The sequence below is a fragment of the Caballeronia sp. GAFFF1 genome (assembly GCF_023630705.1).
Lineage (GTDB): Bacteria > Pseudomonadota > Gammaproteobacteria > Burkholderiales > Burkholderiaceae > Caballeronia.
Genome location: NZ_JALQEM010000018.1, coordinates 1 through 57395, shown reverse-complemented (window position 1 = coordinate 57395; position 57395 = coordinate 1). Strand labels below are relative to the sequence as shown.

At 63.9% G+C, this 57395-nt stretch carries 53 protein-coding genes and 1 tRNA gene (1 of these 54 running past the window's edge); 36 read left to right on the top strand and 18 right to left on the bottom strand.

The annotated features are described in order from the left end of the window. From prfB to NCR37_RS08580, 4 genes are all read right to left on the bottom strand, one after another. A protein-coding gene (gene prfB, locus NCR37_RS08595) for a peptide chain release factor 2 (protein ID WP_250472627.1) occupies positions 1-569 on the bottom strand; the annotation gives its coding sequence in 2 pieces (ribosomal slippage) (positions 1-487 and positions 489-569; 1104 coding nt in all); it reaches 536 nt to the left of the window's first position. Beyond that, positions 486-752: a hypothetical protein gene (locus NCR37_RS08590; protein WP_250472844.1), complete on the bottom strand. Its 267-nt coding sequence runs from the start codon at positions 750-752 to the stop codon at positions 486-488. Before NCR37_RS08590 ends, prfB begins: the two co-directional genes overlap by 84 nt. Before the next feature lie 108 nt (positions 753-860). Then, positions 861-2561, bottom strand: a complete 1701-nt coding sequence (gene recJ / locus NCR37_RS08585; protein ID WP_250472626.1) for a single-stranded-DNA-specific exonuclease RecJ — start codon at positions 2559-2561, stop codon at positions 861-863. A gap of 13 nt (positions 2562-2574) precedes the next feature. Continuing rightward, positions 2575-3690 carry a regulator gene (locus NCR37_RS08580; RefSeq protein ID WP_250472625.1) on the bottom strand — a complete coding sequence of 372 codons (1116 nt, stop codon included), beginning with the start codon at positions 3688-3690 and terminating at the stop codon, positions 2575-2577. Between the two features lie 222 nt (positions 3691-3912). Here NCR37_RS08580 and NCR37_RS08575 point away from each other — a divergent pair, with 222 nt between their 5' ends. The 9 genes from NCR37_RS08575 (at position 3913) to ftsB (ending at position 15086) form a co-directional block, all read left to right on the top strand. Continuing rightward, on the top strand, positions 3913-5166 hold the full coding sequence (locus tag NCR37_RS08575) for a lipoprotein-releasing ABC transporter permease subunit (protein WP_250472624.1): 1254 nt from the start codon (positions 3913-3915) through the stop codon (positions 5164-5166). Continuing rightward, the gene (gene lolD, locus NCR37_RS08570; RefSeq protein WP_175944221.1) at positions 5159-5872 is read left to right on the top strand and encodes a lipoprotein-releasing ABC transporter ATP-binding protein LolD; all 714 of its coding nucleotides are present in this window, start codon (positions 5159-5161) and stop codon (positions 5870-5872) included. Before NCR37_RS08575 ends, lolD begins: the two co-directional genes overlap by 8 nt. Positions 5873-5894: 22 nt before the next feature. Further along, entirely contained in the window at positions 5895-6683 is a 789-nt protein-coding gene (locus NCR37_RS08565) for a TatD family hydrolase (RefSeq protein WP_250472623.1), read from the top strand. Between the two features lie 60 nt (positions 6684-6743). After that, positions 6744-9515, top strand: coding sequence for a ComEC/Rec2 family competence protein (locus NCR37_RS08560; RefSeq protein ID WP_250472622.1), 2772 nt, complete (start codon positions 6744-6746; stop codon positions 9513-9515). 28 nt (positions 9516-9543) lie between these two features. Beyond that, positions 9544-10347 carry an alpha/beta fold hydrolase gene (locus tag NCR37_RS08555; protein WP_250472621.1) on the top strand — a complete coding sequence of 268 codons (804 nt, stop codon included), beginning with the start codon at positions 9544-9546 and terminating at the stop codon, positions 10345-10347. Between the two features lie 159 nt (positions 10348-10506). After that, on the top strand, positions 10507-12201 hold the full coding sequence (gene pyrG, locus NCR37_RS08550) for a CTP synthase (protein WP_250472620.1): 1695 nt from the start codon (positions 10507-10509) through the stop codon (positions 12199-12201). Next, a complete protein-coding gene (gene kdsA, locus NCR37_RS08545) occupies positions 12198-13052 on the top strand; it encodes a 3-deoxy-8-phosphooctulonate synthase (protein WP_250472619.1) in 855 nt (284 codons plus the stop codon). The genes pyrG and kdsA overlap by 4 nt, the downstream gene beginning before the upstream one ends. Before the next feature lie 166 nt (positions 13053-13218). Beyond that, entirely contained in the window at positions 13219-14502 is a 1284-nt protein-coding gene (eno, locus tag NCR37_RS08540) for a phosphopyruvate hydratase (RefSeq protein WP_250472618.1), read from the top strand. Between the two features lie 119 nt (positions 14503-14621). Next, entirely contained in the window at positions 14622-15086 is a 465-nt protein-coding gene (ftsB, locus tag NCR37_RS08535) for a cell division protein FtsB (protein WP_250472617.1), read from the top strand. Between the two features lie 78 nt (positions 15087-15164). Here the strand turns inward: ftsB and NCR37_RS08530 are convergent, their stop codons facing one another. The 3 genes from NCR37_RS08530 to NCR37_RS08520 form a co-directional block, all read right to left on the bottom strand. Then, positions 15165-15512: a hypothetical protein gene (locus NCR37_RS08530; RefSeq protein ID WP_250472616.1), complete on the bottom strand. Its 348-nt coding sequence runs from the start codon at positions 15510-15512 to the stop codon at positions 15165-15167. A gap of 148 nt (positions 15513-15660) precedes the next feature. Next, the gene (hslO, locus tag NCR37_RS08525) at positions 15661-16611 is read right to left on the bottom strand and encodes an Hsp33 family molecular chaperone HslO (protein WP_250472615.1); all 951 of its coding nucleotides are present in this window, start codon (positions 16609-16611) and stop codon (positions 15661-15663) included. A gap of 60 nt (positions 16612-16671) precedes the next feature. Beyond that, positions 16672-17196 (bottom strand): gamma carbonic anhydrase family protein, encoded by a 525-nt coding sequence (locus NCR37_RS08520; RefSeq protein ID WP_248320096.1) that lies wholly within the window; start codon positions 17194-17196, stop codon positions 16672-16674. 184 nt (positions 17197-17380) lie between these two features. Between NCR37_RS08520 and NCR37_RS08515 the strand changes: the two genes are divergently transcribed. The 10 genes from NCR37_RS08515 to NCR37_RS08470 all read left to right on the top strand — a co-directional run bounded on the left by NCR37_RS08515 (position 17381) and on the right by NCR37_RS08470 (position 26577). Beyond that, on the top strand, positions 17381-18229 hold the full coding sequence (locus tag NCR37_RS08515) for a ferritin-like domain-containing protein (RefSeq protein WP_250472614.1): 849 nt from the start codon (positions 17381-17383) through the stop codon (positions 18227-18229). Positions 18230-18278: 49 nt separating this feature from the next. Further along, the gene (locus NCR37_RS08510; RefSeq protein WP_250472613.1) at positions 18279-19163 is read left to right on the top strand and encodes an alpha/beta fold hydrolase; all 885 of its coding nucleotides are present in this window, start codon (positions 18279-18281) and stop codon (positions 19161-19163) included. Positions 19164-19252: 89 nt separating this feature from the next. Beyond that, positions 19253-20083 carry a 3',5'-nucleoside bisphosphate phosphatase gene (locus tag NCR37_RS08505; protein WP_206468250.1) on the top strand — a complete coding sequence of 277 codons (831 nt, stop codon included), beginning with the start codon at positions 19253-19255 and terminating at the stop codon, positions 20081-20083. 147 nt (positions 20084-20230) lie between these two features. Beyond that, on the top strand, positions 20231-20860 hold the full coding sequence (locus NCR37_RS08500) for an L-threonylcarbamoyladenylate synthase (RefSeq protein ID WP_250472612.1): 630 nt from the start codon (positions 20231-20233) through the stop codon (positions 20858-20860). Between the two features lie 97 nt (positions 20861-20957). Then, a complete protein-coding gene (locus NCR37_RS08495; RefSeq protein WP_159836517.1) occupies positions 20958-21623 on the top strand; it encodes a site-2 protease family protein in 666 nt (221 codons plus the stop codon). 4 nt (positions 21624-21627) lie between these two features. Then, positions 21628-22830, top strand: coding sequence for a tryptophan--tRNA ligase (locus NCR37_RS08490; RefSeq protein WP_175944195.1), 1203 nt, complete (start codon positions 21628-21630; stop codon positions 22828-22830). Beyond that, positions 22830-23438 (top strand): class I SAM-dependent methyltransferase, encoded by a 609-nt coding sequence (locus tag NCR37_RS08485; protein WP_250472611.1) that lies wholly within the window; start codon positions 22830-22832, stop codon positions 23436-23438. Before NCR37_RS08490 ends, NCR37_RS08485 begins: the two co-directional genes overlap by 1 nt. Before the next feature lie 87 nt (positions 23439-23525). Next, on the top strand, positions 23526-24455 hold the full coding sequence (gene dapA, locus NCR37_RS08480) for a 4-hydroxy-tetrahydrodipicolinate synthase (RefSeq protein ID WP_502800504.1): 930 nt from the start codon (positions 23526-23528) through the stop codon (positions 24453-24455). A gap of 186 nt (positions 24456-24641) precedes the next feature. Further along, on the top strand, positions 24642-25784 hold the full coding sequence (gene bamC / locus NCR37_RS08475; RefSeq protein ID WP_250472609.1) for an NlpB/DapX family lipoprotein: 1143 nt from the start codon (positions 24642-24644) through the stop codon (positions 25782-25784). Between the two features lie 19 nt (positions 25785-25803). Further along, complete coding sequence (locus NCR37_RS08470; RefSeq protein WP_250472608.1) at positions 25804-26577, top strand: MBL fold metallo-hydrolase; 774 nt, start codon at positions 25804-25806, stop codon at positions 26575-26577. A gap of 111 nt (positions 26578-26688) precedes the next feature. Here the strand turns inward: NCR37_RS08470 and NCR37_RS08465 are convergent, their stop codons facing one another. Continuing rightward, entirely contained in the window at positions 26689-26943 is a 255-nt protein-coding gene (locus tag NCR37_RS08465; RefSeq protein ID WP_236572749.1) for a hypothetical protein, read from the bottom strand. 264 nt (positions 26944-27207) lie between these two features. Further along, complete coding sequence (locus NCR37_RS08460) at positions 27208-28446, bottom strand: cupin domain-containing protein (RefSeq protein ID WP_250472607.1); 1239 nt, start codon at positions 28444-28446, stop codon at positions 27208-27210. Between the two features lie 33 nt (positions 28447-28479). Between NCR37_RS08460 and NCR37_RS08455 the strand changes: the two genes are divergently transcribed. Next, positions 28480-29025 carry an FKBP-type peptidyl-prolyl cis-trans isomerase gene (locus NCR37_RS08455; RefSeq protein WP_244846782.1) on the top strand — a complete coding sequence of 182 codons (546 nt, stop codon included), beginning with the start codon at positions 28480-28482 and terminating at the stop codon, positions 29023-29025. A 52-nt stretch (positions 29026-29077) separates the two neighbouring features. Here the strand turns inward: NCR37_RS08455 and NCR37_RS08450 are convergent, their stop codons facing one another. The 5 genes from NCR37_RS08450 to NCR37_RS08430 form a co-directional block, all read right to left on the bottom strand. Then, complete coding sequence (locus tag NCR37_RS08450; RefSeq protein ID WP_250472606.1) at positions 29078-30463, bottom strand: hypothetical protein; 1386 nt, start codon at positions 30461-30463, stop codon at positions 29078-29080. Then, positions 30426-33050, bottom strand: coding sequence for a DNA mismatch repair protein MutS (gene mutS, locus NCR37_RS08445; protein ID WP_250472827.1), 2625 nt, complete (start codon positions 33048-33050; stop codon positions 30426-30428). Before mutS ends, NCR37_RS08450 begins: the two co-directional genes overlap by 38 nt. Before the next feature lie 293 nt (positions 33051-33343). Beyond that, positions 33344-33712, bottom strand: coding sequence for an ElaB/YgaM/YqjD family protein (locus NCR37_RS08440; protein ID WP_250472605.1), 369 nt, complete (start codon positions 33710-33712; stop codon positions 33344-33346). Positions 33713-33894: 182 nt separating this feature from the next. After that, positions 33895-35193 carry a lysophospholipid transporter LplT gene (lplT, locus tag NCR37_RS08435; protein WP_250472604.1) on the bottom strand — a complete coding sequence of 433 codons (1299 nt, stop codon included), beginning with the start codon at positions 35191-35193 and terminating at the stop codon, positions 33895-33897. Positions 35194-35401: 208 nt separating this feature from the next. Further along, the gene (locus tag NCR37_RS08430) at positions 35402-36205 is read right to left on the bottom strand and encodes an inositol monophosphatase family protein (RefSeq protein WP_250472603.1); all 804 of its coding nucleotides are present in this window, start codon (positions 36203-36205) and stop codon (positions 35402-35404) included. A gap of 269 nt (positions 36206-36474) precedes the next feature. On the opposite strand from NCR37_RS08430, the gene NCR37_RS08425 reads away from it, so the two are divergent. Further along, entirely contained in the window at positions 36475-37242 is a 768-nt protein-coding gene (locus NCR37_RS08425; RefSeq protein ID WP_250472602.1) for an RNA methyltransferase, read from the top strand. Between the two features lie 170 nt (positions 37243-37412). Further along, positions 37413-38207 (top strand): serine O-acetyltransferase, encoded by a 795-nt coding sequence (gene cysE, locus NCR37_RS08420; RefSeq protein WP_250472601.1) that lies wholly within the window; start codon positions 37413-37415, stop codon positions 38205-38207. Here the strand turns inward: cysE and NCR37_RS08415 are convergent. From NCR37_RS08415 to NCR37_RS08400, 4 genes are all read right to left on the bottom strand, one after another. Further along, positions 38202-39011 carry a UDP-2,3-diacylglucosamine diphosphatase gene (locus tag NCR37_RS08415; RefSeq protein ID WP_250472600.1) on the bottom strand — a complete coding sequence of 270 codons (810 nt, stop codon included), beginning with the start codon at positions 39009-39011 and terminating at the stop codon, positions 38202-38204. The genes cysE and NCR37_RS08415 overlap by 6 nt on opposite strands. Before the next feature lie 11 nt (positions 39012-39022). After that, a complete protein-coding gene (locus tag NCR37_RS08410; RefSeq protein ID WP_175944174.1) occupies positions 39023-39514 on the bottom strand; it encodes a peptidylprolyl isomerase in 492 nt (163 codons plus the stop codon). A 73-nt stretch (positions 39515-39587) separates the two neighbouring features. Beyond that, positions 39588-40166 (bottom strand): peptidylprolyl isomerase, encoded by a 579-nt coding sequence (locus NCR37_RS08405; RefSeq protein ID WP_250472599.1) that lies wholly within the window; start codon positions 40164-40166, stop codon positions 39588-39590. 93 nt (positions 40167-40259) lie between these two features. Then, complete coding sequence (locus tag NCR37_RS08400; protein WP_250472598.1) at positions 40260-41048, bottom strand: tetratricopeptide repeat protein; 789 nt, start codon at positions 41046-41048, stop codon at positions 40260-40262. A 462-nt stretch (positions 41049-41510) separates the two neighbouring features. Between NCR37_RS08400 and cysS the strand changes: the two genes are divergently transcribed. From cysS to NCR37_RS08330, 14 genes are all read left to right on the top strand, one after another. Continuing rightward, positions 41511-42908 (top strand): cysteine--tRNA ligase, encoded by a 1398-nt coding sequence (gene cysS / locus NCR37_RS08395; protein ID WP_250472597.1) that lies wholly within the window; start codon positions 41511-41513, stop codon positions 42906-42908. A gap of 47 nt (positions 42909-42955) precedes the next feature. Continuing rightward, positions 42956-43990: a DNA-3-methyladenine glycosylase family protein gene (locus tag NCR37_RS08390; RefSeq protein ID WP_250472596.1), complete on the top strand. Its 1035-nt coding sequence runs from the start codon at positions 42956-42958 to the stop codon at positions 43988-43990. A 127-nt stretch (positions 43991-44117) separates the two neighbouring features. Beyond that, on the top strand, positions 44118-45089 hold the full coding sequence (locus NCR37_RS08385) for an acetyl-CoA carboxylase carboxyltransferase subunit alpha (protein ID WP_175944164.1): 972 nt from the start codon (positions 44118-44120) through the stop codon (positions 45087-45089). A gap of 45 nt (positions 45090-45134) precedes the next feature. After that, on the top strand, positions 45135-46562 hold the full coding sequence (tilS, locus tag NCR37_RS08380; protein WP_250472595.1) for a tRNA lysidine(34) synthetase TilS: 1428 nt from the start codon (positions 45135-45137) through the stop codon (positions 46560-46562). 346 nt (positions 46563-46908) lie between these two features. Further along, positions 46909-48159: an aspartate kinase gene (locus NCR37_RS08375; RefSeq protein ID WP_250472594.1), complete on the top strand. Its 1251-nt coding sequence runs from the start codon at positions 46909-46911 to the stop codon at positions 48157-48159. A 168-nt stretch (positions 48160-48327) separates the two neighbouring features. Beyond that, positions 48328-48420 (top strand) — tRNA-Ser (locus NCR37_RS08370). Positions 48421-48723: 303 nt separating this feature from the next. Further along, positions 48724-48975: a PAAR domain-containing protein gene (locus NCR37_RS08365; RefSeq protein WP_250472593.1), complete on the top strand. Its 252-nt coding sequence runs from the start codon at positions 48724-48726 to the stop codon at positions 48973-48975. 10 nt (positions 48976-48985) lie between these two features. Next, positions 48986-51748 (top strand): type VI secretion system Vgr family protein, encoded by a 2763-nt coding sequence (locus NCR37_RS08360; RefSeq protein WP_250472592.1) that lies wholly within the window; start codon positions 48986-48988, stop codon positions 51746-51748. 4 nt (positions 51749-51752) lie between these two features. Next, the gene (locus tag NCR37_RS08355) at positions 51753-53225 is read left to right on the top strand and encodes a hypothetical protein (RefSeq protein WP_250472591.1); all 1473 of its coding nucleotides are present in this window, start codon (positions 51753-51755) and stop codon (positions 53223-53225) included. A gap of 37 nt (positions 53226-53262) precedes the next feature. Further along, entirely contained in the window at positions 53263-54324 is a 1062-nt protein-coding gene (locus NCR37_RS08350) for an Imm71 family immunity protein (RefSeq protein WP_250472590.1), read from the top strand. A gap of 101 nt (positions 54325-54425) precedes the next feature. After that, entirely contained in the window at positions 54426-54809 is a 384-nt protein-coding gene (locus NCR37_RS08345) for a hypothetical protein (RefSeq protein ID WP_250472589.1), read from the top strand. Beyond that, the gene (locus NCR37_RS08340; RefSeq protein WP_250472588.1) at positions 54806-55081 is read left to right on the top strand and encodes a hypothetical protein; all 276 of its coding nucleotides are present in this window, start codon (positions 54806-54808) and stop codon (positions 55079-55081) included. Before NCR37_RS08345 ends, NCR37_RS08340 begins: the two co-directional genes overlap by 4 nt. 72 nt (positions 55082-55153) lie before the next feature. Continuing rightward, positions 55154-56353 (top strand): hypothetical protein, encoded by a 1200-nt coding sequence (locus NCR37_RS08335; protein ID WP_250472587.1) that lies wholly within the window; start codon positions 55154-55156, stop codon positions 56351-56353. An 11-nt stretch (positions 56354-56364) separates the two neighbouring features. Next, positions 56365-57395, top strand: a 1031-nt coding sequence (locus NCR37_RS08330; RefSeq protein ID WP_250472586.1) for an Imm71 family immunity protein, incomplete at its 3' end; no start/stop codon positions are given.

The following is a 57395-nucleotide window of genomic DNA, read 5'->3' as shown; positions in this document are numbered from 1 at the left end:
CGTATTCGCCTTCGACCTTGATCGTCGCGCTCTTGATGCCGGCGACGTCGCCTTCGGATTCTTCGAGCACTTCGGTCTTGAAGCCCTTGCGCTCGCAGTAGCGCAGATACTGGCGCAGCAGCATGGACGCCCAGTCGCACGCCTCGGTGCCGCCCGCGCCCGCCTGAATGTCGATGAAGCAGTTGTTCGGATCGGCCGGATTCGAGAACATCCGGCGGAACTCCATGTCTTCGACGCGCGCTTTCAGTGCGTCGGCGTCGGATTCGCAGGCGACGAGCGTGTCTTCGTCGCCTTCTTCGCGCGCCATCTCGAAGAGTTCTTCGGCGTCGCGCAGATCGTTGTCGAGGGCGGAGAGCGTCGAAACCACGCCGTCGAGCAGCTTCTTTTCACGACCGAGCGCCTGCGCGTTCTTCGAGTCGTTCCAGACGTTCGGGTCTTCGAGTTCCTTGTTGACTTCGGCTAGACGCGCGGACTTGGCGTCGTAGTCAAAGATACCCCCGTAGCTCGCCCGCGCGGCGGCGCAGGTCGGCCAGAAGGCTTTCGATCGCGTTGAGACGTTCTGCTTCCATTGTCGATCTTCGGCTTCGTAAAAAGGTCAAATTATAGCCGATCGACACGCTTTTCCCGCGCTGGCGCACGCCGTGGCACGGGACGCTGCGCGCTTCAAAGTCCGTGCGCAGGCGCTTCGAGCGCCGCGATGTACTTCTCAGCATCGGCCGGCGTAGCGCCGATTTTCGGGTTGACGAACGCATCTTCGATTTTCTGCGCGCTGACGAACTCTCAAAGCGCGCAGTTGATGTGGCGCGGTCGGCTGATTAACAAAGACGCGCGCCGAAAACGACAATGCGGCGAATGCTGCCTCAAGCCGCGTGCTCGACGATCAGCTGCACGCGCGCCACGCCGTTCCACGAATCGCTGACGAGCCGATATGCGACGGTCGCGCGGGGCGGCAGCGGATCGGCGTGATTGAACCAGATCGCGTTGAAACGCTGACGGCCGCGCATCAATTGCAGCTTCAGGTGTTTGTCTTTCACGAGCGATTGCGACGCGACGTCGAATTCGCCCGAAAACGTCGGCGCGGGAAAGCCCTGTCCCCAAACCGCCGCGTCGAGCAGTTCGATGAATTGCGGCGTGAAATACGCGTCCTCCAGCTCGCCGTCCGTCTCGATGGTGCGCGAGAGCGCGTCGGCGGTCAGCCACTCGCGGCCGACCGCTTCGAACGCGTCGGTGAAGCGCGGAATGTCGGCGGTGGCGAGCGTGAGACCCGCCGCCATCGCGTGGCCGCCGAACTTGTGGATCAGACCGGGCTCGCGCTTGCTGATGAGATCGACGGCATCGCGCAGATGGAAGCCGGGAATGGAGCGGCCGGAGCCTTTCGAGAGCGTGCCGGCGTCGTCGGCGTGCGCGAAGGTGAACGACGGCCGATGAAAGCGCTCCTTCAGCCGCCCCGCGACGATGCCGATCACGCCCTGATGCCAGCTCGCGTCATAGAGCGTGAGGGTGGCGCGCTCGCCGGCATCGAACGATTGCAGTTCGGCGAGCGCCTGCTGCTGCATGCCAGCTTCGATTTCGCGCCGCTCGCGGTTCATCGCGTCGAGCTGCTGCGCGAGTTCCCATGCGCGGCCGATGTCGTCGGTCGTCAAGCATTCGATGCCGAGCGACATGTCCGAGAGCCGTCCCGCCGCGTTCAGGCGCGGCCCGAGCGCGAAGCCGAGATCGAAGCCCGACGCGGCGCGCGCGTCGCGGCCCGCCGCGCGGAACAACGCGGCGATGCCCGGCTGCATACGGCCCGCGCGGATGCGCTTCAGACCCTGCGCGACGAGAATCCGGTTGTTGCAGTCGAGCTTCACGACATCGGCCACGGTGCCGAGCGCGACGAGATCGAGCAAGCCGTCCAGACGCGGCTCCGGCGTGCTTTCGTACGCGCCGCGCCGGCGCAGTTCGGCACGCAGCGCGAGCAGCACGTAGAACATCACGCCGACGCCCGCGATGCATTTGCTCGGAAAGCCGCAACCCGGCTGATTCGGATTGACGATCGCGCGGGCGGCCGGCAGTTCGTCGCCGGGCAGGTGATGGTCGGTCACGACGACGTCGATGCCGAGCGCGTTGGCCGCCGCGACGCCCTCGACGCTCGCGATGCCGTTATCGACGGTAATCAGCAAGTCAGGCGCGCCGAGCGGCGAGCGCGCGGCCAGTTCGACGATCTCCGGCGTCAGCCCGTAGCCGTATTCGAAGCGGTTCGGCACGAGATAGTCGATGGTCGCGCCGAACATGCGCAGGCCGCGCACGGCAACCGCGCAGGCCGTCGCGCCGTCGCAGTCGTAGTCCGCGACGACGAGCATGCGCTTGCCGGCCGCGAGCGCATCGGCAAGCACGGCGGCGGCGGCGTCGCAACCCTTCAGGCCGACCGGCGCGTGCAGGCGCTTCAACTCGGTTTCGATTTCGTCCGGCGAGGTGACGCCGCGCGCCGCGTAGAGCCGCGCGATCACGGGATGCAGGCCGTGGCGCATCAGGGCTTCGGCGTCGGCGGGGGACGAGGCGCGGGTAACGATTCGCGTCATGCGGGAAGAGCCTTTATTCGATGAGAAGCGCCGCGATCGGCCGGCGGCGCCAGAACTTGCGCAAGTCGCCGCGCGTGACCGACAGCGTGACCGAGCCGGTATCGCCGCATAGCGTGAGACGCAGGCGCTTGAGCGAACCGCTCGATAGCGCATCGAGCGCCGGCGCGAACCACGCGTCTTCGAGCGTCTTCAGCGCGGCGTTCCAGCGCGCCCAGTCCTGCTCGATGAACGGCGCGGAGAAGGGGTCCAGTTCGACGAGGGTCGCGCCTTCGCCGCCGTCTTTCGGGAGCGCTGCAAACGACTCCGGCGGCGTCCACGGCTTCACGCCCGAAGCGAGCGCGAGGCCGCGCGTGGCGGCGGCATCGGACATCACGGCGGCGAACGGGCGCGTGACCGGGCGCAGCGCGCCTTGCCCATGCAGCCAAATCGAATTGATGGGCGGCAGGCCGCGCGATTCGCGCTCGACGTTCAACGGATGTTCGAACCATGCCATCTGCACTTCGTTCTGCAGCTTCATCCACGGGCGTGAGCGTTCGCCGGTGCGGGCTTCGTGCGGCAGCCAGATTTCGATGTTGCGTCCCGCCGCGCGCAACGGCGACGCGCCCGCGAGCGCGCCGAGCGCATCGCCCGATACGTACCAGCGCAGCGGCGTGGGCGCCTGCAACGCTAGCCCCAGGTCTTCGATAACCGGCCGCGCGGTGTGCAGCAGCGCGCGCGCTTCTTCGGTGCGCACGCCGAGCGTGGCAGGATCGATCAACACGAGATGATCGTGCGCGATGCGCACATGAACCGGCTCGATGCACGCCCAAAGCGCCGCGTTGGCACCGTCCGCCGCGCCCGGATCGCCGCCATCGGCTAAAAGCATGAAGGGCGCGAGCGGCGCGTCGTCGGCATAACGTTGGCCCGCGTTCGGCGACACGATGCCGAAGCGTTGCGCGATCCAGCGCTCGTGCGGCAGCGTGCGCTGAAAGTCTTCGCCGATGACGCGTTCTTCCAGCGTCGCGCGGGCGAGCAGCCTGTCGAGCGCCGCGCTTTCCAGTCCGTGCAGCGCGGTTGCGGCGTCCGCCGCCGAGGGCAGGGCGAACGGCAGCAGAAGGTGAAGGTCGGGAACGGGCATGATGGTCGGCATTGTAGGCCAAAGCGGCAGGCGTCATCGGCGCGGGCGCGATGCGCAAAGCGCTGCACGAACCACGCTTGTTACGGCGCCGACCTGAGGTGTGGCAAACTTTCGCAAATTTCGCGGCGCGCGGCGAATGGACGTGTCATGCGCCGCGTTTACGGGGCGATTTACCGCGGCATCCGTCACGCGCCGTCGTACAGCAACGCAGCAACACCAGACACAAGGATTCGCTTGAAACTTCCGTACGAATGGCAGATCGGCTGGCGCTACACGCGCGCCAGCAAACGCACTACAGGCAACGGCTTCATCTCATTCATCGCGCTCGTGTCGATGGCGGGCATCGCGCTCGGCGTCGCCGCGCTGATCGTCGTGCTCTCGGTCATGAACGGCTTTCAGAAGGAAGTGCGCGACCGCATGCTCTCGGTGCTCGCGCACGTCGAGATATTCTCGCCGACCGGCTCCATGCCCAACTGGCAACTGACCGCGCAGGAAGCCAGGCGCAATCCCGAAGTGGTGGGCGCGGCGCCCTATGTCGAAGCGCAAGCGCTGCTCACGCGGCAAGGCGCGGTGAGCGGCGTCGCGTTGCGCGGCGTCGAGCCCACGCTGGAGCCGGAAGTGTCGGATATCGGCAAGGAGATGCGCGCGGGCAAGCTCGCGGACCTCGTGCCCGGCGAATTCGGCATCGTGCTCGGCGCCGATCTCGCGACCAACCTCGGCGTCATGACCGGCGACAAGATCACGCTCGTCGCGCCCGAAGGCACCATCACGCCCGCGGGCATGATGCCGCGCCTGAAGCAGTTCACGGTGGTCGGCATCTTCGAATCCGGCCACTACGAATACGATTCGACGCTCGCGCTCATTTCTATCCGCGACGCGCAGGCGCTCTTTCGCCTGCCCGCGCCGACCGGCGTGCGCCTGCGCCTGAAAGACATGCAACGCGCGCCCGAAGTCGCGCGGCAACTGTCGCACACGCTTTCTGGCGAACTCTATATCCGCGACTGGACGCAGCAGAACAAGACCTGGTTCTCCGCCGTGCAGATCGAAAAGCGCATGATGTTCATCATTCTCACGCTGATCATCGCGGTGGCGGCGTTCAATCTGGTGTCGTCGCTCGTCATGACCGTCACCGACAAGCAGGCCGATATCGCCATTTTGCGCACGCTCGGCGCGCAGCCCGGCTCGATCATGAAGATATTCGTGGTGCAGGGCGTGACCATCGGCTTTATCGGCACGGCGCTCGGCGTGTCGCTCGGCTGCCTGATCGCGTGGAGCATTCCGTGGCTCGTGCCGATGATCGAGCATCTGCTCGGCGTGCAGTTCCTGCCGCCGTCGGTGTACTTCATCAGCGAGTTGCCGTCCGAGCTCGTGCCGGGCGATGTCATGAAGATCGGCGTCATCGCATTTTTGTTGTCGTCGCTCGCGACGCTCTATCCGAGCTGGCGCGGCGCGAAGGTTCGTCCGGCGGAGGCGCTGCGCTATGAGTGACCTGATTCCGGCAAACAACCTCGTGCTGCAGGCGTCGGCGATTTCGAAGACCTTCGTGCAGGGCGGCTCGAACGTGCAGGTGCTCGACAACGCGCAACTCGACGTCTATCGCGGCGAGAAGCTCGCGATCGTCGGCGCGTCGGGTTCCGGCAAGAGCACGCTCTTGCATGTGCTCGGAGGCCTCGACGAGCCGAGCGCGGGCAAGGTGTCGCTGCTCGGCAAGCCGTTCACCGAACTGAAGGAAAAAGAGCGCAACGAACTGCGCAACCGCGCGCTCGGCTTCGTGTACCAGTTTCATCATCTGCTGCCCGAGTTCACCGCGCTCGATAACGTCGCGATGCCGCTGCGCATTCGCCGCATGAGCGAGGACGCCGCGCGCAAGGAAGCGATGGGCATGCTGGAGCGCGTCGGCATCGGGCATCGCGCGAAGCATCGGCCGGGCGCATTGTCGGGCGGCGAGCGGCAACGCGTCGCGATCGCGCGGGCGCTCGTCACGCGTCCGGCGTGCGTGCTCGCCGACGAGCCGACCGGCAATCTCGACGGCGGCACTGCCGACACGGTCTTCAATTTGATGCTGGAGCTTTCACAGACGCTGGAGACGAGCTTCGTGATCGTCACGCACGATCCCGATCTTGCCGCGCGCTGCGACCGCATCATGCGTCTGCGCGACGGCGTGCTGCACGAAGAGCCGCCGGTGCCGGTTTAAGCGCCGCGTTTCGGAGGACGCCATGTGGATCGACACGCACTGTCACCTCGATGCCTCCGAGTTCGACGCGGACCGCGACGCCGTGGCGCGTGCGGCCCTCGATGCGGCGGTGACGCGCATCGTGATTCCGGGCGTCGAGCGGTCGAACTTCGATACGGTGCGCGCGTTGGCGCATCGCATCGAAGGCGGCGCGTATGCGCTCGGCATCCATCCGCTTTTCACGCCACGCGCCACCGAGGACGACCTGCGCGTGCTGCGCGAGCAGATCGCAGCGAGCATGGACGATCCGCGCTTCGTCGGCATCGGCGAGATCGGGCTCGATTATTTCGTGCCGATGCTCGACGATGCCCGCCAGCAGTTCTTCTACTACGAGCAACTGAAGCTCGCCCGCGAGTTTCAACTGCCGGTGATTTGCCACGTGCGCAAGTCGCAGGACAAGGTGCTGAAAGGCCTGCGCGTGCACGACATTCATTGCGGCATCGCCCATGCGTTCAACGGCAGCTTCCAGCAGGCCGAGGCATTCATCGCCCAGGGCATGCGGCTCGGTTTCGGCGGCAATCTGACGTTCGAGCGGGCACGGCAGATCAGACGGCTTGCGGCGGACCTTCCGCTCGATGCCATCGTGCTCGAAACCGACGCGCCCGACATTGCGCCCGCCTGGCGCTACAAGGGCCGCAACACGCCGGATCAGGTCGCGGGCATTGCGAAGGTGCTGGCGCAACTGCGAGGCATCGGCGAAGACGCGCTTTCACTAGGCACAACGGCTAACGCGCACGCCGCGCTGCCCCGGCTGGCACTCGCGGCTTCATAATCGTTCACGGTTGCATTCGCTTCGGATCACTGATTTTTGATCCGGGCGGATGTGTTTTGCGTGACGAAAGAAGAGAGCATAGGCGTGCGGGCGGTGTTGCTGTGTTTTGCATTGGGCGTCGCGTGGTTGCAGCAACAGGCCGCGTTGCCGGGTGTCGGCGGGTGGGCGGCATGTATCGCGATTCTTTGCGTGGCAGCGGGCGTCGGCTTGATCCGGCGCGGGCGAGGGCGCATTGTGGCTTTCGCGATTGCAGCCGCTGCAATCGGCTTCGCCTATGCCGCCCTGCGCGCCGAAGTGCGATTGCAGCAGCGCTTGCCGGTCGAGTTCGAGCAGCGCGATATCGAACTGACCGGCTTCGTGCGCGGTCTGCCTGAGCCGCAAGCGGAAGGCACGCGCTTTCTCTTCGAAGTCGAGTCGAACGGCGCGGGCTTGCGCGATTTTCCGCGCATCGTGAGGCTGCTTTCGGTGCCCGCAGCGCTGCCTGCGGTCGTGGCGGGTCAACGCTGGACGCTTACGGCGCGGCTCAAGCGCGCGCATGCCAACGCAAACTTCTCGTTGCGCGATGGCGAAGTGAGTTTGCTCGAACGCGGCATTCGCGCGACCGGCTCGGTGTCCGCCAGCCGGCCTGCGCGACGCGTTCGCGGCGATGCGATCGGACCGTGGCTCACTATCGACCGTTGGCGCGCGCGCATCCGGCAGCGCATCGAGTCCGTGCTCGCGAATGCGCCGCATCACGGGATCGTCGTCGCGCTGGCCGTGGGCGCGCAGGATTCCGTGAGCGATGCCGACTGGGCGATTCTGCGGGCGACTGGCACGAGCCATCTCGTTGCAATCTCGGGCCTGCATATCGGCTTCGTCGCGGGGCTTGCGGCGTTCATCTGTGGCTTTATCTGGAAGCGCATCCGCTTGCGTGGCGTGCCTGCGCCGCTCGTCGTCGCGGCGCCGAAAGTGGCGGCGCTCGGCGCGGCGTCGTTCGCGGCGTTCTATGCCGCGCTCGCGGGCTTCAACGTGCCCGCGCAGCGCACCTTGTGGACGCTCGCCGTCTTCGCCGTCGCGTTCGTCGGCGGGCGGCGGCCGGCGGCGTCGCTCGTGCTCGCGTGGGCGCTCGCGTTCGTGTTGATCGCGGACCCGTGGGCGGTGACATCGCCTGGATTCTGGCTCTCGTTCGTCGCGGTGGCGGCGATTCTGCATGCCATCGCGGCGTATGGCAGGCAAGCCGAGAAAGCGCCGCCCGATGACACCGACGACTGGCTCGCGGGCATGGAGGCGCGTGATCCGCCGCTTCCGGATGAAGTCGCGTCGGGCCAGGCCGTCGCCGATGCGCCGTCGCGCAGGCCCTCGTGGTTGCTCGCACTCGCGTACTGTCGCGCCGCTGTGAGGGTGCGTGATCCGGTGACTCCCCACAAAGGCGCATCGAGCCAAGCGGTCGCCGATGCGCGGCCGCGCAGGCGCTCGTGGTCGCTGGCGCTCGCGTACTGCCGCGCCTCCGTGAAGGTGCGTGATCCGGTGACTCCCGACAAAGGCGCATTGAGCCAAGCCGTCGCTGATGCGCTGCCGCGCAACCGCTCGTGGTCGCTGACAAGCGCGTGCCGCCGCGCCGCCATTAAGCTGCGGCAGCACATGGCATCGAGCGCACGCGTCCAATACGCGGTCACGCTGTCACTCGCGCCGTTGACCGCCTACTGGTTCTCGCAGATACCGCTCGTCGGCCCGCTCTCCAACGCGTTCGCGATTCCGTGGATCAGCTTCGTCGTGACGCCCGCGACGCTTGCCGCGCTGATCCTTCCCGCACCGCTCGACGTACCGATGCTTCATCTGGCGCACGGCGCACTATGCATCCTCTTCGACGCGCTCGAACGTTTAGCCGACGCAGGCCCCGCATGGTCGCTGTGGCGCTTGCCGCAGCCCGGCATGTTCGCGCTGGCCGCGTCGCTCGCGGGCGCGGCGTGGGCGCTTGCGCCGCGCGGCTGGCCGCTGCGCTTCGCCGTGCCGCTCACGTGGCTGCCGCTTGTCGTTCCAGCGACGAACGGCGTAGCAGACGGCGCGTTTCGCGTGACCGCGCTCGACATCGGACAAGGCTCGGCGCTCGTCGTCGAGACAGCGCGACACACGCTGCTCTTCGACGCCGGCCCCGGCCCCGAGTCGACGCACGCGGGCGAGCGCATCGTCGCGCCGTATCTGCTTGCAACGGGCGTGCGTTCGCTGGATGCGCTCGTCGTCAGCCATTCCGATTCGGACCACGCCGGCGGCGCGCCCGCGGTGCTGCAAGCCGTCGCGGTGCGGCAACTGCTCGCGTCGCTGCCTGCGAGCCATCCGCTGTGGTCCGATGCCGGCAAGCGCGGCGGCGATACGCTGCGTTGCGTCGCCGGCCAGCACTGGATATGGGACCGCGTGGACTTCCGCGTGCTGTGGCCCGACCCCGGGCCGCTCACCGGCACGCCAAATCACCAGGCTTGCGTGCTCAAGGTGACGAACGCGGCGGGGCGGGCCGCGCTTTTCACCGCCGATATCGAAGCGGACGTCGAGCGCACGCTGCTCGCGCGCGATCCTGCCGCGCTGCGCGCCGACGTGCTGATTGTGCCGCATCACGGCAGCCGCACCTCGTCGACCGAGCCTTTCCTCGATTCGGTCGGGCCGCTCGCCGCGGTATTTCAGGTAGGCTATCGCAACCGCTTTCACCATCCGAATCCCACGGTGTACGCGCGCTACCGGCTGCGCGACATCGCGCTCACGCGCAGCGACGAGGACGGCGCGGCGCGCATCGACATGGGTGAGGAGATCGTGCTCGATCGCTACCGGGAAACGCACGCGCGTTACTGGATCGGGCGCTGAAAACAATACGACAAGAACGAGGAGCCGCTTGAAGGACATCATCCATTTCTCGCACGCGAACGGCTTTCCGGCGTCCACTTACCGCACCGTGTTCGCCGAACTCGCGGACGACTATGAGATCCGCAGCATCGAACGATACGGCCACGACCCGCGCTTTCCGGTCACGCAGGACTGGCCGCATCTCGTCGATCAACTGATCGACGACATGAGCCGCTACCGGCAGGACAAGCATCCGAAGGTGTGGCTTGTCGGGCATTCGCTCGGCGGCTATCTTTCGCTGATGGCGGCGCAGAAGCGCCCGCAGTGGGTGAAGGGCGTGGTGATGCTGGATTCGCCGATCATCGCGGGATGGCGCAGCGGCCTGCTGCGCGCGACGCAATGGACCGGACTCGACGAACGCCTCTCGCCCGCGGCCGCGACGAAAAAGCGCCGCACGCACTGGGCGAGCCGCGACGAAGCGTGGCGGCATTTCCGCGCGAAGCCGGCGTTCGCGCGCTGGGACGAGCGCATGCTGGCCGATTACATCGACTTCGGCATTCCGCAGACGCAGGCCGACGGCACGCGCGCGCTCGCCTTCGACCGGCAGGTCGAATACCTGATCTATCGCACGCTGCCGCACACGCTCGGCGCGCGCTTCGCGCACGGCGCGCCGGTGCCGGTCGGCTTCGTCGCGGGCACGCATTCCACCGAAGTGCGGCACGTCGGACTGTGCATGACGCGGCGCGTCGCGGGCGGGCACTTCGAATGGATCGAAGGCAGCCATCTCTTCCCAATGGAGCGGCCCATCGAGACGGCGCGCGCCATTAGGCGACTGCTTCACGCCATGAGTTGATCGCCTTCAAAAGGGCGCGGTCGCGCGTCGAACGCGGATGGAAATGGTGCGGGTAAATAGCGCCGAAAAACGGATCGACTCGAGGCGTTCGGGCGCGCCGGCCGCTGGGTCGCGGACGGCCTTTACGGTATAATCCGTTTTTCCCGCGAGCATCTAGCGATGACCAAATATGTATTCGTCACCGGCGGCGTAGTTTCTTCCCTCGGCAAGGGTATTGCCGCCGCCTCCCTCGCCGCGATCCTCGAATCGCGCGGTCTGAAAGTCACCCTCCTCAAGCTCGATCCCTACATCAACGTCGACCCCGGCACGATGTCCCCGTTTCAGCACGGCGAAGTGTTCGTGACGGAAGACGGCGCGGAGACGGACCTCGACCTCGGCCACTACGAGCGCTTCATCAGCACGAAGATGCGCAAGGCCAACAACTTCACCACGGGCCAGATTTACGAATCGGTGATCCGCAAGGAACGCCGCGGCGAGTATCTCGGCAAGACGGTGCAGGTCATTCCGCACATCACCAACGAAATCCAGGCGTTCGTCGAGCGCGGCGCGGCCGCGGCCACGTGCGGCCAGCCGGATGTCGCGATCGTCGAGATCGGCGGCACGGTGGGCGACATCGAATCGCTGCCGTTCCTCGAAGCCGCGCGTCAGATGAGCCTGCGCATGGGCCGCCACAGCGCCTGCTTCGTGCATCTGACGCTCGTGCCGTTCATCGCCACCGCGGGCGAGCTCAAGACGAAGCCCACGCAGCACAGCGTGCAGAAGCTGCGCGAAATCGGTATCTATCCGAACGTGCTGCTGTGCCGCGCGGACCGCCCGATTCCGGACGACGAGCGTCAGAAGATTTCGCTTTTCTCGAACGTGCATGAGGAAGCGGTGATTTCGGTGTGGGACGTGGACAGCATCTACAAGATTCCGCAGATGCTCAACGATCAGGGCCTCGACGAAATCGTCTGCAACGAACTGAAGCTCTCGCCGAAGCCCGCCGACCTGAAGATGTGGTCGGACCTCGTCGAGAAGCTCGAAAATCCGAAGCACGAAGTGACCATCGGCATGGTCGGCAAGTACGTCGAGCTCACCGAGTCGTACAAGTCGCTGATCGAGGCGCTGCGTCACGCCGCCATTCATACGTCGACCAAGGTCAACATCGAATATATCGATTCCGAGCAGATCGAAGCGGAAGGCGCCGATGGCCTGAAGCACCTCGACGCCGTGCTCGTGCCGGGCGGTTTCGGCCGTCGCGGCACCGAAGGCAAGATCAAGGCGATCCGCTATGCGCGTGAATCAAAGACGCCATATCTCGGCATCTGCCTCGGCATGCAGCTCGCGGTCATCGAGTTCGCGCGCGATGTCGCCGGCCTCGCGGACGCGAACAGCACCGAGTTCGATTCCAGCACCACGAACCCGGTCGTCGCGCTCATCACCGAGTGGTACGACCGCGCGGGACGCATCGAAAAGCGCAGCGAAGAGTCGGATCTGGGCGGCACCATGCGCCTCGGCTCGCAGAAGTGCCCGATCAAGCCCGGCACGATGGCCGAGCGCATCTACGGCACGGATGTGAACGAGCGTCATCGTCACCGTTATGAAGTCAATAACCGTTTCGTGCCCCAGCTCGAAGCGGGCGGTCTTATCATCAGCGCCCGTACGCCGAGCGAGGACCTGCCCGAGATGATGGAGTTGCCGCAGTCGCTGCATCCGTGGTTCGTCGGCGTGCAGTTCCACCCCGAGTTCACCTCGACGCCGCGCGACGGGCATCCGCTCTTCAAGGCGTTCGTCGAAGCGGCGCGCGCGCACAGCATCGCGGCGGGCGGCGAGAAGGTTGCGCCGGTCGCGGCAACCGCGGGAGCACAGGCATGAAGCTCTGTCACTTCGAAGCGGGACTCGACCAGCCGTTCTTCCTGATCGCGGGCACGTGCGTCGTCGAATCCGAGCGTATGACGATCGACGTCGCAGGCCGGCTGAAGGAAATCTGCGCGAAGCTCGGCGTGCCGTTCATCTACAAGTCGTCTTACGACAAGGCGAACCGCAGTTCGGGCAAGTCGTTTCGCGGCCTCGGCATGGACGAAGGCTTGCGCATTCTCGGCGAAGTGAAGAAGCAGCTCGGCGTGCCCGTTCTCACGGACGTGCACGCCGAACATGAGATCGAAGCGGTCGCGTCGGTCGTGGACGTGTTGCAGACGCCCGCGTTCCTGTGCCGTCAGACCGACTTCATCCACGCGTGCGCGCGCTCCGGCAAGCCCGTGAACATCAAGAAGGGCCAGTTCCTCGCGCCGCACGACATGAAGAACGTGATCGACAAGGCGCGCGACGCCGCGCGCGAGGCGGGGCTCTCGGAAGACCGCTTCATGGCCTGCGAGCGCGGCGTGTCGTTCGGCTATAACAATCTGGTGTCGGACATGCGGTCGCTCGCAATCATGCGCGAGACCAACGCGCCGGTCGTGTTCGACGCCACGCACTCGGTGCAGTTGCCGGGCGGGCAGGGCACGAGCTCGGGCGGCCAGCGCGAGTTCGTGCCGGTGCTGGCGCGCGCGGCCGTCGCCACGGGCGTCGCCGGGCTGTTCATGGAGACGCATCCTGATCCGGCGTGCGCGAAGTCGGACGGTCCGAACGCGGTGCCGCTCGCGCGCATGGAATCGCTGCTGACCACGCTGATCGCGCTCGATCGTGCGGTGAAGAGCGGACCGTTTCTCGAAAACGACTTCAACTAAGGCCCGCGCGCAGGCTTGTCGGGCTGCGTCACAGGGCGAACGAGCGCCGCAGTGAACCGGCCGCGCGCCGGAAGGTCTGAGCCAGGCCAACGAAGCGAGGCCAGCGCAGCGAAGGCTGGCCGCTTCGATCGTGACTGACAGAATTCATCGTCAATTTGAGGAAACCATGAGTGCTATCGTAGATATCATCGGCCGCGAGATTCTCGATTCGCGAGGCAATCCGACCGTCGAATGCGACGTGTTGCTCGAATCGGGCACGATGGGCCGGGCCGCAGTGCCGTCGGGCGCATCCACGGGTTCGCGCGAGGCCATCGAACTTCGCGACGGCGAAGCCGGCCGCTACGGCGGAAAGGGCGTGCTGAAGGCAGTCGAACACATCAACACCGAGATCTCCGAAGCCATCATGGGCCTCGACGCCTCGGAACAGGCTTTCCTCGACAAGACGCTGCTTGAACTCGACGGCACCGAGAACAAGTCGCGCCTCGGCGCCAACGCGCTGCTCGCCGTGTCGATGGCCGTGGCCAAGGCTGCCGCCGAAGAAGCCGGCTTGCCGCTGTACCGCTACTTCGGCGGCTCGGGCGCCATGCAGCTGCCCGTGCCGATGATGAACATCGTCAACGGCGGCGCGCACGCGAACAATAGCCTGGACATTCAGGAATTCATGATCGTCCCGGTCAGCCAGCCGACGTTCCGCGAAGCGTTGCGTTGCGGCGCGGAAGTGTTCCATGCGCTGAAGAAAATTTTGTCGGATCGCGGCATGAGCACGGCAGTGGGCGACGAAGGCGGCTTCGCGCCGAACTTCGGCAGCAACGACGAGTGCCTGTCGACCATTCTGCAAGCCATCGAGAAAGCCGGCTACCGCGCGGGCGAAGACGTGCTGCTCGCGCTTGACTGCGCGGCGAGCGAGTTCTACCACGACGGCAAGTACCAGCTCGCGGGCGAAGGCCTGCAACTGTCGTCGGGCGAATTCACCGACTATCTGGCAACGCTCGCGGACAAGTTCCCGATCGTCTCCATCGAAGACGGCATGCACGAAAGCGACTGGGACGGCTGGAAGACGCTGACCGATCGCCTCGGCAAGAAGGTGCAGCTCGTCGGCGACGATCTTTTCGTCACCAACACGCGCATCCTGAAGGATGGCATCGAGCGGGGCATCGGGAACTCGATTCTCATCAAGATCAACCAGATCGGCACGCTGACGGAAACCTTCGCGGCTATCGAAATGGCCAAGCGCGCGGGTTACACGGCGGTCATCTCGCACCGCTCGGGCGAGACGGAAGATTCGACCATCGCGGATATCGCGGTCGGTCTGAACGCCGGCCAGATCAAGACCGGTTCGCTGTCGCGCAGCGACCGCATCTCGAAGTACAACCAGCTGCTGCGTATCGAAGAAGACCTCGGCGATATCGCAAGCTATCCCGGCAAGTCGGCGTTTTATAACTTGCGCTAAAAGTCCTCGCTAAAGCTTTTGCCGCTTTAGTCGATAAGGACGTTGATCTTATCTTCTGCCCGCCGCCCCGGCCTCGTGTCGAACGAGACCGAAGGGCGGCGCTTATTTCGGCTACGTGAATGCGGCTTGTAACTGTCGTTCTGGTCTTGTTGCTGGCGGTGATCCAGTACCCGCTCTGGTGGGGGCACGGCGGCTGGCTGCGCGTGCATGAATTGCAGCAGCAACTTGCGCAGCAGACGGACAAGAACACGAACCTGAAGCTGCGCAACGAACGTGTGCAAGGCGAAGTGCAGGACCTGCAAAGCGGCACCGCCGCCGTGGAAGAGCGGGCGCGCTACGAAATGGGCATGGTGAAGGACAGCGAGGTGTTCGTGCAGTTCGTCGCGCCCAATTCGACTGCGCCTGTGAATTCGGCGAACGTGCCGGGCATGAACGGCTCGACGCGCGGGCAGGTATCCGCCGCGCCGTTGCGCGTGGTGCCGAATCCGGTGTCGCGTTCGAAGCAGGAGTTGCGCGATCTGGACCGCAAGGCGCGCAAGGACAAGGCCGCCGAAACGAAGAAAAAACAGGGCGCGGGCGGGTGACCTAAGGCACTCAGCGGGCAAATAAAAATGGCGCAGTCTTGATCGACTGCGCCATTTTTTTCGGCTCGCGCGAGCGGCTTACCACCACGTCCCGATGCCGACGCCCGTGCCCCAGTAAGGACCGCCCCAGCCGCCGCTCGAATACCCGCCGTACACGCTGATGGGCGGCGTGTAGTAGCCGGACATCATCTTCGCGTTGTTGCCGGCAGTCGCGGCTTGCTGCGATTCGTTCAGCGCCTGCCGGTCGATCTCGTTGTAACGCTGCATGTGCTCTTCGGGCGTGAGCGTCTGCTGCGCCGTCGTCGGCGTGCTCGGCAGACGGCTGTAGATGGGCGACGGGCCCGGCGGGTCCATCATGCAGCCGGTAACGAGCAGCGCGGCGGCCACGCACGACGAGAGTCTCAACAATTGCGATGCGGTTCTCATTTGCGACCTCCAGCCGGTCGGACAACTAATCAAGCGTCAATCATAGCGCGCGGTGCGTGCTCCGAAACCCGCTCGCCGCGCGTTTCCTCCGGCCGGCCGGCGTGCGTCCGGCGCGCGCAGAAGCCCGCCGGACAAGGCATCGAAGCGATCAGTGCCGCTGACCCGATGCCGGACTCACGCCCTGCGACAGCTCTTTTGCGACAAAAAGTTGCGCAACGTCCACCGGATCGAACTCATAGCGTTGATTGCAGAACTCGCAGTGCACCTCGATGCTGCCGCGTTCCTCGATCACGCTGTCCACCTCTTCGCGGCCGAGCATCTTCAGCATGCCGCCGACCTTCTCCCGCGAACACGTGCATTGGAAGCGCGCCGGCGCGGGCTCGAAGTGCTGCACGTTTTCCTGCCAGAAAAGCCGCCGGAACACCGTTTCCGGGTCTTCCTTCAACAATTCCTCGTTCGACAGCGTGCTGCCGAGATGACAGACGCGCTGCCACGTGTCGGCGTCGTGCTCGCCCGGATGCGGGACGATGCCGCCATCGCCGGGCAGCTTCTGCAGCAGCATGCCGACGGCGCGGTCCGTATTCGCGGCGAGCCACAGGCGCGTGTCGAGCTGCTCGGAATGATGCATGTACTGTTCCAGCACCTCGGCCATCGACGCGAGCGGTCCGTGCTCGCCGGACAACGGCACGATGCCCTGGTACGGCTGCTGGCCGGGCTTCTTGTCGGACGGATCGAGCGTGATGACGCAGCGGCCGTGACCGTTGCGGTTGAGCAGTTCAGCGAGCGGCATGTCGTCGCGAAGCGTGCTTTCCGCGCCTTCCGCGAGCTTGGCCGTCGCGCGCAGCGTCAGGCTCGAACTGCACTGCACGACCAGCATCTTCACCGGACCGTCGCCGTAGATCTGCATGATGAGCGTGCCGTCGAACTTGAGGTTCGCGGAGAGCAGGGCGCACGCGGCCATCATCTCGCCGAGCACGTTGCGCACGGCCGTCGGGTACGCGCGGCGCGCGAGCACTTCCTGCCACGTATTGCGCAGGGAAACGATCTCGCCGCGCACGGGCGCCGCGTTGAACATGAATTTCTGCAACTGGTCGTTCACAACTCTTCCTTGGGTGTTGAGGCGGAACGTGCCGCTCTGCGTCTCGCGCAGTGCCGCCGTTCAGCCGATGCGCACGAGCTGCGCCTTATAGTATTCGCGCCGGTCGGCGTAACTCGCCGTGGCCGCGCGCATGCGGGCGATATCCGCCTCGCCGATTTCGCGCACCGCCTTCGCGGGCGCGCCGAGAATCAGCGTGTTGTCGGGAAAAACCTTGCCTTCGGTGACGATCGCGCCCGCGCCAACCAGACAGTTGCGGCCGATCACCGCGCCATTCAAGACCACGGCCTGAATCCCGATCAGCGAGCCTTCGCCGATGGTGCAGCCGTGCAGCATCGCCTGATGGCCGACCGTGACGTTCGCCGCAATCGTCAGCGGAAAGCCGGGGTCGGCGTGCAGCACCGCGCCTTCCTGCACGTTGCTGCCGCGCCCGACGACGATCGGCTCGTTATCGCCGCGCAGCGCCGCGCCGAACCACACGCTCGCGTTTTCTTCGAGCGTGACGCGGCCGATGATGGTCGCGGTATCCGCGAGAAACACGCTTTCGTGAATGGTGGGGGCGTCGTCGCCGAGTTTGTAGATCGCCACGGTGTCTCCTCTGGCTTGCGTCTTCGATGATGGATGCCGGCCGCGCGGCGCTAGAATGCGCGTTTTTGCGCGTCTCTGCGCGTACGGGCGCTATAGTTGCGCGGTGTTTTGCCCTGCCGCATCATCATTTTAGCCGGTTGCGGCATTTCGCCTCCGGGCCTTTCTCTTCCTGTTAGCCGCTGTCATGCCGAATTTCCCCCCGCCCGCCGATTTTCCGTGCGACACCTTCTGCGCGCGTCGCGCGGCGCTCGCGATCCTGCGCGAACGCGAGCCGGTCGCGAAGGCGGAACGGGCTCGTTCTCTTTACGAGAGCGTGCGATCCGGCGCGTTGCCAGTCGATCCGGCGCTTGCGCTTGTCGATCCCGGCGATCTGCCGGGACGCCCGGCGCGGCCGGAACTCGTCGAGCCGTCGTCGCTCAAGCGCCGCGGCATGCAGTCGGAAGCCGGGCGCGCGGTGCTGCTTCACGCGCTCGCGCACATCGAATTCAACGCGATCAACCTCGCGCTCGACGCCGTGTGGCGCTTTCCGTCCATGCCCGCCGATTTCTACGTCGACTGGCTCAAGGTCGCCGCCGAAGAAGCGCATCACTTCTCGCTGCTGCGCGCGCGTCTCGCCGAATTCGGACACGCTTACGGCGACTTCCCCGCGCACGACGGACTCTGGGAAATGGCCGAGCGCACGCGCGGCGACGTGCTCGCGCGCATGGCGCTCGTGCCGCGCACGCTGGAGGCGCGCGGCCTCGACGCGTCGCCACCCATCCGCAAGCGGCTCGCGCAGGCGGGCGATCACGCGTCGGCAGCCATTCTCGACGTGATCCTGCGCGACGAGATCGGCCATGTGCTGATCGGCAACCGCTGGTTCCGCTTTCTCTGCGACAACGCGGCGCTCGATCCGCACGTTACCTACGAACGGCTCGCCGAGCAATATCACGCGCCCAGGCTGCGCGGCCCGTTCAACTTCGAAGCGCGCCGCGACGCCGGTTTCGACGAGGCCGAACTCCGCGCGCTGGCGGGACTCGACGCATCGGCGTAGCCGCTATACTGAACGGTCATCCTTTTTCACGAATTTCCCGAGGCGGACCATGAAAGAATCGCGCTCCGAGTTCGTCGATGCGCGCGGCGTGCGCCTGCACGTGCGCCGCTGGGGTTCGCCCGACGCGCCCATGCTGTTCATGCTGCACGGCTGGATGGACGTCGCGGCGTCGTTCCAGTTCGTGGTCGACGCGCTCGCGGGCGACTGGCAAGTGCTCGCGCCGGATGCGCGCGGCTTCGGCCTGTCGGACTGGCCGGTCGCGCAAAAGGGCGGCGGGCACTACTACTTTCCCGACTATCTCGCCGACCTCGACGCGCTTCTCGACCATTACGCGCCCGCGGGGCAGGTCGATCTGGTCGGCCACAGCATGGGCGCGAACGTCGCGCTGCTCTACGCGGGCGCGCGGCCGGCGCGCGTGCGGCGCGTGGTGGATCTCGAAGGCTTCGGACTGCCCGCGACGCGTCCCTCGCAGGCGGCGGGCGCGCTCACGCGATGGCTCGACGATCTGCGCGCGCCGCCGCCGCTGCGCCCCTATGCGAGCCTCGACGAAGTGGCCGACCGGCTGATCCGCACGAATCCGCGTCTTGCCCGGTCGCGGGCGCGTTTTCTCGCGCAGCACTGGTCGCGGCAGGAGGCGGACGGCGCGTTTCATCTGCTCGCGGACCCGGCACACAAGCTGCGTAGCCCAGTGCTGTATCGCCTCGACGAGGTGATGGCCGTCTGGTCGCGCGTGCAGGCGAAAGTGCTGCACGTGGAGGCGGAAGGGTCGCCGACGCTCGAGAGCTTCGCGGGCTCGATGCCCATCGCCGAGTTCAAGACGCGCTTCGCCGCGTTTCCCGACTGGCGCGAGGAGGTCGTCGGCGATGCGGGGCACATGATCCATCACGACCAGCCCGAGCGCATCGCCGCGCTGATCGAGTCGTTCTGCGCGTGACGGCCGGGCCTTGGCTGGCCGCGGCGCGGTCATCGGGGTAAGCGTTGTTCCATGCCGTTCAAGTAAAATGACATTCCATGAAGCCGACCATTAACGCCGATCTGCATTGCCACTCCACCGTCTCCGACGGCCAGCTTTCGCCCGCCGAAGTGGCGGCGCGCGCGCATGCGGGCGGCGTTCAGGTGTGGTCGCTGACCGACCACGATCAACTGGGCGGACAGCGCGAGGCGCGCGCGGCGGCCGAGGCGCTCGGCATGCGCTATCTGCCGGGCGTCGAGATTTCGGTGACGTGGGCGTCGCGGACGGTGCATGTGGTCGGCATGAACGTCGATCCGGAGAATCAGGCGCTCGTCAACGGCCTCGCTTCGACGCGCAACGGACGCGCCGCGCGGGGCGTGGCCATCGGCGAGGCGCTCGCGGCCGTTGGCATTCCGAACGCGTACGAAGGCGCGCTGCGCTATACCGACGACCCCGACATGATCTCGCGCACGCATTTCGCGCGCTTTCTCGTCGACGAAGGCTACGCAGAGACGACTTCCGACGTGTTCGCGCGCTATCTCGGCGACGGCAAGCCGGGCTTCGTCGGCCATCGCTGGGCGAAGCTCGCGGATGCGATGCAGTGGATTCGCGACGCAGGCGGCGAGCCGATCATCGCGCATCCGGGCCGCTACGACTACACGCCGGTCCAGTTCGCCGCGCTTTTCGACGAGTTCATCGAGTTGGGCGGCAAGGCCATCGAAGTCGTGACCGGCAGTCATACGCCCGACCAGTACCGCGAGTACGCTGATGTCGCGCGCCGTTACGGCTTCGAGGCGTCGCGCGGTTCGGACTTTCACGGGCCGGGGGAAGGGCGCGTCGATCTGGGCCGGCTTCCGCCGCTGCCCGAGGACCTCACGCCCGTCTGGGCGCGCTGGCTGTAACACCTCGGCGCGTGCCTTGCGCGCACGCGCACGGTCCTTGCCTCACGGCATCCATCGCACGCACGGTTTGGCCGAAGCGTCGCGCTCGCGCACTCACGCGCGAGGCCGACGCGTCCACGGGCAAGAACGACACAACAAGGCGTCCCCATGTCCCAATTCTTTCGCATTCATCCGGATAATCCGCAGCCGCGTCTGATCAATCAGGCGGTGCAGATCGTCAAGGACGGCGGCATCGTCGCGCTGCCGACCGATTCGAGCTACGCGCTCGCCTGCCATCTGGACGACAAGACCGCCGTCGAGCGGCTGCGGCGCATTCGCGGCATCGACGACAAGCAACTGCTGTCGCTGCTCGTGCGCGATCTGTCCGAGCTCGCCAACTTCGCGATGGTCGACAACCGGCAGTATCGGCTGATCAAATCGGTCACGCCGGGACCGTACGTGTTCGTGCTGCAGGCGACGAAGGAAGTGCCGCGCAGGCTGTCGCATCCGTCGCGCAAGACCATCGGGCTGCGCGTGCCGGATCACGAGATCACGCTCGCGCTGCTCGGCGCGCTCGGCGAGCCGCTGCTCGCCTCCACCCTGATCCTGCCGGGCGAGACCGAGCCGCTCAACGACGCCGAGGAAATCCGCGAGCGGCTGGAAAAGCAGATCGAACTTGTGATCGATGCGGGCGCGTGCCCGGCCGAGCCGTCCACGGTGATCGACCTGACGGGCGGCGAGCCGGTGCTGGTGCGCGCGGGCCGGGGCAGTCTGGAGCCGTTCGGCCTGACGGCGTGAGCGCGGCGTTCCGCCTGCGCCTTCGCAACGCAAGAACCGCCGCGCGCAAGCCGCGCCGCGCCTGCCGACGCCTGCCCGCTTGATACAATAGCGCCCTATGGATCCTTCCCTGATACAAACCATCGCGGTCTACGCGCTCCCGGTGATCTTCGCGATCACGCTGCACGAGGCCGCGCATGGCTACGCCGCGCGCCTGCTCGGCGACAACACGGCTTATGTGCTCGGCCGCGTTTCCATGAATCCGATGCGCCACATCGATCCGATTGGCACCATCGTCATTCCCATCGTGCTGTATTTCGTGACGAGCGGGGCGTTCATGTTCGGCTACGCGAAGCCGGTTCCGGTCGCGTTCGGCAATCTGCGCAATCCCCGCTGGGGCGGCCTGTGGGTCGCGGCGGCGGGTCCGGGCAGCAACTTCGTGCAGGCGCTCCTGTGGGGCGTGCTCGCGGTGCTGCTCGCCGCCTTTCATGTCGATGAACCGTTCTTCACGCGCATGGCGGCAGCAGGCGTCGGCGTGAATCTGGTGTTCGGCGTGCTCAATCTCTTTCCGCTGCTGCCGCTCGACGGCGGGCGCATTCTGTCGGCGCTGTTGCCGGTGCGCGCGTCGCTTGCCTTTCAGAAAATCGAGCCGTACGGTTTCTGGATCGTGATGGCGCTCATCATGACCAACGCGCTGACGCGCTTCTGGCTCGGCCCGCTCGTGAACGTAGGCTATGCGGCGGTGTCGGCCATTCTGAATCCCTTCGCTTCACTCTTTCCCTAAGATCATGTTCCCTGACCGTATCTTCTCCGGCATGCGGCCCACCGGGTCGCTGCACCTCGGCCACTATCACGGCGTGCTGAAAAACTGGGTGCGGCTGCAGTCCGAGTATCCGTGCTTCTTCGCGGTCGTGGACTGGCACGCGCTCACCACGCACTACGAGACGCCCGAGGTCATCGAGAAAAACGTCTGGGAAGTGCTGATCGACTGGCTCGCATCGGGCATCGATCCGGCGCAGGCCACGCTCTTCATCCAGAGCCGCGTGCCTGAACACGCGGAATTGTCGCTCCTGCTCGGCATGGGCACGCCGCTCGGCTGGCTCGAACGCGTGCCGACCTACAAGGAGCAGATCGAGAAGCTGAAGGAGAAGGACCTGTCCACGTACGGCTTTCTCGGCTATCCGGTGCTGATGGCGGCGGACATTCTGCTGTATCGCGCGTCGCTGGTGCCGGTCGGCGAAGATCAGGTGCCGCACGTCGAAATGACGCGCGAGATCGCGCGCCGCTTCAATTATCTCTACGGCAAGGAGCCGGACTTCGAAGAGAAGGCGCTGGAAGCGGCGAAGAAGCTCGGCGGCAAGCGCGCGAAGCTGTATCACGAACTGCGCGTCGCGTATCAGCAGGAAGGCGACGACGAGGCGCTCGAACAAGCTCGCGCGATGCTGCAGGAATCGCAGAGCCTGTCGATGAGCGACCGCGAACGCCTGTTCGGCTATCTCGAAGGCGCGCGCAAGCTGATTCTCGTCGAGCCGCAGGTGCTCTTAACGGAAGCCTCGCGCATGCCGGGCCTCGACGGGCAGAAGATGTCGAAGTCGTACGGCAACACCATCGGCCTGCGCGAAGACGCCGAGACCATCACGAAGAAAGTGCGCACGATGCCGACCGACCCGGCGCGCGTGCGCCGCACCGATCCGGGCGATCCGGACAAGTGCCCGGTGTGGCAACTGCATCAGGTCTACACCGACGAAGAGACGCACAAGTGGGTGCAGCAGGGCTGCCGCAGCGCGGGCATCGGTTGCCTCGACTGCAAGCAGCCGGTGATCGAAGGCATCCTGCGCGAGCAGCAGCCAATGCTCGAACGCGCGCAAAAGTACATGGACGATCCGTCGCTTCTGCGCGCGATCGTCGCCGATGGCTGCGACAAGGCGCGCAAGTTCGCGACGGAGACCATGCGCGACGTGCGCGAAGCCATGGGCCTGTCGTACAACTGATGGAAGCCGGCACGCCGAAGGGCTGGGTCACGCGCTGGGCGCATCTCGTTGCGCCCGGCGCCCACGTGCTCGATGTCGCGTCGGGCAGCGGACGCCACGCGCGCTGGTTCGCCGGGCGCGGTCACGCGGTGCTCGCGCTCGATCGCGACGTCGAGGCGCTTGCGTCGCTCTCTGCTTGTGAAGGCGTCACGACGCTCGCCGCCGATCTCGAAGGCGCGCCGTGGCCGCTTTCGGCCGATCGCCGGTTCGGCGCGGTCGTCGTCACGAACTATCTGCACCGGCCGCTCTTCGGTCATCTGATCGACGCGCTCGCGCCTGGCGGCGTGCTCATCTACGAGACGTTCGCGGCGGGCAACGAGCGCATCGGCAAGCCATCGAATCCCGCGTTTCTGCTCGCGCCCGGCGAATTGCTCGACGCGGTGCGCGGCCAGCTTCGCGTGATCGCGTACGAAGATGGTTACGTCGAACGTCCGCGTGCTGCCTGTGTGCAGCGAATCTGCGCTGTCCGCGAGTCACAGGCAACGAATAGCGTGCCGTCCGGCGCCGAAAAACCGCTCACGGTTGGTAACACGTCTCCGGGTTCGCCTCGTTACGATTTGGCGGGCTAATCCGCTACAATCGCGTAATATCGCTCTTTGCGATTAAATTCACGATTAAATTCATAGAGTTTCATGACTAACGGATCTAACGGCGGAATGAACGGCGGATCAAACGGCGGAACCAGCGGCGGAACCGGCGGCGGCCTCCGGATTCGCGGCAGCATCCCTGCCATCGTCACACCGATGCACGAGGACGGTAGTCTCGATCTGCCGGCGTTTCGTAAGCTGATCGACTGGCATGTCGAGCAGGGCTCGAACGGGCTCGTCGTCGTGGGAACGAGCGGCGAGTCGGCCACGTTGTCGGTCGAAGAGCACGTTCTGATGGTGCAGACGGCAGTCGAGCACGCAGCCAAGCGGTTCCCGATTATCGCGGGCGCAGGCGGCAATTCGACGGCTGAAGCCATCGAACTCTCGAAGCAGGCGAAGAAAGTCGGGGCGGATGCCACGCTGCAAGTCGTGCCGTACTACAACAAGCCGACGCAAGAGGGCATGTATCGGCACTTTCGCGCGATCGCGGAAGCCGTCGATCTTCCGGTGATTCTCTATAACGTGCCGGGCCGCACCGTTGCCGACATGAGCAACGAGACGATCCTGCGCCTGGCCGAAGTGCCGGGCATCATCGGCGTGAAGGAAGCGACCGGCAACATCGATCGCGCGGCGCATCTCATCAAGCACGCGCCGGCCGATTTCGCCATTTTCAGCGGCGACGATCCCACGGCCATCGCGCTGATGCTGCTCGGCGGCCACGGCAATATCTCGGTGACGGCGAACGTCGCGCCGAAGCAGATGAGCGAGCTGTGCCGCGCCGCGCTCGCAGGTGACGCGATGACCGCGCGCCGCATTCATCTGAGCCTCCTGGAACTGCACAAGCAACTGTTCTGCGAATCCAACCCGATTCCGGCGAAATGGGCGCTGCAAGCGCTCGGCCGCATGGAAGGCGGCATCCGCCTGCCGCTTACGCCGCTCGACGCGCGCTTTCACGACATCGTGCGTGGCGCGCTGCAAAGCGCCGGGCTGCTCGCTTGACCGAAGCGCGGCGGCGCACTCGCGATATCGACGACACATCGAATTCGACGGCGCCGCTGCATGTGATCGAAGCGATCGCGACCCGTCATCAACCGCCGCTCATCGGCCTCGCCTGCCCGCGTTCGCACGCGCGACCGACGTGAGGCCATGCGTAAGAGCACGTCATCTGCAGCAAAGAAGGACCTCATGAAACACTCCACTCTTCTTACCCAAGCCAAACGCCTGAGCGTGCTGTCGCTTGGCGCCGGCGTCATCTTCTCGCTGGCGGGTTGCGACACGCTGAACGACTGGCTCGCGCCTGATCGCGTGAACTACAAGGCCGCTGAAACCGCGCCGTCGCTCAACGTGCCGTCCGATCTGAGCACGGCCGACATCAGCCAGCGTTACGCCGCGCCGCCGCCGATCAACACGCTCGGCGGCACCGCGCAGCGCAACGCGACGCCCGCAGGCAACCTGACGCTCGGCGTGCCGAATGCGCAGGACCCCTACGGCATGCACGTCGAGAGCGACGGCGACCGCCGCTGGCTCGTCGTGGATGGCCGTTCGCCGGATCAGGTCTGGCCGCAGTTGCAGGAGTTCTGGACCGAAAACGGCTTCACGCTGAAGACCGACTCGGCGCAGACCGGCATCATGGCAACCGACTGGGCCGAGAATCGCGCGAATATTCCGAATGACTGGTTCCGCAACAGCGTCGGCAAGCTGCTCGACTTCGCGTATTCGTCGGGCACGCGCGACATGTTCCGCACGCAAGTGGATCGCGCGTCGGACGGCTCGACCGATATCTCGGTCACGCATAGCGCGATGGAAGAAGTGCTGACGGGTCAGGACAAGACGTCGTCGCGCTGGGAAACGCGTCCGCGCAATCCGGCGCTCGAAGCTGCGTTCCTCGCGAAGATGATGCAGAAGTTCGGCCTGACCGAAGATCAATCGAAGCAGCTGATCGCGCAGGCGCGTCCCGCCGGCGCAAAGGTGGCCGTCGAGCAGACGGCGGGCACCTCGACGCTGGATCTCGCGGAGCCGTTCGACCGCGCATGGCTGCGCGTCGGCCTCGCGCTGGATCGCACGAACTTCACGGTCGACAATCGCGACCGCGAGAAGGGCATCTACTACGTGCACTATTCGGATTCGATGGCGGAGCTGAAGAAGGAAGGTCTCCTCGGCAAGCTGTTCTCCAGCAATTCGCCGAAGCCCACGCGTCAGTTTCTCGTGAACGTTCGTCCGAAGGCGGATGCGCTCACGCAGGTCGCCGTCGTCGATGCGAACGGCCAGCCGGACAACTCGTCCGATGCACAGCGCATCGTGTCGCTGCTCCACGCGCAACTCAACTAAGCCCGGGCGCAAAGCGATTGTGAGATTCGCCAGTCTGGGTAGCGGCAGTGAGGGCAACGCGTTGCTCGTCGAGTCGACGAGCGGCACGACCACCACGCGCGTGCTGCTCGATTGCGGTTTTTCCGCGAAGGAAGTCGAGCGCCGGCTCGCGCGGCTCGGGTGTACTGCGGCGCAACTCGATGCCATCGTCATCACGCACGAGCACACGGACCATATCGGCAGCGCGCTGACGCTGGCGCGCAAGTGGTCCATTCCGCTGTATATGAGCTGGGGCACCGCGCGGGCGGTCGGCGCAGACGAAGCGAAGGTCGACCTGCGCGTGCTGTGGGGCGACGAGAGCGTCGCCATCGGCGATGTCAGCCTGCTGCCGTACACCGTGCCGCACGACGCGCGCGAGCCGCTGCAGTATGTCTTTTCGGATGGCGCGAGCCGTCTCGGTGTCCTGACTGATGTCGGCGTGGCGACGCCGCATATCACAAGCGTTCTAAGCGGTTGCGACGCCCTCGTGCTCGAATCCAACCATGATCTCGCGATGCTTGCCGCAAGCCGCTATCCGGCGTCGCTTAAGGCGCGCATCGGCGGGACGCATGGACACCTGAATAACGATGCCGCCGCCGCGATTCTCGCATCGCTCGATCGTTCCAAGATGCGGCATCTGGTGGCCGCGCATCTGAGTCAGCAAAACAATCTGCCGCATCTCGCGCAGGCCGCGCTCGCGGCGGTGCTCGGCGCGTCGGCGGAGGATGTCGTGGTGGCATCGCAAGCGGATGGCTTCGACTGGTTGACGCTATAGGCAGCGAACCCGCGAGCACAAACAAAAAAACCGGCGCGAGCCGGTTTTTTTGTATGGGCCGCATCAAGCGGCCCTGCCAGGCGTCATGCGCTGGCGTAAAGCCTGATGGCCTTACTGGCTTGCGCCCGAAGCCGGAGCAGCCGACGAAGCAGCAGCGTCCGAAGCAGCGCCAGCTGCCGAAGCTGCGTCGCTTGCAGCGGCCGATGCGCTCGATGCAGCAGCGTTTGCGTCCGAAGCGGCAGCAGCCGGAGCCGAAGCAGCCGACGAATCGCTTGCAGCGCTCGGAGCAGCCGTATCGCTAGACTTGTTGCATGCAGCCAGGGCAACAGCAGCCAACAGGGATGCTACGAGGAGGGATTTCTTCATGATCACGTCCTTTTATGGTTAAAGGTAAGCAACAGCGCAAAGTACCGGTAATGTGTGCTCCAACACCGACCTGGGCCGCTGTGGAGCCTCACAATTCTTTTTGTGTGAGACCTACACGGCTTGGCCGGAAATTATAGGCACTTTCGTAACGACCGTCGATAAATGCGGGGACGGTACGTTGTCTTTCTCATACAAACTTTCGTATTGCGGAACAGCAAAACCAGGGCCTTCGGTGAATCGCGCGACGCTTTCACGCCAAGCGTTTCAGGCCGGCGGGTCCGTCTGAATCCAGCCCGCACGATACCACTCGTGCAGCAGGGATGTCATTGCCGAATCGTCTGTAAGTGTTACAAAGCGTTTCGCTTCCAGACGCCTTGTGTCGGCCAACTCCGGCAGCCACTTTTTAGCCTTTGCGGATAACGCGGCCGCTTCGCCATTAACGAAATACGAGTGCGTGTTGTAGAGCAAATTCGTCTTTCTATCTAGTCTGATCCCTGTCTTTTTCGCCCTCTCAACAAATTTTTGCTCATTAAGCGCGCGCGACGGCGGATCGAAAACGACATTGGCTTTCGGCTCACTCAGATAACTTCCGAGAAACTCCGCAACGTCCTTCTCACTCCAGGTGAGCTTCGCAAGGATCGCGCCAACGCGCTCGACGAGGAGCGCCGGCAACTCGCCCGGCGTCGCGACCGGCGGCTGCGCAGGATCGCGGTAGCGCGCATCGGCTTTGCCCCCGTTCGATTCCTCGCCCGCGCGCTCTGCCAGGTGATAGAGAAACTGCGCGGTGAGTTCACGAGCCGATGGGGCGCGAAAGCCAATCGAGCACGTCATGCATTCGCCTTCGGCGATACCGTCGTGCGCGATATGCGGCGGCAGATACAGCATGTCGCCCGGCTCCAGCACCCATTCTTCTTCGGGCTCGAAGTGCTGTAAAACTTTCAACGGCAGGCCGGGTTTTAGCGAGAGATCGCGCTGCGCGCCGATGCGCCAGCGCCGCTTGCCGTGCACTTGCAACAGAAAGACATCATAAGAGTCGAAGTGCGGACCGACACCGCCGCCGTCGGTGGCGTAAGAGATCATGAGGTCGTCGAGACGCGCGTCAGGAATGAAGCGAAAACGGTTCATCAGCGCATGCGCGCGCTCGTCGTGCAGGTTCACGCCTTGCACGAGCAATGTCCATTCGCGTTTCCTGACGGAAGGCAGTTCGTCCGGCGCGAACGGGCCGGTCTCGAGATTCCACGTATTGCGAAAATGCGTGATGAGGCGCGATTCGACGTCGTCGAGATCGGCGAGTTCGAACAGGTCGTCGCGCGGAACGGGCGCCGACAGGCCGGGGATCGCCTGACGGATCAGAAGCGGTTTTTTCTGCCAGTAACGCCGCATGAACTGTCGCGGCGTGCGGTTGCCCAACAACGGTGTGATCTCGTCGGGAAGCGGCGCGCCGGAGGGCTCGGAAAGGCTGGGAAGGGGTAAGGTAGGAACGTCTGAGGGCCGCTGGCGCATCGTATAATCGAGGCTTGTATCTTGGAGGATTCAATGAAAATTGCGAAAGACACTGTCGTTTCGGTCGCCTACAAGCTATCGGATGCGCAAGGCAATCTGATCGAAGAGAGCGACGAGCCGATGGTCTATCTGCACGGCGGCTATGATGGCACGTTCCCCAAGATCGAGGAAGCGCTGGACGGTCGCGAGCCTGGTTATGAAACGCTCATCCAGCTCGAGCCGCAAGATGCGTTCGGCGAATACGATCCCGAGCTCGTCAAGATCGAAGAGCGCAGCCGCTTTCCGGAACCGCTGGAAGTGGGCATGCAGTTCGAAGGCACGCCCGAAGACAGCGACGATGATCTCGACGCGCTCATCTATACGGTGACGGATGTCGCGGAAGACAAAGTGGTGCTCGACGGCAATCATCCGCTTGCAGGCATGGCGCTGCGCTTTGCGCTGTCGGTGCAGGAAGTGCGTACCGCCACGGAAGACGAGGTCAAGCATCAGCACGCGCATGGCGTGGACGGCCTCGAAGTGCTGGATGAAGACGAAGACGACGACGAGCCGCGCACGGACTCCGGCCCGACGCTGCACTAAGCGCATCCCGGTTCCCAGCGTCGTCGCAAAGCGCAGCTTCGGCTGCGCTTTTTTATTGCCCGGTGCCGTTGGCGGACACGCCCGACGCGGGCACCGGGAGAATAGGCGGCAACGCTTGCGGCGGCGTCAGAATGGGCGGCAAGCCCGACGCCGGCTGCATGAGCGACGGCGGCGCGGGAATCTGCGCAGGCAGGTCGTTGCGCGGCAGCGCGGGCGGTGTCGAAGCGGGCGCAGCGGGCACGTAGTCAGGATAGGAGCCGTAAGGCGCGCTCGATGGCGCGGACTGCGCGGGCGTCTCTGCTTTCGGCTCCGTCGCATCGCGCTTGCGGGGTTCCTGCGCGCTGCGTACGTCGTGTACGTCGTGTACATCACGCACCCGCAGCCGAAACGGCGGATGCCATCGCGGGTCGCTGACCACTTCCAGCCATTGTGACTGCGGTCGCTTCAGCGAAAGCGCGACGCGCGTCAGATTCGTCACGGTCAGCCCCTTGTCGTTGCGCAGCGGCTGATCGATATGAAAACCGTTCGGCTCGGACGCCTCAGTTCGATGAATCACGATAACCGGCCCGCGGAACGTCTCCGCCGCTTTCACGAGCGAGCGTTTCAGTTCGAGAAAGCCATCGCGCGGCTCGTTGGCGCGCGAAAAGCGCAGCCACGCGAAACGGTCGCGCCGTTCGTAACGCGCGAAGTCCGGATCGCCCTGCAGCACGATGACGAGCGCGCGCATGCCCGCGCGCCGCGCCGATTCCGCAGCGTGATCGAGCCAGAACGTCGTCGCGACGGCGCGATCCTCGAACTCGCCGTTGCGCCCGCCTGCCGTCAGATAATGGTTGTTCGGACTCGGCGCATTCAGGCCGATGAACGCAATGCCTTCGGCCTGCCAGCGCACGTTTTCGCGAAACGGCCGAAAGCGCGCAACCTCGCTTTCGCGCGTGAGCGTGAGCGGATTCTGTCCCAGCGAGCTGGCGTCCGCGAAGAAAAGCTGCCGAACGAAGTCGAGCCGCTCGACGGGATCGTACGCGCCGCCATGCGTCAGCGCGCAGTCGGCCCAGTCGTGCTGGCCGAGCACCAGCACGAGCGGCGTTCGCGATGCATCCAGCAAATCGCGCCGCGACTGATAAATGCTGTCGCGGCACGGCTCAGTAGGACCTTTCACGTTGCCGTCGTAGAGAACGAAACCGACGTTGCGATCCCGCGCGATGGCATCGAGCATTTGACGCACAGGCGCTTCGTCGGCAGGGCGGGTGAGCGCGTCCGAGATGACAGCGAAGGTGAGCGGATCGCCAGTTTGGGCGTGTGCCTGAACCGCCGCGCCCGCCAACAGCGCCGTTAGGAAGACGCCGTTGCAAACCCGTGCGGCCGCGCGCAAAAGACGCGACGCGCCCGTGCCGCCGATGCGCTCAGTGCGACGCATCCGGCGCTTGATTCGCCAGTTCATGCAGTTCGTACAGCAAATCAAGCGCATCGCGCGGACGCAGGTCGTTTGGATCGAGCGCGCGCAGTTTGTCGAGCACCGGATGATCGGGCGCGGGTTGCGCGGCGGGTTCGCTATCCGCTTCGTCGTCGAACGCGTAGGGCGGGCTCGCGAAAAGATCGAACTGCGCGGTCGGCTGCCCGATGGACTGCTGCTCCAGATGCACGAGATGCTTGCGCGCGGCGCGGATCACCGCCGCCGGAACGCCCGCGAGTTGCGCGACCTGCAAGCCGTAGCTCTGGTTCGCGGGGCCTTCGTTGACCGAATGCAGGAACACGATGCCGTGATCGTGCTCGACCGCCGACAAGTGTACGTTCGCCGCCTGCGCGAACTCGGTGGGCAACTGCGTCAGTTCGAAATAATGCGTCGCGAAGAGCGTATAGCAGTGGTTGTGCGACAGCAGATGCCGCGCGATGGCCCACGCGAGCGCGAGGCCGTCGAACGTCGAGGTGCCGCGGCCAATCTCGTCCATGAGGACGAGGCTGGACGCGGTGGCGTCGTTGAGAATGGCGGCGGCTTCGGTCATCTCGACCATGAACGTGGACCGGCCGCCCGCGAGATCGTCGGCTGCGCCGATGCGCGTGAAGATACGATCGAGCGCGCCGAAACGTGCGCGCCTGGCCGGCACGTAGCTGCCGACATACGCCATCAGCGCAATCAGCGCCGTCTGCCGCATGAACGTCGATTTACCGCCCATGTTGGGGCCGGTGATCAGCAACAGCTTGCGGTCGTCATTCAGGCAACAGTCGTTCGCGATGAACTGCTCGACCTGCGCTTCGACGACCGGGTGTCGTCCTTGTTCGATATCGATGCCGGCGTCCACCGCGAACTCCGGCGAGATCCAGTCGAGCGCGCGCGCCCGCTCGGCGAACGCGCCGAGCAAGTCCAGCTCGGCGAGCGCGCTCGCGACGCGCTGACAGTCTTCGAGAAACGGCAACAGGTTCTGCAGCAGCGCTTCATAAAGCGCGCGTTCGCGGGCCAGCGCGCGTTCCTGCGCCGACAGCGCCTTGTCCTCGAACGCCTTGAGCTCGGGCGTGATGTACCGCTCCGCGTTCTTGAGCGTCTGACGGCGCCGGTAATCGTCCGGCACCTTGTCGGCCTGGCCGCGCGTCACTTCGATATAGAAGCCATGCACGCGGTTGTACTCGACGCGCAGATTGCCGATGCCCGTGCGTGCGCGCTCGCGTGCTTCGAGGTCGATCAGGAATTGATCGCAGTTCTCCGAAATATTGCGCAGTTCGTCGAGATCGGCGTCGTAGCCGCGCGCAATCACGCCGCCGTCTCGAATCAGCGCGGCCGGCTCGGGCGCGATGGCGTTTGAGAGCAGATCGAGGCATTCGTGCGGCGGTTCGAGCGCCGCGCCGATGCGCGCGAGCGCCGCCGGCTGCGCGGGCAACGCGGCGACGAGCGTCTGAAGCTCGGGCAGCGCGGCGAAAGTGTCGCGCAGGCTCGACAAATCACGCGGGCGCGCCGAGAGCAGCGCGAGCCGCCCCGTGATGCGTTCGATGTCCGAGATCTTGCGAAGCGCCGTGCGCAACGCGTCGAGACCGCTCCCCGCCGGCGCGTCGAGCAACGCGCCGATCGCATGCTGGCGAGCCTGCGCGACGGACGCATCGCGCGGCGGATGATGCAGCCAGTGACGCAACAGGCGGCTGCCCATGCTCGTGCAGCAGGTATCGAGCAGCGAACAGAGCGTCGGCGATTCGGTGCCGCGCAGCGTTTCGGTCAGTTCGAGATTGCGGCGCGTCGCCGGGTCGAGCCCGATGTACTCCGACTCATGCTCGACTTTCAGGCTGCGCACATGGCGCAACTGCTGCCCTTGCGTCGCGGCGGCGTAGAGCAAGAGCGCGCCCGCCGCGCCGCACGCGCAGGTGAGCGTTTCGCCGCCGAAGCCGTCGAGGCTCGCGACGTTGAGTTGCTCGCGAAGGCGCTGCGTGCCGGAGCCGACATCGAAGTGCCAGGCGGGCACGCGCGTCGGCGCGGCCAGATTGACGACGCCGAACGTCGCCTGCATGTCGGTGACGGTATCGGCGATGAGCGTCTCCGACGGACGAATGCGTTCCAGCGCCGCCGCCACTTGCTCGGGCGCGACTTCCGCGAGCCGCAGCGCGCCGCTCGCCAGATTGAGCCAGGCGAGGCCGACGCTCGTCACCACGCCGCGCCGGTTGTGCGCGGGGCAGAGCGCGAGCAGATAGACATCGCTCTTATCGGACAGCAGTGCGGCGTCGGTGAGCGTGCCGGGCGTGACCACGCGCACCACCTTGCGCTCGACCGGCCCTTTCGACGCGGCCGGATCGCCGATCTGTTCGCAAATGGCAACCGACTCGCCGAGCTTCACGAGCTTTGCGAGATATTGCTCGCACGCGTGATGCGGCACGCCCGCCATGCGGATCGGATTGCCACCGGACGCGCCCCGCTGCGTGAGCGTGAGATCGAGAAGGCGCGCGGCTTTCTCGGCATCGTCGAAGAAGAGCTCGTAAAAATCGCCCATGCGATAGAAGACGAGCGTGCCGGGATGCTCCGCCTTGATGCGCAGGTACTGCTGCATCATCGGCGTATGCTGCGCAAAGTCGGCGGGAAGCGCCGCCGGAAGCGCGGCGGCGGCCGGTGCGGAAGGAGAGTCGGGAGTTGCCGTGTGATTGCCCATCTTGCGTGCGGTAAGAGCCAACGGGCCGAACGCAACGCGCGCTCAGCCGCGATTCAGCCGATAGTGCAAGAGTTTAACCCGTCGTAGTCAGACGACGGAGGCGGCCGAAAGACATAGGCCGCACGACGGGGCGACGCAAAAGGAAGCGGGGCCGCCCTGCGGCGGCCCCGGTGTCACAGGCAAAGCAGGCGCGATACTCAGGAGCGTCCCGCCAGAAAGCCGACGAGCAGCGCGAGGCCCGCCACCGCGCCGAGCGTGTGCCACGGCTTGTCATGGACGAAGTCGTCGGCGTAGCCCGCTGCATCACCGAGCTTGTCGGTGATGGCCGAGCTGGCGCCGTCCATCTGCGAGCGCGCGAACTTCAGCTTCGATTGCAGTTGCTTGCGCAGGCGGTCGGCGTCGATATCCTTCGCGCCCTGAAGCGAGCTTTCCAGATCGTCGAGCAGGCTGCGCAGCTGGTCGGTCGCCGAATCGACGACATCGCCCGCACCGCGCACGGCGCGCTGGCCGACATCGGCTGCGCCATTGATCTTGCTGTCGAGCGTCGAACGTGAAAACAGTCCCATTTCATTGCTCCTTTATTTGACGTGCCGGAGAATGGCTGCGCGCGAACTGTGACATGATGCGGCCCGCGCGGCCTCTTGCGCTGATGCGCGTTCCCTGCTGTTACGACTCAAACCGTGCGCCGTCGTTTCCTCCCTTGTTCAGACGCCGACGCATGCAGCCGGATTCAACGGACAAGCAAGGTTCATTCCTCGACGAGCGCGCCCAGATCCACTTCGCGTTCGTTGCGCGTATGGCGGCGCATGGCGAGCGCCATCATCCCGCAGACGAAGACGCCGAACACGACGATGATCCATTGCACCGGCACCTTCTCGGTCAGGAGCAGCGCATAGGCGCCGAGCATCGCGAGCACGGCGAGGTTCTGGTTGAAATTCTGCACGGCGATCGAATGCCCCGCCGAAAGCAGCGTCGCGCCGCGATGTTGCAGTATCGCGTTCATCGGCACAATGAAAAAGCCCGACAAGCCGCCGAGCGCGATCATCAGCGGATACGCCATCAGTATGTAGGCCGGCGCGAAGAACGGACCGATGTGCACGCCCGCGCCCGCCGGAAAGAGGTCCTTGTTGTAGAACGCCATCGCGATCGCCACCGCCCCGATCAGCACGCCGACCGGCAGCACCTTCAGCGACTGCCGCAGCGCGATCCACGCGGACGCCGCCGCCGCGCCGAGCGCAATGCCGACGCCCGTGATGCCTTGCAGAACAGCCGCCTTCGAAAGCGACAAGCCCAGGTTCGCATCGGCCCATTTCAGCACGAGCAGTTGCAGCGTGACGGCCGCGCCCCACAGGAGCGTCGTGACCCAGAGCGCGATCTGCGCGAGCTTGTCGCTCCACAAGACCTTGAAGCAGCGTGAAAAGTCGTGCACGAGGCGCGTCGGCTGCGTCAACAGATTCGGATAGCGCGCGCCCGTATCGGGGATGAACGCGTTGATGACGGCGGCCGTTGCGTAAATCAGCATGACGGCGAACATCGCGGCGTGCGCGGCGCTCGTAACGAGCGGCACATGCGCCTGCGACACCCAGCGTTCGACGACCTGACTCACAAGCGCGCCGCCGATCACCGTGCCGATGATGGTCGAGCCGACCGTCGCGGATTCGAGCCACGCGTTGGCCGCGATCAGCTTTTGCGGCGGCAGCAGTTCGGTAAGGATGCCGTACTTGGCCGGCGAGTACGCGGCCGCGCCGAGGCCGACGACGCCGTACGCGATCATCGGATGCACGCCCGCGATCATCAGCGCGCAGCCGCCTGCCTTGAGCGCGTTCGAGATGAACATGACGTGGCGCTTTTGCAGCGCATCGGCGAATGCGCCGACGAAAGGCGCGAGCACCACATACGAAACGGTGAAGAAAATCTGCAAGAGCGGCGTGACCCACGGCGCGGAGCGCACGACGGCGAGCATCGCGATGGCGGCGATCAGAAGCGCGTTGTCCGCCAGCGACGAGACGAACTGCGCGGCGATGATCGTAAAGAAGCCTTTTTTCATGGATGCGTGCGACCGGGGCGCGGGGGCGCCGTCAACTGAAACTGGAAGGAAAGGGGAGGAAGCGCGCCCCGCTGAACGCGAAGCAAAAGATTGCACTCTAGCCGAGCGCGAGTTTCATTGCAGAGCACGCGGCGCGCCCGTCGGACACAGCGGAAACGGAGCGCGGCGGCGCGCGCTCCGGCAGAACGATTGCTTTGCGTGCGTCGGCTTATTCGCCCGTCAGACGCGTGCGCGAATACATGTCGAGAATCTTGACCATCTGCGCGTACACCTTCGGGTTCGCGGCGACGATCTCGTTCTGGAACAGGAAGTCCGATTCGCCCGTGTAGTTGCCGACGAGCCCGCCCGCTTCGGTCACGATCAGGCTGCCCGCGGCGACGTCCCACGGATGAATGCCTTGCTCGAAAAAGCCGTCGAGGCGTCCGGCCGCGACGTTCGCAAGATCGAGCGCCGCCGCGCCCGGACGACGCAGCCCGGCGCACGACATCGTCATTTCGCTGAAAAGGCGCGTGTAGGCGTTCAGGCCCTGACCGTCGCGGAACGGAAAGCCCGTGCCGATGAGCGCGTCGGAGAGGCGGTCCAGCTTGCCGACGCGAATGCGCCGCTCGTTCAGGTACGCGCCGCCGCCGCGCGACGCGGTGAAGAGGTCGTTGCGCGTCGGATCGTAGACGACGGCTTGCGTGACCGTGCCCTTGTGCGCGAGCGCGATCGAGACGCAGTAGTACTGGAAGCCGTGGATGAAGTTGGTGGTGCCGTCGAGCGGATCGATGATCCACTGATAGTCGGATTCGCGATCATCCTGGCCGGACTCTTCCGCGAGAATCGAATGATCGGGATAGGCGGTGCGCAGCGTCTCGATGATGGCCGCTTCCGACGCCTTGTCGACTTCCGTCACGAAGTCGTTGTGCTGCTTCTTGCTGACGAGGAGGCGGTCCAGGTCCAGCGACGCGCGGTTGATGATCTGTCCGGCGCGGCGCGCGGCCTTGACAGCGATGTTGAGCATCGGATGCATGAGCGAAATCCTTTGACCGCCGCGCGTGGCACTCACGTGCGCGGGCGATGGGTTGGCAAGACGGGTTGGCGACAACGACTAAGGTCGACGAAAGACGAATTGAATAAGAGCGGGGCGCCCGCAGACGTTCACGAAGCGCGAAGGGGCCATTTTACCCGAATGCGGCCGGGCACAGCGAGGCCGGCCGACCGGGCCAATCGGCGATAACATAGCGGGTTAGTCTCGCACTTATCAGCAACCAACCTGCAACTCAGAGCACGAACCGCGCCTTGGAATCCAACGATCTTTCTCTCCCCGCCGGCGGCTTCACGTCCACGCGATTCATCCTTGTCGAGCCGAGTCATCCGGGCAATGTGGGCGCCGCGGCCCGCGCGCTCAAGACGATGGGCTTCGCGCGCCTCGTGCTGGTCGCGCCGCGCGTCGCCGACGTGAAGAACGACGCCGAAGCCATCGCGATGGCGAGCGGCGCGGACGACGTGCTCGCGTGTGCACATGTCGTCGATTCGCTCGCGGACGCGCTCGTCGGCGTGCACTGGTCCGTCGCGCTGACCGCGCGCACGCGCGAGTACGGTCCGCCGCACATGCCGCCGCGTGTCGTGGGCGAACGCGCGCGCGAGCTCACGCATCACGGCGACATTGCGCTCGTCTTCGGCAACGAGCGCACCGGGCTTTCCAACGCGGATGTCGAGCGATGCAGCGCGCTCGCGCATATTCCGGCGAACCCCGCGTACAGCTCGCTCAATCTCGCGCAGGCGGTTCAGGTGCTTGCCTACGAACTGCGGCTTGCGTTTCATCAGGCCGCGCCCGTTGCGACGCCCGGCGAAACCGTGGTGCAGCTCGCACCGAGCGATGAGATCGAAGGCATGTACGCGCACCTCGAAGAGGCATTGGTCGCGCTGTCGTTCCTCGATCCGGCCAATCCCAAGAAGCTGATGTCGCGCGTGCGGCGCCTTTTTGCGCGAGCCGGTCTCGAACGTGAGGAAGTGAACATTCTTCGAGGCATTGCAAAGCATATTCTTCTGCGTGGTAAGCCGTGAGCGCGACCGCGTTGTCATCGGGGGCATCGGGCGCGTCCTGCAACGGCGGCGCGCTCGTCCTACAATCGGCAAAAAACGGCTCGCCGTCATAAGCTTTGCGCTTTCTCAGCAAAGCAAAGCCCGACCCAGCGCGATCCAGCGCCATTCTTCCCCCGACCGAGACCACCGCCATGTTCGACCGATTTCGCGAAGACATCGCCGCCATTCGTGAGCGCGATCCCGCCGCTCGCAGCGTCTTTGAAGTCGTCACGTGTTATCCGGGCCTGCATGCCATCGTCCTGCATCGTTTCGCGCACGGCTGCTGGAACCGCGGCTGGCGCTGGCTTGGGCGCTTCGTGTCGCAGATCGCGCGTTTTCTGACCGGCATCGAGATTCATCCGGGCGCGACGCTCGGGCGGCGCGTGTTCATCGATCACGGCATGGGCGTGGTGATCGGCGAGACGGCTATCGTCGGCGACGACTGCACCATCTATCAGGGCGTGACGCTCGGCGGCACGTCGCTCTCGCGCGGCGCGAAGCGGCACCCGACGCTCGAGCAAGGCGTGATCGTGGGCGCCGGCGCGAAGGTGCTCGGCAGCTTCACCGTCGGCGCGCAGGCGAAGATCGGCTCGAACGCGGTCGTCGTGAAGCCGGTGCCGGCGGGCGGCACGGCGGTGGGCAATCCGGCGCGCGTGGTGATGCCGGCGGTCGCGAAGAAGCCCGATGCGCGCGAGAACGCGAGCGCCGCATTCTGCGCGTACGGCATCACGCCGAACGCGGACGATCCCGTGTCGCTCGCGATTCACGGCCTGATCGATCACGCATCGACGCAGGCGCAGCGCACCGACGAGATCGTCGCGGCGCTGGAGCGGCTCGGCGCGCGCGTCGAGGCGCTGCACGGCGTGGACGGCGCGGCGTTGCTCGACTTGAAGCGCTTGTCCAAAGTGATCGAAGGCGAGGCGCGCAGCGCCGAACGTTACTCATAGCGGTAGCGCGCGCACGCCGCCGGCATCCAGACGTAAATAGCCGCCGCGCGGCGCGTCGATATCCAGTTCCCAATCGGGCAGCACCCAGCGCACGCCTTCCACTTCGCGATGCATCGCGGGACGGTGCGTATGGCCGTGAATCAGCGTATGCGTGCGGCTTCGGATAAAGAGCTCCGACACGGCCTTGCGCGTCACGTCATATTTCGCCGATACGCCGTTCATGCGCGCGCCTTCGCTTTTGCTTCGCATGCGCTCGCCGATGGCGAGCCGCGCGCCGAGCGGCAGCGCGAGAAACGCGCGTTGCGCGTAGGAGTTGCGCGCGAAGCGGCGAAAGTACTGATACGCGCGATCCGCGGTGCACAGCGCGTCGCCATGCGCGAGCACGATGCGCGTGCCGAACGCGGTCATCGCATACGGATCGGGCAGCAGCATGGCGCCGGCTTCGCGCATGAAGCGCTTGCCGAGCAGAAAGTCGCGATTGCCGTGCATCACATACAGCCCGATGCCGCGCTCCGACAGCGTGTGCATGAGCTTCGTCATGCGCCGCGCGAAGCGTGCGCGCTCGTGGTCCACGGCGGGATCGAGCACGTCGTCGCCGACCCAGAATTCGAACAGGTCGCCGAGAATGAAAACGGAGTCCGCCTCGCTGGCCGTGACTTCGATGAAATGCTCGAACGCGGCGACCGTCTTCGGTATCGCCTCGCTCAAGTGCAGGTCCGAAATGAAAAACAGCGGACGCGCGACGTGCGCGCTGCCCGCTGCTTCGTGTTTCGATTCGCGACCGAAAGACTTCGTATCGATCATGCGATGAACGATCAGACCACCACGGCCTTCTCGATGATCACGTCATCGACCGGCACGTCCTGGTGGAAGCCCTTCGAGCCCGTCTTGACTTTCTTGATCTTCTCGACGACATCCAGACCTTCGACGACGCGGCCGAACACCGTGTAGCCCCAGCCTTGCGGAGTCGGCGACGAGTGGTTCAGGAAGTCGTTGTCCTTCACGTTGATGAAGAACTGCGCGGTGGCCGAGTGCGGGTCGTTGGTGCGCGCCATCGCGACCGTGCCGGTGTCGTTCGTGAGGCCGTTGTTGGCTTCGTTCTGGATCGGCGCGTCGGTCGGCTTCTGCTTCATGCCCGGCTCGAAGCCGCCGCCCTGAATCATGAAGCCGTCGATCACGCGATGGAACACCGTGTTGTCGTAGTGGCCCTTCTTCACGTAGTTGAGGAAGTTCTCAACGGTCTTCGGCGCTTTTTCCGCGTCGAGTTCGATCTTGATGACGCCGTGGTTCGTATGCAGTTCGACCATGTTCTTTCTCCGGTGTGTTGAATGAGCGCAATGCGCGGCGCGCGACCATCGCGCGCCGCCGCGAGTGTTCGTGTTACTGGGACACCACGGTGGCCGACTCGATGACGGTCGGCTTTTGCGGCACGTCGGCCATCGGCCCGCGCGTGGTGGTCGGGCTGCCTTCGATCTTCTTCACGACCTCCATGCCCGAGACCACCTTGCCGAACACGGCATAGCCGTTGCCGTCCGGGTTCGGATAGTCGAGGCCGGCATTATCGACCGTATTGATGAAGAACTGCGCCGTTGCCGAATTCGGATCGCTCGTGCGAGCCATCGCGATGGTGCCGGTCGCGTTCTTCAGGCCGTTGCGGCTTTCGAGCGGAATCGGCGCGCGCGTTGGCTTCTCCGCGAAGCTCGTGCTGTAGCCGCCGCCCTGAATCATGAAGCCCGGAATCACGCGATGGAAGATCGTGCCGCTGTATTGACCGGACTTCACGTAGGCAAGAAAGTTCTCGACCGTCTTTGGCGCCTTCTCCGGATACAACTCGACGCGGATGTCGCCTTGCGACGTCTTGAAGAGCACGTTCGGATGCGCGGCCTGCGCGGGCTGAGCAAAGGCGGGGGCGGTCGCGATCAGGGCGGCGCCGGACAGCGCCAACATCAGCAATTTCATGAAGGTCCAATCCTCGATTGATGGATGCAAAGCGTCGTGCAATTGCGCGGCGCAGGACGACAGCTTACCGCCTGCGCGCGCGGGTGCCTCTCGTTAGGGCTGCCCGTTGGGGGCGACGTAAGGCGACGTGGGCAGCGGGCCGCTCGGTCCGCCGAACGGCGAGTAGCTGTCGGGCGAAGGCATCGTTGTGAAGTCGGAGCCCGGCGCGGGCGCCCACAAGTCCGATGCCGCGCGCGGCGCCGACGCCGCCTGCGCGCCCGAAGCCGCAGCCGCTCCACGCTTTCTCGGCGGCGGCGTGATGATGTTCTGAATGGCGGCCACGCGCTGGCGCGTGAGCGGGCTCGTGGAGCCGAGCGACTGCGCGCGCTTGTACGATTCGCTCGCGAGCCGCAGATAAAGATCGCCGAGATTGTCGTAGGCGAGCGCATAGCCGGGATTCGCTTTCACGGCCGTTTCCAGCGCGACGCGCGCATCTTCGTAGCGGCCTTTCTTCGCGTACAGCGCGGCGAGATTGTTGTACGGCTCGGGCAACTCGGGATAGGCCTGCGTGAGCTCGGTGAACGCGGTGATGGCTTCGTCGTCACGATTGAGACGGGCGAGCACCGTCGCGCGCTTGAACTTCGCCTGCACGTCGCGCGGATGCGTGGCCAAGCGTGCGTCCAGTTGCGTGAGCGCGGCGTTCCAGTCCTTGCCGGCGATGGCGGCGTCGATCTGCGGCGTATCGTCCGCCGTGGCCGTCGATACCTGCGCGAGCGCCGCGTTCGACCAGCCGAAGCATGCGGCAATGCCGAAGACGGCGGCAGCGGCGGCGCGCGCGAGCGTCGCGGCGAAGCGTGGGCGGAAACGATCGGCAGCGGGCCGGCGAGAGAATTGCAGAGGCATGCGCGCGTGGGCGTGAGTCACTTGAATATGGGTCAAGGAAGGAGGCGGGAAGAAAGCGAAGATAGCCAAGATTGCGGAGCGCGGGCTGCGAACGACCCGCAAAGCGACTGCCGGGCGACGCGCGAAACACCATGAACGGCGGGGCCGAAAGCGAAGCACGAAGCACGCGTCACATTGCCCGCCGTGCGGCCGCCTGGAGGTTTCATGGGCTCAAATCCGGGTGTTATACTCCGACCCATTCTAACAAAAGGTCCGGACGTTCCGCGCACGCGTCTTGCACACGACATACGCTCGTGCCACGCGCTGCCGACATCGGACTGTCTTCGCCACTCGTGGCCGTCTCCGTCCTGGTCGCAAGACCGTCGTGTTCGCGCTCGCGTGTGCGTCTTCTTCGCCCCGCAAGATCGAGCACGCCGTTTGCGACTCAACGCACGGTTGGTTCCGGCACACGCACTGTCCTCTATGAATTCGCTGCGCATCTACAACACGCTCGCGCGTGACAAGCAACCCTTCACGCCGCTTCGCCCCGGCGAGGTACGCATGTATGTCTGCGGAATGACGGTCTATGACTATTGTCATATCGGTCATGCGCGCGTGATGGTGGTGTTCGATGTCGTGCAACGGTGGCTGCGCACGCTCGGCTACAAGGTCACGCACGTTCAGAACATCACGGACATCGACGACAAGATCATCCGTCGCGCGGTCGAGAACAACGAGCCGATCAAGTCGCTCACGCAGCGCTTCATCACGGCGATGCACGAAGACGCCGGTGCGCTCGGCGTCGCGCGCCCGGACCTCGAGCCGCGCGCCACCGACTTCATCCCGCAGATGCTCGGCATGATCGATGCGTTGGAGGCCAACGGCTACGCTTATCACGCGAAGGACGGCGACGTGAATTACGCAGTGCGCAAGTTCGCGGGCTACGGCAAGCTCTCGGGCAAGTCGCTCGAAGACTTGCGCGCGGGCGAGCGCGTCGCGGCCAACGATGCGAAGGAAGATCCGCTCGACTTCGTGTTGTGGAAGCGCGCGAAGGAGGGCGAGCCCGCGGACTCGGGCTGGGACTCGAAGTGGGGACGCGGCCGTCCGGGCTGGCATATCGAATGTTCGACCATGGCGTGCAAACTGCTCGGCGAACACTTCGACATTCACGGCGGCGGCCAGGACTTGCAGTTCCCGCATCACGAGAACGAGATCGCGCAAAGCGAAGGCGCGACCGGCCAGACCTTCGTGAACTACTGGATGCATAACGGCTTCGTGCAGATCGACAGCGAGAAGATGTCGAAGTCGCTCGGCAACTTCTTCACGATCCGCGAAGTGCTCGAAAAATTCGATGCCGAAGTGGTGCGCTTCTTTATTGCGCGGGCACACTATCGGTCGCCGCTGAACTACAGCGACGTGCATCTCGACGATGCAAGGAACGCACTGACGCGTCTATATACGGCGTTGAAGGATGTCGAGCCGGACAATCAGCAACTTGACTGGGACGAGGCGCACGCGCAGCGTTTCCAGTCTGCAATGAACGACGACTTCAACACGCCGGTGGCCGTGTCCGTGCTGTTCGATCTCGCAAGCGAAGTCAACCGCACGCGCGATGCCGCGCTTGCGCGCCAGTTGAAGGGCCTGGGCCAGGTGCTCGGTTTCTTCGGCCGCGAGCCGCGCGCCTTCCTGCAACAAGCAGGCGGCACCGCTGCGGCAGAGGGCCTGTCGCCGCAAGAGATCGAAGCGAAGATCGCCGAGCGCATCGCCGCTAAGCAGGCGAAGAACTATGCCGAAGCAGACCGGATTCGCGCCCAGTTGCTCGAAGCCGGGATTGCGCTTGAAGACAAACCGGGTGGGTCGACCGAATGGCGTCGCGTTTGAGAGCGAACCTTCGAACCCTCTGATCGACTCGCCAGGCAGGAGGCAAGATGGCAACGGCCAGGAAGACGCCGGTCAAGCGACCCGCGTCAGGAAGTGCTGCGTCGCCCGCAACGAAGCGGACGCGCGGTGCGCAATTGAACGCAACCACGCAGACAGAGAGTGCTTCTACCGCAGCGTCGCGCAAGACCGCGGTCAAGCGGGCATCGAAGGAAACGGCAGGCGCGCACGTGAACGGCGAGCGCCGCGTCAACGGCGAGCTCGTCTCCGCGCGGACGTCGAAGGCTGACATCGTGCCCGCGCCTGCGCCGCGAGCGAAGGGTAACGGCCGCGCATCCGCGAGCGATGCGGCGAACGCGCAATCGCTCGTCGCCGACAAGGAGCCGGGCGAAGTCGTCCGCAAGTCGCGCGTGGTCACGGCCGATGCCGCCGTGCCGGCGCAAGTGGGCGGCCTCACGCGCGAGATCGAGCGTCCCGATTACTGGGACAAAGCCTGCGCCGATCTCATGAAGCGCGACCGCATTCTCAAGAAGCTGATCCCGAAGTTCGGGCAGATGCATCTCGTCAATCTCGGCGATCCGTTCTCGACGCTCGCGCGTTCGGTCGCCGGACAGCAGATTTCGGTGGAGGCCGCGCAAGCCATCTGGGAGCGCGTGAAGACCGCGTGTCCGACGATCCTGCCGGCGGACTTCATCGCGCTCGGCGCGGAGAAGCTGCAAGGATGCGGCCTCTCGAAGCGCAAGACCGAGTACATCCTGGATCTTGCGCAGCACTTCGTCTCGGGGGCGCTGCACGTCGATACGTGGGCGTCGATGGACGATGAAGCCGTGATCGCCGAGCTCACGCAGATTCGCGGCATCGGCCGATGGACGGCGGAGATGTTCCTCATCTTCAACCTGTCGCGCCCGAACGTGCTGCCGCTCGACGACCTCGGCCTCATTCAGGCGATCAGCGTGAACTACTTCAGCGGCGAGCCGGTCACGCGCAGCGAAGCGCGCGAAGTCGCGGCGAACTGGGAGCCGTGGCGAACCGTCGCGACGTGGTACATGTGGCGCAGCCTGAACCCGATTCCCGCAGATCACTGATTCGCAAGCGCATTTGCCGGGCTATCGTTGATTTATAATTGATAGTTCCCGCGCGTTTTTAACAGGGACGGAGGCGGTTAGAATAGACGCCCTTGCGCCCCTGCCCGTTGTTCAAGGACTCGAACACATGAAGACCACGTTTCTGGATTTCGAGCAGCCGATCGCTGAACTCGAAGCGAAGATCGAAGAACTCCGCTTCGTTCAGGACGATTCCGCTGTCGACATCTCGGAAGAAATCGAGCGGCTGTCGAAGAAGAGCCAGCAGCTCACCAAAGATTTGTATGCCAACCTGTCGCCGTGGCAGGTTTCGCAAATCGCGCGCCATCCGCAGCGTCCGTACACGCTCGACTACGTGAACGAACTGTTCACCGACTTCCACGAGCTGCATGGCGACCGCTCTTTCGCGGACGACCTCGCTATTGTCGGCGGCTTCGCGCGTTTCAACGGCCAGCCGTGCATGGTGATCGGCCATCAGAAGGGCCGCGACACGAAGGAGCGCGCGCTGCGCAACTTCGGCATGCCGCGTCCGGAAGGCTATCGCAAGGCCGAGCGGCTCATGCGCCTGGCCGAGAAGTTCAGCATGCCCATCTTCACGTTCGTCGACACGCCGGGTGCGTATCCAGGCATCGGCGCGGAAGAGCGCGGCCAGTCCGAGGCCATCGGCCGCAATCTCTTCGTCATGGCCGAACTCAAGACGCCGATCATTACGACGATCATCGGCGAAGGCGGCTCGGGCGGCGCGCTGGCCATTGCCGTCGCCGACACGGTGATGATGCTGCAATTCTCCACGTATTCGGTCATCTCGCCGGAAGGCTGCGCGTCCATTCTGTGGAAGAGCGCGGCGAAGGCGCCCGAAGCGGCCGAGGCGCTCGGCCTGACCGCGCATCGGCTGAAGGCGCTCGGGCTCATCGACAAAATCGTGAACGAGCCGCTCGGCGGCGCGCACCGCGATCCCAAGGGCATGGCCGCGCTGCTGCGCCGCGCGCTCGCGGATTCGCTGCGTCAGTTCCAGGGCATGAGCATGCAGGATTTGCGCGATCGCCGCTTCGACAAGATCATGGCCTACGGCAAGTTCAAGGAATCGCTGCCCGGCGCATGATCGCGGCGTCCTGACTTTTTCCTTTTCCTTCTCTTCACGATTCTCGTGACATCCGACAGCGAAACCACGGCCGGCCGCCTCGTGCTCGAGGCGGTCCGCGCGGCAGTGGCCGATGCCGGACTCGCTGCTGATTCGCTGCTCGCCGTCGCACTGAGCGGCGGCCTCGATTCCACCGTTTTGCTCGATGCCGCCGTGCGCGTGTTCGGCGCGGCGCGCGTCGTCGCGTTCCATGTTCATCACGGGTTGAGTTCGAACGCCGATGCGTGGGCCGCGCACTGCCAGGCGTTCGCCGCATCGGTCGGCGTGCGTCACGTAGTACGCCACGTCGACGTCATGCGCGCGGGCGGCGAGAGCCTCGAAGCCGCCGCGCGCGACGCGCGTTATCGCGCGCTCGACGAACTCTGCGACGGGCACGGCGCGGCGGCGCTCCTGATCGCGCATCACGCCGACGATCAGGCGGAGACCGTGCTCCTGCAATTGCTGCGCGGCGCGGGCGTCGCGGGTCTCGCCGCAATGGCGCCGCAGCGGCTCGACGGCGCAAACGTGCCGCGCCTGCGGCCGCTCCTGCGGCTCTTGCGGGCGCAACTGGAGCAGTACGCGCACGAGCGCGATTTAAGCTGGATCGATGACGAATCGAACGCCGATACCCGCTATGCGCGCAACGCGCTGCGCCACGACGTGCTGCCGGTGCTCGCCGTGCATTTCCCCGGCTTTCGCGATGCGCTCGCGCGCACGGCGTCGCACGCGGCATCGGCGCAGCGGCTGCTCGACGATCTGGCGCGTCTCGACATGGACACCGCGCAGAGCGAAGACGAGGGCGCGCTCGCACTCGACGCGCTGCTCGCGCTCGACGACGAACGCGCCGTCAACGTGCTGCGCTACTGGATGCGCACGCGCGACTTGCCGGCTGCATCGACGGCGCGCGTCGCGGATATGCTGCGCCAGCTCCGGCACGCGGCCAACGCCCGCGACGGGCATGCGTTGCGCGTCGATCATGCGGGGCGGTGCCTGCGCGTGTATCGGAATGCGCTCTTCTGGGAGACGGGCGACAGCGCGGATGCGCCCGACCTCGATCAAGGCGCGGCGGTGCCGAAGGCGCCGAGCGAACTGCATTGGCAGGGCGATGAAGTCTGGCGGCTGCCGCAGTGGCGCGGCTCGTTCGTGTTCGAGCCGGCCGCGTTGCCCGGTGTCGATGTCGTCGCAGAGGGCTTGTTGCGCGCGGCGCCCATCGTCGCGCGCTCGCGCGCGGGTGGCGAGCGCATGCGCCTTTTCGCCGATGCGCCGAGCCGCACGCTCAAGAACCTGTTTCAGGAGCGCGGCGTGCCGGCGTGGAAGCGCGACGTGCCGCTGCTTTTCATTCGCGATGCGCTTCTCTTCGTGCCGCTCGTCGGCGTGAATCGCGAAGTGGCGCCGCAGACGGCGAATGCGCCGTTGCGCCGTATCGTCTGGCGGCCGGACTTGCTGCTGGCCTGAAACATAGGACCGAGGGGCTTCGGCGAGAAGCCGGTAAAATAAGGCGCGCCGCCGTCCAATCTTGAAATTTCGGCCTCGATCGGGTACCGTAACTCGTTTGCCCGCCACGCGCTCTGCGCGGCATCTCCGTTCAAAAGACGCGAATTTCGCCCGTGATGCGCCGCTTGCGCCCCTTTGCGCGCATTAGTCACTCTACGAGTGCGACGCCCCAGGCGGGCATGCGGCGGCACCCGCGTATCGTTGCTGGCTTTTCTTATCCCCGAAGCCGTCGAGCGCAACGCCATAGCAACACGAGCAGCACGCATCGAGCGCGTCAGCGCGGTTTTCCCTTCTGTTCAAAACGACAATGGCACTCATCGTACACAAATACGGCGGCACTTCGATGGGCTCGGTCGAGCGCATCAAGAACGTCGCCAAGCGCGTCGCCAAATGGCACAAGGCCGGCCACCGAATGGTCGTCGTGCCCTCGGCGATGTCCGGCGAAACTAACCGCCTGCTCGGTCTTGCAAAAGACATCACGGCGAATCCGGACCCGCGCGAACTCGACATGATTGCCTCCACAGGCGAGCAGGTGAGCGTCGGACTCCTCGCCATCGCGCTGCACGCCGAAGGCCTCGACGCCGTGAGCTATGCCGGCTGGCAGGTGCCCATCAAGACGGACAGCGCGTTCACGAAGGCGCGCATCAGCGAAATCGACGGCGAACGCGTGCTGAAAGACCTCGACGCGGGCAAGGTCGTGGTCATCACGGGTTTTCAGGGCGTTGATCCGGAAGGCCATATCGCCACGCTCGGGCGCGGCGGCTCGGACACATCGGCGGTCGCCATCGCGGCGGCGCTGAACGCGGACGAGTGTTTGATCTATACCGACGTCGACGGCGTCTACACGACCGACCCGCGCGTCGTCGAAGAGGCGCGCCGGCTGGATCGTGTGACCTTCGAGGAAATGCTGGAAATGGCGAGCCTCGGCTCGAAGGTCCTGCAGATCCGCTCGGTGGAATTTGCCGGCAAGTACCAGGTGAAGACGCGGGTGCTGTCCAGCCTGACTGATCCGCTCATGCCGCTCGAAGCCGAAATGCATTCGGGCACCCTGATTACTTTTGAAGAAGACGAGAACATGGAAAAGGCAGTTATCTCCGGCATCGCGTTCCAGCGCGACGAAGCGCGCATCGCGGTCATGGGCGTGCCCGACAAGCCGGGCGTCGCGTATCAGATTCTCGGTCCGGTGGCCGATGCGAACATCGACATCGACATGATCATTCAGAACCAGAGCGTGAACGGCAAGACCGACTTCACATTCACGGTGGGCCGGGGCGACTACCAGCGCGCGCTAGAAATCCTGAACGGCCAGGTGAAGGGCCACGTGAACGCGGAAACCGTGCTGGGCGATCCGAAGGTGTCGAAGGTATCGGTCGTGGGCGTGGGCATGCGCTCGCACGTGGGCATTGCGAGCACGATGTTCCGCACGTTGTCGGAAGAGGGCATCAACATCCAGATGATCTCGACTTCTGAAATCAAGATTTCCGTGCTGATCGACGAGAAGTACACCGAGCTCGCGGTTCGCGCGTTGCACAAGGCGTTCGAGCTGGATCGCGGCTGACCGGCTGGGCAGGCGGCTTCGTACTCTTGGCACTGTTGCGGTTCGGCTGTCGGCGAGATTCGAATTTGATCGATTGGAAAAAATCGTCATGCGAATTTGACCGCTGCGGCTGAACAGGCTATTATCTCGATCTCGTTGCACTGCACTCCCGGTGCAACGAAAAGTTTGGGAGACGTGGCCGAGAGGTCGAAGGCACTCCCCTGCTAAGGGAGCATCTGGCTAAAAACTGGATCGAGGGTTCGAATCCCTCCGTCTCCGCCAGTGGTAGGAGAAAAGCCCCGCAAGTCGAAAGACTTGTGGGGCTTTTTGTTTTGGGGCGACGGCACTCGGTTACGTTCACCGTGCAGCAAAACGCGCGATCGTCTTGTCCTGTGCGCGTCGACGTTGTTCTGGGCGGTAGACGGCCGTCGGAACCGACTCTTCGCCCGCCTCGCAGTCCCTGACCCTAAGCTCGGTCTACGGTGCCGTTTTTCTATTCATTTAGGGCTATTCCTATAGCGACGGCATAGCCCGTGCGTTGCAATGCCGCATCTCCATCTTTGCAAGCAATAAGGATAACGAAGGATGAAAGATGCAAACGGCCGCGACGCCGCGCGCCTTGGCGACAAGACCACACACGGCGGCGTAGTGATTGAAGCAGCGCACGATTTCAAACACCTCGGCATTCCCGTTGCGCTCGATCAACACCTGACGGAGTGCCCGAAGTGCGGTGGCACCTTCCCTATCGAGGCGACCGGCAAGATGACGCATAAGGGGCGACGTGTCGCGTATATCGGCGACTCGACCGCCTGCGGCGCGGTTCTGATCAGGGCGTGAGGCTACCACCATGTTCGAACCACTACAGGGCCGCACTCTCAAGGTGAAATGCGAGGCGCTGCCTACATGGGGCGGCGGCGATATTCTCCTGCCTCAGCGCGTACAAGGCACCGAAACGCTCGGCGAGCTTTTCGAATACCGCGTCGATTTTGCCACCCTCGATAGTCCGACGTTTCGGCTCTACAAGGCTCGTGAGCTTATCAAGCCGGACGATTACATTGGTAAAACGATAAAAATCCTCGTTGAATTCGAGGGCAAAGGAACGTTCATTCCGGGTTTACCCGGAAATCAGGGCGCGGGCAATGTCGGCGCGGGCGTGCGCACGGTAGAGGGCATCATTACCGAAGTCCAGCAGATCGGCAGTGACGAGCGGCGCGCGTATTATCAGTTCACGGTTAGGCCGTGGCTCTGGCTTTTGAGCCAGAATAAAGAGAATCGAGTATTCCAAAACGTCACGGTTTTAGAGGCTACCGAGGCCGTCTTAACGGCCACTAAATATAAATTTCCGTGGAAAACCCGTCTTGCCGCGGTCTTGCTGAATAACAACATCTTTCCAAAGCGGGATTACATTCGCCAGTTCTGGCAGAGTGATTATGATTTTCTCATTCAGCTATGGAGTGAATGGGGAATCTATTATCACTTCGACGGCATGACGTTGATGCTATGCGACTCGCCCGGTTCGCACAAAGACCACAAGAACGCATACGACACGATTCTCTTTCATGCGCCCGAGGATAAGCGCATCGACGAAGAGCATATTCATAGCCTGCGCGTGTCCCGCCAAATCACGGCGGGCAACGTCACGCTCAACGACTACGACTACACGCGCTCGAACGGCACGTTCTTGGTGAACAGGTCCGATCACAGTAAATCGTCTTTCGACAACATCAAGCAATATCATTGGGGCGACTACACGCAGCCGCTCGCGGGCGCGATGGGGCTAGACGGCCAGCCGAACGACTTTCGCAACGAGGGCGAATATCTGGCGTGGGTGCGCGTCGAGTCGATGCGTTGCGAAGGCTTGCGCGCGTATGGCTCGGCCAACGCGCGCGGCATGATGACGGGCAGACGGTTCCGGCTAGAGGGCCACCCGCAACCGGAGGTCAACCGCGAATATCTCGTTGTCTCGACGTCAATCGACGTGCGCAATCCCGACGAGCTTACCGCCACGCCAGGCAGCAATGCGCAGTACCACTGCAAGACCGATTTCGTCGTGCAGCCCGCCAATGCCTTCTTCAAGCTCAAGCCGAAGGACAAGCCGCGCGCGTACCCCGAGACGGCGGTGGTAACGGGACCGAAGGATCAACCGATTTGGCTCGATGCCTACGGGCGCATTCGATGCCAGTTCAAATGGGACCGGCTCGGCGAGAACGACCAGAATTCGAGCTGCTGGTTACGTGTGTCGCTGCCGTGGCACGGCGGGCCGCATAGTTTGATTTCGGTGCCGCGTGTCGGCGACGAGATCACCGTTGGCTATCACGAGGGCGACCCGGACAAGCCGTTCGTGATGGCGAGCAAGGTGAATGAGTTCAATCCGCCGCCGTTCAGGCTGCCGAAAAACATGGCGCTGACGGGGCTGGTGAGTCACGCGTTCGAAGGTCAGGGACACAACGTTGTCGTGACCGATGACACGCCCGGCAAGCAGCAAGTGCAGGTGGCGAGCGATCAGGCGAATTCGCGGCTTGTGCTTGGGTATAACACCCGCATTACCTACGGCGACGGACGCCAGCAGGCGCGCGGCCTCGGCTGGGAGTTAGCGACGGATGCGTGGGGCGTGTTGCGGGCGAATCAGGGCATGCTCGTCACCACCGAGGCGCGGGACGGGGCGACCGCCCCGGCGAGGGACATCGGCGAGACCGTCGCGCGGCTCACGCAGGCGCGCGACATTCACGAGAGCTTGGCGGAACTTGCGCAGCAACACGGCGCGCAAGGCACCAGCGGCAACCAGTCGGACGTTGCGAAGACCATCAAAGCGGCGAACGACGAGTTGCGCGGCACCGGCACGGCCAACATGGATAGAGGCGAGTTTCCCGAGTTCGCCGCGCCGCATCTGGCCTTGGCAAGTCCGGCTGGCATTCAAACGACGACGGCGGGCAGTACGCACCTTGCGAGCGACCAGGACCTTGCGGTAACGACCGGAAGGCATATCAGTTTTGCGGCGGCGCGCTCGTTCTTCGCGAGTGTCGTGAATAGCTTCGCGCTCTTCGTGCAGCAGGCCGGGATAAAACTCGTCGCGGCGGCGGGAAAAATCCGTATCGAGGCACAGACCGACAGCGCGCAGATCATCGCGAGGCAGAACGCGGAGATCATTAGCTCCGATGGCTGGATCAATCTAACCGCCGCCAAAGGCGTTCGCATCAACGGCGGCGGCAGTGTCATCGAGATTAGTCCGCAAGGGTTGATCGGATACACCAACGGCGCGTTCCTCGTCCATGCCGCGAGCCATGCGACGGAAGCACCGCAATCCTTTCCTCCTGCGTTTCCCTGCACTTCATCCGTGGAGAAGCGGACTCTGAACCACCTGTATCGCGACGACGAACCGGTCCAAGGCGCGGATTTTCACATCCTATATGACGATGGCGCGACGTTCAGTGGCGCACTCGATAGCTCGGGCAATGCCGACTTGACCGTCGCTCCCGTCGGATCCGGGCGCGTCAAGTTCGGCCCTGACGTACGCGACTGGCAAGTCAGGGCGCACGACGCTAACCCCGGCTACAAAACAACGTGGACCGAAGACGACTTTCGGCAATCTGCAAACAAAAATATTGAATGAATCTATGGCAAGTCAAGCGACTAACAACAACCCGGCTGAGACTAGGATCGGCGCAATCGAAGTTGGCAAGATGATTTGGAACAATGCGGCAGCAGTGGGCCAATGGTTGGGGGGCGCAGTCTCCGGTGAGTTCAACAAGCAGCAGACGATAGGACAGATCGCCTTTGATGCCGTGGTGAGCATGTTCCCCATTCTAGGCGAGGGTACGTCAGCAAGAGATGCTATCGCCATCTCTCTGGACATGTGCCAGGACGACCGGAAATTGAAAGACCACTGGGAATGGATAAAGCTGGTGCTTTGCGTCATCGCAATCGTACCGCTTGTAGGCGGTATCTTGAAAGGTGCTGGCAAACTCGTCGTCCGTGCATTCGAGAACGGAGAAGACCTAGCAAAGGTTGCCAGTGATGTCATCTTGTTTCTTAACCGAATGGGAGTCGGAAATTCATACAGGTGGCTGCAAGCACTAGATTTCACTCGTTACCAAAGCAAAGTACTAGCCGGAATCGCGGAGTTGATCGATCGCTTGGTTCGTTGGTGCCAGTTCGTTGTGGGCGAAATGCGGCCTGTTCTGCCGGCACGAGTAGTCGAGTACATGTCGGCACTTCCGCCGAAACTGATGAACATCAGGAAGGCGGCTGACCGGATGGTGCCCCAGGCACTTAAGGAACTGAACGACTGCTTGTTCCGCGTACGTGCGCATTTGGTCGAGGGAACATGGGCGGATATAAAGGTTGGCGGTCGCAATGTCACGACGCGCGAAGCAGAGGGAAGGCTAGCGGCGGGAGCGCACGACGTGGCAAACGTCCCACATCCCAAAGCGACGATGGATCAGTTCCACGCTACAGAGGGATGGCCTGATTTGAGGGATGACCGATTCACCATTGTAGGGGAAGACGAACAAAGGATATACGCAAAGATTGAGAGTTTCTCCCGTAACGCGCCAATCGTGGCAAAGACTTTGTCTCCTGGAGAAACCCATATTTTCCGCGTCATTCAACTTGATCGGCCGAAATGGACGAAGAGCGGCGAATACTGGTTGCCTCGTATGCCAATCAACGGTAAGGATTGGCGCGAAGGTTGGGCCGTGCTGTATTCGTGGAACACGAACGGCGGCTTTGTGGAATTGACTCACATACCGTCTGCCGAAGAACTTGCACGACTTGGAGTGGAGGTTCCATCTGACTGGTCCGGTCTGCGCGCGTGGAGTGGCTTGGTGTCAAGTCAGTTCGATGACAAACTCGGCCGCTACTGGTCCGGGGGTGAAACGCAACTTTTCATAGACTTCAAGCACGCTCACAACAAGGTTCTTCTCGACTATGTGCAGGCCCTTGTCACCAAGCGAACAGGATGGACGGATGTAAACGTGGCAGCGGTGCTTAAAGCTGTCGTCACGCCGATGGAGAAGGGCGAGACCGCCGCGAAGACGGTACCGCAGGGATATACAAGCCGCATCCCGACGTCTACCGATAAGCGGTAGCCACGGGCGCGACGCTGCAACATTGAGGACTTTTGCGATGTCAGCTTTTACGTTTGTAGCAGGCAAGAACGACGACGATGCGCGCGCCCGAGCGTTCTATCTGCTTCAAAAATACACTAGTGCTACTTTGCTTCAGCGCGCTATCGACCTTTACCGCGAGTTCCTTCGGGATTTTGAGCGAGAGGTCAAAAGGCCGGAGAACGCTAAAGATTCGATGCAGAGTTCATATCAGCAGGATTTGGTGTTTTTCCTGCAGTACCTGCAACCAATGGAGTTCGCCGAGCCGTTGCTTGCCAACGCTTCCCGAAGGACGGAGGCGTTTGCGCTAATGCGGGAGGCTCGTCGTTTCGATCCCTTCATATGGGGGCGCCGATACCAAGAATCCGGGGCTAGCGAGCCGGGTTCCATATTCCATGATCTCGGCTATCGTTACACTTCCCACGAATCCATCGGGACATTCGCGAAGGCCGCAACGTCATCATCGCTGATCTTTGTATGTATGGCGACTCTCTTCAAGCGGGCGCGCGTCTATTTTAGCCAGCCTTTGCATTCCGCACACAGTGCGATGTGTTGGACCTACGACAGCGTCTTCTTCGACGAGTTGCCGATTAATTACGTACCTCCTATCGTCTTTCCCTCGCGCATACCTTCCTGCCCTCCAAGAAACGAAAGCAACGAAGGCCAAATATGGAGCGAAGATACTATCCCCGTCACAGGCATCTGGGAGCCGTGGCCTGTCAACGCCAAAACTGGCCCGCGCTGTCCCAACTATTACATTGCCGGCGACACCGCAAATCAATATCAGATGGAAGGAACAGACACTCTTGAACGTGTTCGCTGGCGCTTGATCTGGAAGGATACCCGGTATGCGGACGGAACCATCCCTTATGAAGAACGAGACTATTTCGCGCCGCCCCCACCTGTTGTTCGCAATCGCCGCTTGCTAACTGCTCGTCCAGGCGATTCTTGCCCGCGCAGCGGCGAATGGTTCTCTCACCACCTGAACCGGCGCGTGAATGTGAAAGCCGGTGAGCAGATGCCCGGACCGGAGCGTAGCAAAACCGGCGCGGTGATCTGGTATCTGGAACTTGATGATTAATCGGTTTGCCACGGAGGCTCAGACTGCCACCTCGATTCGCGGACCAAAGGACGGGTCCGGCTACGCAAAGCGGCTCGCGCTCACAGGAGTGCGCCGCCGGATTGCTCGGCGCTACCAACGCGCGATTCCTCGTCCATGCCGCCGATCACCAGACCGACGGCCCGCAATCCACGCCCCTCATGTTCCCGCCGAAGTCGTACACCGACACGTCGTCCCTGTCGCATCTGTATCACGACGACGAACCGGTTCAGGGAGCCAAGTTCGAGATTCACTACGACGACGGCAAACGCTACAGCGGCACGTTAGACGGTTCTGGGCATGCCGATCTGAGCGGCGCACCTGTGGGCGTCGGCCGAATTCAAGTCGGGCCGGATTCTCGCCCGTTGCAGGTCAAGGCTAACGACGCGAACCCGGGCTACAAGTCACGCTGGGGCGAAGGTGACTTCGATGCATCCGCAAAGAGACAGAACAACGGTCGAGTATGAGTGACATCATAGTGAGCAATCCCGCAGAAAACCGCATTGGGGCAATCGAGACGGGAAAGCTGATATGGGCCAATGCTGCCGCTGTAGGCGGATGGATCGGCACCGCACTGAAGGGGGAATTCGGCAAACAGCAGACGACTGGTCAGATTTTCTTCGATGCAGCGATCAGCATGTTCCCCGTCCTGGGAGAAGGGACGGCGGCGCGCGATACCATCGCGCTCGTCATGCATATGGCTGACGATCCAAAGGCGGTGGAGGACAAATGGACGTGAATCAAATTGGTCCTTTGCCTCATTGTTATCGTCCCGCTGTTTGGAGGCATCCTCAAGGGCGTAGGAAAGCTGGTGGTCCGCGCAGCTGAAAAGTCAGAAGACCTGGTCAAGCTGGCCGAAGAGATCGTCCGGTTCGTGAATCGGATGTGCCACGGTAACGCCTATGAATGGCTGCGCAAGCTCGACTTCACTGCACACCAGGACAAGATTCTCGCTGGATTGACTGAAGCGCTGGACCGCTTATCGCGGGCTTGTCAGTACGTCGTGCGCAACATGGCGAGCGTACTGCCTTCGCGTGTCATCACGTATCTGTCGGGCTTGCCTGCCAAACTTCCGCCGATCCGCAATGCAGCCAACCGGATGATTCCCCAGGCGCTGCGTGACCTGAACGAGTGCCTTGCCCGCGTGCGCGCGCATATGGTCGAGGGCACCTGGGCGGATATATCGTTCGGCGCGGGCAAGGTTACGACGCGTGAAGCCGAGGGGCAGCTTTCGACGCTGGCGCGCGACGCAGGAAAGGCTGCACATCCGCCAGCGACAGTTGCCGACTATCAACATGTAGAAGGGTGGCCGAATTTGGCAGACGAGCCACACATAGCGTTTGATAGAGCGACCAAACAAATCACTTATACAGTCATCGAGTCATTCAGCGAGCAGGCACCCATTGAAGCCGCAACGCTTGCGCCGGGAAAGTACGATCTAGCGCGCGTGTTGGACAACACGACGCGCACCACCAAATCGGGCTATAAGTTGAAGGGCATGCTTTCAACTAGAACCAAGCGTTCCCCGAACTGGTTGCCACGCATGGCGGAAAACGGGCGCGAATGGCGGGAGAAGTGGGCCGTCAAGATGGATTGGAACCACAACGGGGCGTACATCCGCCTGGATCATATTCCGACCCGCGCCGAACTTGTCGAAATGGGCGTCACTGAGATCCCGGCGGACTGGGACGGGCTGCGTATCTGGAAGGGAACGGTGTCGAGCCAGTACGACGAAGAATTGGGACGATGGCTCGAAGGTGGCGAGACGCAATACTTCATCGATTTTAGTCACTCCTATAACAAGGTGCTCGAGGACTACGTCAAGAAATTAATGGCGATGCCGACTAAGTGGAACGATGTGATTTTCTCACCGGTGGACCGGGCGGCGGTTCGCCCGCTGGATGAAGGTCAGGTTCTGCCGAAAACCGTGCCGCAAGGCTATACGAATCGTGCGCCAGCGGTTGCTGGTCACGCATTGCCCGGTCGCGACAGCGCACAACCGCAACACTGAGGATTATCGATATGTCCGCCTTTTTGTATGTCGCAGGGAAAAACGACGACAAGGCGCGAGACCGCGCTTTTTACCTGCTCAAGAAATACACGAGCGCCACGCTGCTGCGGCACGCGATTGAGCTTTATCGCGAATTCCTACGTGAGTTCGAGCGTGAAATCGCACGGCCCGAAGTCGAGATCGACTATAGCGATGACCTTGTTCGGTTCATGCGGTTTCTGCAACCGATGGAATACGCTGAACCACTGTTGACGAATGCCGAACGCCGCCCGGAGGCGTTTGCTCTCTTGCGCGACGGGCTTGCTTTTCATGCCTACATATGGGGACGAAAATACGAAGAACTTGGGGCAGACGATCCGAGCGATCTGTTCTATGAGATTGGTTATCGCAAGCCTGCGCATGAGTCTTTAGGAACCTTCGGCAAAGCGAATCTTTCTGCGGATTTTATGTCCTTGCTTTATGGGACGCTCAATAAGAAGGGAAGAATCTATTTCAGTCGGCCAATCGCTGGGTCTCGGTCGGCAATGTGCTGGAAATATGAAAGCATCTTCTTCGACGCGCTATCATTCAACGGCATACCTTCGATTCGCTTTCCTCCACAGTTCGCTAATTGCCCACAGCCTAACGAAGACACTACAGGCGAGGTGTGGAGCGGCCGCAAGATACCTGTGACGGGCATTTGGGAACCTTGGGCCATTGATCCAAAGATCGGCGTTCGTTGTCCGAACTATTATCTTGCTGGTGATACCGCCAGCCAGTACCAGTTCGAAGGCACTGACACGCTAGAAGACGTTCGCTGGCGCTTGATCTGGAAGGATACCCGGTACGCGGACGGAACCATCCCTTATGAGGAGCGCGAGTATTTCGCGCCGCCTCCTCGAGTGGTTCGCAATCGCCGCTTGCTCACGGCTCATCCAGGCGATTCTTGCCCGCGAAGCGGCGAATGGTTCTCTCACCACCTGAACCGGCGCGTGAATGTGAAAGCCGGTGAGCAGATGCCCGGACCGGAGCGTAGCAAAACCGGCGCGGTGATCTGGTATCT

Bases quoted from the DNA above. Each gene is read 5' to 3' on its own strand.
- NCR37_RS08450 (WP_250472606.1), bottom strand. From the start codon at position 30,463: ATGAACTGGCGAATCAAGCGCCGGATGCGTCGCACTGAGCGCATCGGC.
- kdsA (WP_250472619.1), top strand. From the start codon at position 12,198: ATGAAGCTCTGTCACTTCGAAGCGGGACTCGACCAGCCGTTCTTCCTG.
- eno (WP_250472618.1), top strand. From the start codon at position 13,219: ATGAGTGCTATCGTAGATATCATCGGCCGCGAGATTCTCGATTCGCGA.
- lplT (WP_250472604.1), bottom strand. From the start codon at position 35,193: ATGAAAAAAGGCTTCTTTACGATCATCGCCGCGCAGTTCGTCTCGTCG.
- NCR37_RS08460 (WP_250472607.1), bottom strand. From the start codon at position 28,446: ATGCGCCAGCGGCCCTCAGACGTTCCTACCTTACCCCTTCCCAGCCTT.
- bamC (WP_250472609.1), top strand. From the start codon at position 24,642: ATGAAACACTCCACTCTTCTTACCCAAGCCAAACGCCTGAGCGTGCTG.
- NCR37_RS08340 (WP_250472588.1), top strand. From the start codon at position 54,806: ATGAGTGACATCATAGTGAGCAATCCCGCAGAAAACCGCATTGGGGCA.
- NCR37_RS08355 (WP_250472591.1), top strand. From the start codon at position 51,753: ATGGCAAGTCAAGCGACTAACAACAACCCGGCTGAGACTAGGATCGGC.
- pyrG (WP_250472620.1), top strand. From the start codon at position 10,507: ATGACCAAATATGTATTCGTCACCGGCGGCGTAGTTTCTTCCCTCGGC.
- NCR37_RS08430 (WP_250472603.1), bottom strand. From the start codon at position 36,205: ATGCATCCGATGCTCAACATCGCTGTCAAGGCCGCGCGCCGCGCCGGA.
- mutS (WP_250472827.1), bottom strand. From the start codon at position 33,050: ATGATGCAGCAGTACCTGCGCATCAAGGCGGAGCATCCCGGCACGCTC.
- cysE (WP_250472601.1), top strand. From the start codon at position 37,413: ATGTTCGACCGATTTCGCGAAGACATCGCCGCCATTCGTGAGCGCGAT.
- NCR37_RS08500 (WP_250472612.1), top strand. From the start codon at position 20,231: ATGTCCCAATTCTTTCGCATTCATCCGGATAATCCGCAGCCGCGTCTG.
- NCR37_RS08410 (WP_175944174.1), bottom strand. From the start codon at position 39,514: ATGGTCGAACTGCATACGAACCACGGCGTCATCAAGATCGAACTCGAC.
- NCR37_RS08530 (WP_250472616.1), bottom strand. From the start codon at position 15,512: ATGAGAACCGCATCGCAATTGTTGAGACTCTCGTCGTGCGTGGCCGCC.
- NCR37_RS08365 (WP_250472593.1), top strand. From the start codon at position 48,724: ATGAAAGATGCAAACGGCCGCGACGCCGCGCGCCTTGGCGACAAGACC.
- NCR37_RS08510 (WP_250472613.1), top strand. From the start codon at position 18,279: ATGAAAGAATCGCGCTCCGAGTTCGTCGATGCGCGCGGCGTGCGCCTG.
- NCR37_RS08405 (WP_250472599.1), bottom strand. From the start codon at position 40,166: ATGAAATTGCTGATGTTGGCGCTGTCCGGCGCCGCCCTGATCGCGACC.
- NCR37_RS08580 (WP_250472625.1), bottom strand. From the start codon at position 3,690: ATGCCGACCATCATGCCCGTTCCCGACCTTCACCTTCTGCTGCCGTTC.
- dapA (WP_502800504.1), top strand. From the start codon at position 23,526: ATGAACGGCGGATCAAACGGCGGAACCAGCGGCGGAACCGGCGGCGGC.
- NCR37_RS08465 (WP_236572749.1), bottom strand. From the start codon at position 26,943: ATGAAGAAATCCCTCCTCGTAGCATCCCTGTTGGCTGCTGTTGCCCTG.
- lolD (WP_175944221.1), top strand. From the start codon at position 5,159: ATGAGTGACCTGATTCCGGCAAACAACCTCGTGCTGCAGGCGTCGGCG.
- NCR37_RS08375 (WP_250472594.1), top strand. From the start codon at position 46,909: ATGGCACTCATCGTACACAAATACGGCGGCACTTCGATGGGCTCGGTC.
- NCR37_RS08415 (WP_250472600.1), bottom strand. From the start codon at position 39,011: ATGATCGATACGAAGTCTTTCGGTCGCGAATCGAAACACGAAGCAGCG.
- NCR37_RS08400 (WP_250472598.1), bottom strand. From the start codon at position 41,048: ATGCCTCTGCAATTCTCTCGCCGGCCCGCTGCCGATCGTTTCCGCCCA.
- NCR37_RS08515 (WP_250472614.1), top strand. From the start codon at position 17,381: ATGCCGAATTTCCCCCCGCCCGCCGATTTTCCGTGCGACACCTTCTGC.
- NCR37_RS08590 (WP_250472844.1), bottom strand. From the start codon at position 752: ATGCGTTCGTCAACCCGAAAATCGGCGCTACGCCGGCCGATGCTGAGA.
- NCR37_RS08455 (WP_244846782.1), top strand. From the start codon at position 28,480: ATGAAAATTGCGAAAGACACTGTCGTTTCGGTCGCCTACAAGCTATCG.
- NCR37_RS08350 (WP_250472590.1), top strand. From the start codon at position 53,263: ATGTCAGCTTTTACGTTTGTAGCAGGCAAGAACGACGACGATGCGCGC.
- NCR37_RS08390 (WP_250472596.1), top strand. From the start codon at position 42,956: ATGGCAACGGCCAGGAAGACGCCGGTCAAGCGACCCGCGTCAGGAAGT.
- recJ (WP_250472626.1), bottom strand. From the start codon at position 2,561: ATGACGCGAATCGTTACCCGCGCCTCGTCCCCCGCCGACGCCGAAGCC.
- NCR37_RS08485 (WP_250472611.1), top strand. From the start codon at position 22,830: ATGGAAGCCGGCACGCCGAAGGGCTGGGTCACGCGCTGGGCGCATCTC.
- NCR37_RS08565 (WP_250472623.1), top strand. From the start codon at position 5,895: ATGTGGATCGACACGCACTGTCACCTCGATGCCTCCGAGTTCGACGCG.
- NCR37_RS08360 (WP_250472592.1), top strand. From the start codon at position 48,986: ATGTTCGAACCACTACAGGGCCGCACTCTCAAGGTGAAATGCGAGGCG.
- NCR37_RS08490 (WP_175944195.1), top strand. From the start codon at position 21,628: ATGTTCCCTGACCGTATCTTCTCCGGCATGCGGCCCACCGGGTCGCTG.
- ftsB (WP_250472617.1), top strand. From the start codon at position 14,622: ATGCGGCTTGTAACTGTCGTTCTGGTCTTGTTGCTGGCGGTGATCCAG.
- NCR37_RS08440 (WP_250472605.1), bottom strand. From the start codon at position 33,712: ATGGGACTGTTTTCACGTTCGACGCTCGACAGCAAGATCAATGGCGCA.
- cysS (WP_250472597.1), top strand. From the start codon at position 41,511: ATGAATTCGCTGCGCATCTACAACACGCTCGCGCGTGACAAGCAACCC.
- NCR37_RS08385 (WP_175944164.1), top strand. From the start codon at position 44,118: ATGAAGACCACGTTTCTGGATTTCGAGCAGCCGATCGCTGAACTCGAA.
- NCR37_RS08495 (WP_159836517.1), top strand. From the start codon at position 20,958: ATGGATCCTTCCCTGATACAAACCATCGCGGTCTACGCGCTCCCGGTG.